At 62.2% G+C, this 54,744-nt stretch carries 61 protein-coding genes, 2 tRNA genes and 1 pseudogene (2 of these 64 cut by a window edge); 35 read left to right on the top strand and 29 right to left on the bottom strand.

Going from position 1 to position 54,744, the window contains the following annotated elements; genetic code table 11:
• Both pstB and phoU read left to right on the top strand, forming a co-directional pair.
• On the top strand, positions 1-281 hold the end of the coding sequence (pstB, locus tag P0648_RS13495) for a phosphate ABC transporter ATP-binding protein PstB (RefSeq protein WP_369685081.1). It extends 595 nt beyond the left edge of the window; 281 of the gene's 876 nt are visible here — the last part of the coding sequence; its start codon lies beyond the left edge, outside the window; the stop codon is at positions 279-281.
• Between the two features lie 5 nt (positions 282-286).
• On the top strand, positions 287-967 hold the full coding sequence (gene phoU / locus P0648_RS13490) for a phosphate signaling complex protein PhoU (protein WP_276246748.1): 681 nt from the start codon (positions 287-289) through the stop codon (positions 965-967).
• 153 nt (positions 968-1,120) lie between these two features.
• Here phoU and P0648_RS13485 read toward each other — a convergent pair whose 3' ends face one another.
• Together P0648_RS13485 and P0648_RS13480 are read right to left on the bottom strand one after the other, a co-directional pair.
• Complete coding sequence (locus P0648_RS13485) at positions 1,121-1,513, bottom strand: putative quinol monooxygenase (protein ID WP_276246749.1); 393 nt, start codon at positions 1,511-1,513, stop codon at positions 1,121-1,123.
• Between the two features lie 277 nt (positions 1,514-1,790).
• Positions 1,791-4,013 (bottom strand): CDC48 family AAA ATPase, encoded by a 2,223-nt coding sequence (locus tag P0648_RS13480; RefSeq protein WP_276246750.1) that lies wholly within the window; start codon positions 4,011-4,013, stop codon positions 1,791-1,793.
• 183 nt (positions 4,014-4,196) lie between these two features.
• On the opposite strand from P0648_RS13480, the gene larC reads away from it, so the two are divergent.
• Positions 4,197-5,612 carry a nickel pincer cofactor biosynthesis protein LarC gene (gene larC / locus P0648_RS13475; RefSeq protein WP_277504311.1) on the top strand — a complete coding sequence of 472 codons (1,416 nt, stop codon included), beginning with the start codon at positions 4,197-4,199 and terminating at the stop codon, positions 5,610-5,612.
• On the opposite strand, the gene P0648_RS13470 is transcribed toward larC, so the two are convergent.
• Positions 5,609-6,352 carry a hypothetical protein gene (locus tag P0648_RS13470; protein ID WP_277504310.1) on the bottom strand — a complete coding sequence of 248 codons (744 nt, stop codon included), beginning with the start codon at positions 6,350-6,352 and terminating at the stop codon, positions 5,609-5,611. The genes larC and P0648_RS13470 overlap by 4 nt on opposite strands.
• Before the next feature lie 68 nt (positions 6,353-6,420).
• Between P0648_RS13470 and radB the strand changes: the two are divergent.
• A pseudogene (gene radB / locus P0648_RS13465) lies at positions 6,421-7,122 on the top strand (DNA repair and recombination protein RadB); the annotation flags it as partial.
• Between the two features lie 23 nt (positions 7,123-7,145).
• On the opposite strand, the gene P0648_RS13460 reads toward radB, so the two are convergent.
• Positions 7,146-8,288: a CBS domain-containing protein gene (locus tag P0648_RS13460; protein WP_276246754.1), complete on the bottom strand. Its 1,143-nt coding sequence runs from the start codon at positions 8,286-8,288 to the stop codon at positions 7,146-7,148.
• Between the two features lie 97 nt (positions 8,289-8,385).
• On the opposite strand from P0648_RS13460, the gene P0648_RS13455 reads away from it, so the two are divergent.
• The gene (locus P0648_RS13455; protein ID WP_276246755.1) at positions 8,386-8,700 is read left to right on the top strand and encodes a lycopene cyclase domain-containing protein; all 315 of its coding nucleotides are present in this window, start codon (positions 8,386-8,388) and stop codon (positions 8,698-8,700) included.
• Here P0648_RS13455 and crcB read toward each other — a convergent pair.
• Both crcB and P0648_RS13445 read right to left on the bottom strand, forming a co-directional pair.
• Positions 8,692-9,042, bottom strand: a complete 351-nt coding sequence (gene crcB / locus P0648_RS13450) for a fluoride efflux transporter CrcB (protein WP_277504309.1) — start codon at positions 9,040-9,042, stop codon at positions 8,692-8,694. The two genes, P0648_RS13455 and crcB, sit on opposite strands and share 9 nt — an antisense overlap.
• Complete coding sequence (locus tag P0648_RS13445; protein WP_277504308.1) at positions 9,039-9,443, bottom strand: CrcB family protein; 405 nt, start codon at positions 9,441-9,443, stop codon at positions 9,039-9,041. Before P0648_RS13445 ends, crcB begins: the two co-directional genes overlap by 4 nt.
• A gap of 107 nt (positions 9,444-9,550) precedes the next feature.
• Here P0648_RS13445 and P0648_RS13440 point away from each other — a divergent pair, with 107 nt between their 5' ends.
• From P0648_RS13440 to P0648_RS13430, 3 genes are all read left to right on the top strand, one after another.
• Positions 9,551-10,312, top strand: a complete 762-nt coding sequence (locus P0648_RS13440) for an ABC transporter ATP-binding protein (protein WP_277504307.1) — start codon at positions 9,551-9,553, stop codon at positions 10,310-10,312.
• A complete protein-coding gene (locus P0648_RS13435) occupies positions 10,305-12,059 on the top strand; it encodes a hypothetical protein (RefSeq protein WP_277504306.1) in 1,755 nt (584 codons plus the stop codon). Before P0648_RS13440 ends, P0648_RS13435 begins: the two co-directional genes overlap by 8 nt.
• Before the next feature lie 84 nt (positions 12,060-12,143).
• A complete protein-coding gene (locus tag P0648_RS13430; RefSeq protein ID WP_276246759.1) occupies positions 12,144-12,353 on the top strand; it encodes a dodecin family protein in 210 nt (69 codons plus the stop codon).
• 55 nt (positions 12,354-12,408) lie between these two features.
• On the opposite strand, the gene P0648_RS13425 is transcribed toward P0648_RS13430, so the two are convergent.
• Entirely contained in the window at positions 12,409-12,843 is a 435-nt protein-coding gene (locus P0648_RS13425) for a VOC family protein (protein WP_276246760.1), read from the bottom strand.
• Positions 12,844-12,986: 143 nt separating this feature from the next.
• Between P0648_RS13425 and P0648_RS13420 the strand changes: the two genes are divergently transcribed.
• Positions 12,987-13,220 (top strand): hypothetical protein, encoded by a 234-nt coding sequence (locus tag P0648_RS13420; RefSeq protein ID WP_277504305.1) that lies wholly within the window; start codon positions 12,987-12,989, stop codon positions 13,218-13,220.
• Positions 13,221-13,445: 225 nt separating this feature from the next.
• Here P0648_RS13420 and P0648_RS13415 read toward each other — a convergent pair.
• A tRNA-Val gene (locus tag P0648_RS13415) sits at positions 13,446-13,520 on the bottom strand.
• Between the two features lie 266 nt (positions 13,521-13,786).
• On the opposite strand from P0648_RS13415, the gene trpD reads away from it, so the two are divergent.
• From trpD to trpG, 4 genes are read left to right on the top strand one after another with little or no spacing between them, the layout of a single operon-like run.
• Positions 13,787-14,797: an anthranilate phosphoribosyltransferase gene (trpD, locus tag P0648_RS13410; protein WP_276246762.1), complete on the top strand. Its 1,011-nt coding sequence runs from the start codon at positions 13,787-13,789 to the stop codon at positions 14,795-14,797.
• Positions 14,794-15,435, top strand: a complete 642-nt coding sequence (locus tag P0648_RS13405; protein WP_277504304.1) for a phosphoribosylanthranilate isomerase — start codon at positions 14,794-14,796, stop codon at positions 15,433-15,435. Before trpD ends, P0648_RS13405 begins: the two co-directional genes overlap by 4 nt.
• Positions 15,432-16,985, top strand: a complete 1,554-nt coding sequence (trpE, locus tag P0648_RS13400) for an anthranilate synthase component I (RefSeq protein ID WP_277504303.1) — start codon at positions 15,432-15,434, stop codon at positions 16,983-16,985. Before P0648_RS13405 ends, trpE begins: the two co-directional genes overlap by 4 nt.
• Positions 16,982-17,551, top strand: coding sequence for an anthranilate synthase component II (gene trpG / locus P0648_RS13395; RefSeq protein ID WP_276246765.1), 570 nt, complete (start codon positions 16,982-16,984; stop codon positions 17,549-17,551). Before trpE ends, trpG begins: the two co-directional genes overlap by 4 nt.
• Here the strand turns inward: trpG and P0648_RS13390 are convergent.
• A complete protein-coding gene (locus P0648_RS13390; protein ID WP_277504302.1) occupies positions 17,548-17,721 on the bottom strand; it encodes a hypothetical protein in 174 nt (57 codons plus the stop codon). The two genes, trpG and P0648_RS13390, sit on opposite strands and share 4 nt — an antisense overlap.
• 367 nt (positions 17,722-18,088) lie before the next feature.
• Here P0648_RS13390 and P0648_RS13385 point away from each other — a divergent pair, with 367 nt between their 5' ends.
• Positions 18,089-21,190: an adenosylcobalamin-dependent ribonucleoside-diphosphate reductase gene (locus P0648_RS13385; protein WP_277504301.1), complete on the top strand. Its 3,102-nt coding sequence runs from the start codon at positions 18,089-18,091 to the stop codon at positions 21,188-21,190.
• A 361-nt stretch (positions 21,191-21,551) separates the two neighbouring features.
• Positions 21,552-22,922, top strand: a complete 1,371-nt coding sequence (locus tag P0648_RS13380; RefSeq protein WP_277504300.1) for a polysaccharide deacetylase family protein — start codon at positions 21,552-21,554, stop codon at positions 22,920-22,922.
• A 6-nt stretch (positions 22,923-22,928) separates the two neighbouring features.
• On the opposite strand, the gene P0648_RS13375 is transcribed toward P0648_RS13380, so the two are convergent.
• Genes P0648_RS13375 through P0648_RS13360 form a run of 4 tightly spaced genes read right to left on the bottom strand, consistent with a single transcriptional unit; the run spans position 22,929 to position 25,429 of the window.
• A complete protein-coding gene (locus tag P0648_RS13375; RefSeq protein WP_369685111.1) occupies positions 22,929-23,219 on the bottom strand; it encodes a hypothetical protein in 291 nt (96 codons plus the stop codon).
• A gap of 12 nt (positions 23,220-23,231) precedes the next feature.
• The gene (locus P0648_RS13370; protein ID WP_276246770.1) at positions 23,232-23,507 is read right to left on the bottom strand and encodes a winged helix-turn-helix domain-containing protein; all 276 of its coding nucleotides are present in this window, start codon (positions 23,505-23,507) and stop codon (positions 23,232-23,234) included.
• A 47-nt stretch (positions 23,508-23,554) separates the two neighbouring features.
• Positions 23,555-25,036, bottom strand: coding sequence for a molybdopterin-dependent oxidoreductase (locus P0648_RS13365; protein WP_277504299.1), 1,482 nt, complete (start codon positions 25,034-25,036; stop codon positions 23,555-23,557).
• A 6-nt stretch (positions 25,037-25,042) separates the two neighbouring features.
• Positions 25,043-25,429 (bottom strand): hypothetical protein, encoded by a 387-nt coding sequence (locus P0648_RS13360; RefSeq protein ID WP_277504298.1) that lies wholly within the window; start codon positions 25,427-25,429, stop codon positions 25,043-25,045.
• Between the two features lie 122 nt (positions 25,430-25,551).
• Between P0648_RS13360 and P0648_RS13355 the strand changes: the two genes are divergently transcribed.
• Complete coding sequence (locus P0648_RS13355) at positions 25,552-25,674, top strand: HVO_2523 family zinc finger protein (RefSeq protein WP_276246773.1); 123 nt, start codon at positions 25,552-25,554, stop codon at positions 25,672-25,674.
• Here P0648_RS13355 and P0648_RS13350 read toward each other — a convergent pair whose 3' ends face one another.
• Complete coding sequence (locus P0648_RS13350; RefSeq protein WP_277504294.1) at positions 25,675-26,322, bottom strand: TVP38/TMEM64 family protein; 648 nt, start codon at positions 26,320-26,322, stop codon at positions 25,675-25,677.
• A 78-nt stretch (positions 26,323-26,400) separates the two neighbouring features.
• On the opposite strand from P0648_RS13350, the gene P0648_RS13345 reads away from it, so the two are divergent.
• Positions 26,401-26,760, top strand: a complete 360-nt coding sequence (locus tag P0648_RS13345; protein WP_277504292.1) for a DUF5830 family protein — start codon at positions 26,401-26,403, stop codon at positions 26,758-26,760.
• Here P0648_RS13345 and P0648_RS13340 read toward each other — a convergent pair.
• On the bottom strand, positions 26,744-27,706 hold the full coding sequence (locus P0648_RS13340) for a hypothetical protein (protein ID WP_277504290.1): 963 nt from the start codon (positions 27,704-27,706) through the stop codon (positions 26,744-26,746). The genes P0648_RS13345 and P0648_RS13340 overlap by 17 nt on opposite strands.
• Positions 27,707-27,799: 93 nt before the next feature.
• On the opposite strand from P0648_RS13340, the gene P0648_RS13335 reads away from it, so the two are divergent.
• A tRNA-Met gene (locus P0648_RS13335) sits at positions 27,800-27,951 on the top strand.
• 145 nt (positions 27,952-28,096) lie between these two features.
• Here the strand turns inward: P0648_RS13335 and P0648_RS13330 are convergent.
• Positions 28,097-28,396 carry a GYD domain-containing protein gene (locus tag P0648_RS13330; RefSeq protein ID WP_277504288.1) on the bottom strand — a complete coding sequence of 100 codons (300 nt, stop codon included), beginning with the start codon at positions 28,394-28,396 and terminating at the stop codon, positions 28,097-28,099.
• 76 nt (positions 28,397-28,472) lie between these two features.
• Positions 28,473-28,757, bottom strand: coding sequence for a hypothetical protein (locus P0648_RS13325; RefSeq protein WP_277504287.1), 285 nt, complete (start codon positions 28,755-28,757; stop codon positions 28,473-28,475).
• A 157-nt stretch (positions 28,758-28,914) separates the two neighbouring features.
• On the opposite strand from P0648_RS13325, the gene P0648_RS13320 reads away from it, so the two are divergent.
• Both P0648_RS13320 and P0648_RS13315 read left to right on the top strand, forming a co-directional pair.
• Entirely contained in the window at positions 28,915-29,970 is a 1,056-nt protein-coding gene (locus P0648_RS13320; RefSeq protein WP_277504286.1) for an N-acetylmuramoyl-L-alanine amidase, read from the top strand.
• 38 nt (positions 29,971-30,008) lie between these two features.
• Positions 30,009-30,587, top strand: a complete 579-nt coding sequence (locus tag P0648_RS13315; RefSeq protein ID WP_277504285.1) for an arsinothricin resistance N-acetyltransferase ArsN1 family B — start codon at positions 30,009-30,011, stop codon at positions 30,585-30,587.
• Between the two features lie 268 nt (positions 30,588-30,855).
• Here the strand turns inward: P0648_RS13315 and P0648_RS13310 are convergent, their stop codons facing one another.
• Positions 30,856-31,083 carry a hypothetical protein gene (locus P0648_RS13310; RefSeq protein ID WP_276246781.1) on the bottom strand — a complete coding sequence of 76 codons (228 nt, stop codon included), beginning with the start codon at positions 31,081-31,083 and terminating at the stop codon, positions 30,856-30,858.
• 77 nt (positions 31,084-31,160) lie between these two features.
• On the opposite strand from P0648_RS13310, the gene P0648_RS13305 reads away from it, so the two are divergent.
• The 4 genes from P0648_RS13305 to P0648_RS13290 all read left to right on the top strand — a co-directional run bounded on the left by P0648_RS13305 (position 31,161) and on the right by P0648_RS13290 (position 33,493).
• Positions 31,161-31,622: a hypothetical protein gene (locus tag P0648_RS13305; RefSeq protein ID WP_277504284.1), complete on the top strand. Its 462-nt coding sequence runs from the start codon at positions 31,161-31,163 to the stop codon at positions 31,620-31,622.
• A gap of 179 nt (positions 31,623-31,801) precedes the next feature.
• Positions 31,802-32,083 carry a hypothetical protein gene (locus P0648_RS13300; RefSeq protein ID WP_276246783.1) on the top strand — a complete coding sequence of 94 codons (282 nt, stop codon included), beginning with the start codon at positions 31,802-31,804 and terminating at the stop codon, positions 32,081-32,083.
• A gap of 33 nt (positions 32,084-32,116) precedes the next feature.
• Complete coding sequence (locus P0648_RS13295) at positions 32,117-33,085, top strand: aldo/keto reductase (protein WP_277504282.1); 969 nt, start codon at positions 32,117-32,119, stop codon at positions 33,083-33,085.
• A gap of 33 nt (positions 33,086-33,118) precedes the next feature.
• Positions 33,119-33,493, top strand: coding sequence for a spore germination protein GerW family protein (locus tag P0648_RS13290; RefSeq protein WP_277504281.1), 375 nt, complete (start codon positions 33,119-33,121; stop codon positions 33,491-33,493).
• 143 nt (positions 33,494-33,636) lie between these two features.
• Here the strand turns inward: P0648_RS13290 and P0648_RS13285 are convergent, their stop codons facing one another.
• The 4 genes from P0648_RS13285 to P0648_RS13270 all read right to left on the bottom strand — a co-directional run bounded on the left by P0648_RS13285 (position 33,637) and on the right by P0648_RS13270 (position 36,893).
• Positions 33,637-34,941 (bottom strand): alkaline phosphatase family protein, encoded by a 1,305-nt coding sequence (locus P0648_RS13285; RefSeq protein ID WP_277504280.1) that lies wholly within the window; start codon positions 34,939-34,941, stop codon positions 33,637-33,639.
• Complete coding sequence (locus P0648_RS13280; protein ID WP_277504279.1) at positions 34,938-35,261, bottom strand: alkaline phosphatase family protein; 324 nt, start codon at positions 35,259-35,261, stop codon at positions 34,938-34,940. Before P0648_RS13280 ends, P0648_RS13285 begins: the two co-directional genes overlap by 4 nt.
• A 171-nt stretch (positions 35,262-35,432) precedes the next feature.
• Positions 35,433-36,359 carry a DMT family transporter gene (locus P0648_RS13275; protein WP_276246787.1) on the bottom strand — a complete coding sequence of 309 codons (927 nt, stop codon included), beginning with the start codon at positions 36,357-36,359 and terminating at the stop codon, positions 35,433-35,435.
• A 36-nt stretch (positions 36,360-36,395) separates the two neighbouring features.
• Complete coding sequence (locus P0648_RS13270; protein WP_276246788.1) at positions 36,396-36,893, bottom strand: CBS domain-containing protein; 498 nt, start codon at positions 36,891-36,893, stop codon at positions 36,396-36,398.
• Between the two features lie 105 nt (positions 36,894-36,998).
• Here P0648_RS13270 and P0648_RS13265 point away from each other — a divergent pair, with 105 nt between their 5' ends.
• Positions 36,999-37,634: a reverse transcriptase-like protein gene (locus tag P0648_RS13265; RefSeq protein WP_277504277.1), complete on the top strand. Its 636-nt coding sequence runs from the start codon at positions 36,999-37,001 to the stop codon at positions 37,632-37,634.
• Between the two features lie 3 nt (positions 37,635-37,637).
• Positions 37,638-38,171: a DUF1684 domain-containing protein gene (locus P0648_RS13260; RefSeq protein ID WP_276246790.1), complete on the top strand. Its 534-nt coding sequence runs from the start codon at positions 37,638-37,640 to the stop codon at positions 38,169-38,171.
• A 4-nt stretch (positions 38,172-38,175) separates the two neighbouring features.
• Here the strand turns inward: P0648_RS13260 and P0648_RS13255 are convergent, their stop codons facing one another.
• Positions 38,176-40,431 carry an NADP-dependent malic enzyme gene (locus tag P0648_RS13255; RefSeq protein ID WP_277504275.1) on the bottom strand — a complete coding sequence of 752 codons (2,256 nt, stop codon included), beginning with the start codon at positions 40,429-40,431 and terminating at the stop codon, positions 38,176-38,178.
• Positions 40,432-40,516: 85 nt separating this feature from the next.
• Positions 40,517-41,572: a hypothetical protein gene (locus P0648_RS13250; protein ID WP_277504273.1), complete on the bottom strand. Its 1,056-nt coding sequence runs from the start codon at positions 41,570-41,572 to the stop codon at positions 40,517-40,519.
• A gap of 91 nt (positions 41,573-41,663) precedes the next feature.
• Between P0648_RS13250 and P0648_RS13245 the strand changes: the two genes are divergently transcribed.
• From P0648_RS13245 to P0648_RS13225, 5 genes are read left to right on the top strand one after another with little or no spacing between them, the layout of a single operon-like run.
• A complete protein-coding gene (locus P0648_RS13245) occupies positions 41,664-42,158 on the top strand; it encodes a heme A synthase (protein ID WP_276246793.1) in 495 nt (164 codons plus the stop codon).
• A gap of 42 nt (positions 42,159-42,200) precedes the next feature.
• On the top strand, positions 42,201-43,049 hold the full coding sequence (locus P0648_RS13240; protein WP_277504270.1) for a basic amino acid ABC transporter substrate-binding protein: 849 nt from the start codon (positions 42,201-42,203) through the stop codon (positions 43,047-43,049).
• 8 nt (positions 43,050-43,057) lie between these two features.
• Entirely contained in the window at positions 43,058-43,750 is a 693-nt protein-coding gene (locus tag P0648_RS13235; RefSeq protein WP_276246795.1) for an amino acid ABC transporter permease, read from the top strand.
• Positions 43,747-44,499, top strand: a complete 753-nt coding sequence (locus P0648_RS13230) for an amino acid ABC transporter ATP-binding protein (protein ID WP_276246796.1) — start codon at positions 43,747-43,749, stop codon at positions 44,497-44,499. The genes P0648_RS13235 and P0648_RS13230 overlap by 4 nt, the downstream gene beginning before the upstream one ends.
• Positions 44,496-45,476, top strand: a complete 981-nt coding sequence (locus P0648_RS13225) for an amino acid ABC transporter permease (protein WP_276246797.1) — start codon at positions 44,496-44,498, stop codon at positions 45,474-45,476. The genes P0648_RS13230 and P0648_RS13225 overlap by 4 nt, the downstream gene beginning before the upstream one ends.
• A gap of 11 nt (positions 45,477-45,487) precedes the next feature.
• Here P0648_RS13225 and P0648_RS13220 read toward each other — a convergent pair whose 3' ends face one another.
• The 5 genes from P0648_RS13220 to P0648_RS13200 form a co-directional block, all read right to left on the bottom strand.
• The gene (locus P0648_RS13220; RefSeq protein ID WP_276246798.1) at positions 45,488-46,924 is read right to left on the bottom strand and encodes a replication factor C large subunit; all 1,437 of its coding nucleotides are present in this window, start codon (positions 46,922-46,924) and stop codon (positions 45,488-45,490) included.
• 79 nt (positions 46,925-47,003) lie between these two features.
• Positions 47,004-47,639, bottom strand: coding sequence for a hypothetical protein (locus tag P0648_RS13215; protein WP_277504267.1), 636 nt, complete (start codon positions 47,637-47,639; stop codon positions 47,004-47,006).
• 186 nt (positions 47,640-47,825) lie between these two features.
• On the bottom strand, positions 47,826-48,872 hold the full coding sequence (locus P0648_RS13210; RefSeq protein ID WP_276246800.1) for an HTH-type sugar sensing transcriptional regulator TrmB: 1,047 nt from the start codon (positions 48,870-48,872) through the stop codon (positions 47,826-47,828).
• 62 nt (positions 48,873-48,934) lie between these two features.
• Positions 48,935-49,558: a transcriptional regulator GfcR gene (gene gfcR, locus P0648_RS13205; protein WP_276246801.1), complete on the bottom strand. Its 624-nt coding sequence runs from the start codon at positions 49,556-49,558 to the stop codon at positions 48,935-48,937.
• Positions 49,555-50,625 (bottom strand): glucose 1-dehydrogenase, encoded by a 1,071-nt coding sequence (locus P0648_RS13200; protein ID WP_277504266.1) that lies wholly within the window; start codon positions 50,623-50,625, stop codon positions 49,555-49,557. The genes gfcR and P0648_RS13200 overlap by 4 nt, the downstream gene beginning before the upstream one ends.
• 153 nt (positions 50,626-50,778) lie before the next feature.
• On the opposite strand from P0648_RS13200, the gene P0648_RS13195 reads away from it, so the two are divergent.
• The 4 genes in view from P0648_RS13195 to kdgK1 are tightly spaced (at most 12 nt apart) and all read left to right on the top strand, a layout consistent with a single transcriptional unit that may run on beyond the window.
• Positions 50,779-51,999: an HAD hydrolase family protein gene (locus P0648_RS13195; RefSeq protein ID WP_276246802.1), complete on the top strand. Its 1,221-nt coding sequence runs from the start codon at positions 50,779-50,781 to the stop codon at positions 51,997-51,999.
• Between the two features lie 12 nt (positions 52,000-52,011).
• On the top strand, positions 52,012-52,926 hold the full coding sequence (locus P0648_RS13190; RefSeq protein WP_276246803.1) for a dihydrodipicolinate synthase family protein: 915 nt from the start codon (positions 52,012-52,014) through the stop codon (positions 52,924-52,926).
• 9 nt (positions 52,927-52,935) lie between these two features.
• Complete coding sequence (locus P0648_RS13185) at positions 52,936-54,171, top strand: mandelate racemase/muconate lactonizing enzyme family protein (protein WP_276246804.1); 1,236 nt, start codon at positions 52,936-52,938, stop codon at positions 54,169-54,171.
• Positions 54,168-54,744, top strand: the 5' portion of a protein-coding gene (kdgK1, locus tag P0648_RS13180; RefSeq protein ID WP_277504264.1) for a bifunctional 2-dehydro-3-deoxygluconokinase/2-dehydro-3-deoxygalactonokinase. 383 nt of this gene lie beyond the right edge of the window; only the first 577 of its 960 coding nucleotides appear in the window; its start codon is at positions 54,168-54,170; the stop codon falls past the right edge of the window. The genes P0648_RS13185 and kdgK1 overlap by 4 nt, the downstream gene beginning before the upstream one ends.

Here is a 54,744-nt window from a genome sequence, read left to right as displayed (position 1 = left end):
GCGCTATCGCCGTGGACCCGGAAGTCATCCTGATGGACGAACCGGCGAGTGCGCTCGACCCCGTCGCAACCTCGCAAATCGAGGACCTCATCGAGGAACTCTCCGAGCAGTACACCGTCATCATCGTCACCCACAACATGCAGCAGGCAGCGCGCATCTCTGACAAGACGGCGGTGTTCCTGACCGGCGGGGAACTCGTCGAGTTCGACGACACGAACAAAATCTTCGAGAACCCCGAGAGCCAGCGGGTCGAAGATTACATTACTGGCAAGTTCGGATAAAAACCATGGCACGACAAACGTTCCAAGAGCAGATGGGGACGCTCCGAGAGGACGTTCTCTACATGAGCGAGGTCGTCCTCGAACGGCTCCGCATGGGCTTAGACGCCTTAGAACAGAAAGACCGCGAACTCGCCCAGGAAGTCATCGACGGCGACGACGAGGTCAACCAGCTCTATCTTGACTTAGAACAGGACTGCATCGACCTCATCGCCCTCCAGCAGCCAGTCGCCTCCGACCTGCGCTTTATCGCCTCTTCGTTCAAAATCATCACCGACTTAGAGCGCATCGCGGACCTCGCGACCAACCTCGGCCAGTACACCCTCTCTGCTTCCCGGGACATGTTCCCCGAAGTCGACATCCAGGAAATCGGCTCCTTCACCATGGAAATGGTCGAAGACGCCATGGACGCCTACGCCGACAACGACGCCGACGCAACCTTCGAAATCTCCGAACGCGACGACGAACTCGACGCACTCTGTGAGCGCGCCTCCAGCCTCGTCGTCCGCGACCTCATCGAGACCGAAGTCGACGACGCAACCAGCGAGAAAGAAGTCGAGAAACTCATGCAGGACGTTTCCCGACTCCTCCTCACCATCCGCGACTTAGAACGCGTCGGCGACCACGCAGTCAACATCTCGGCCCGGACGCTCTACATGGTCGAGAACGACGACACCCTGATCTACTGACCGCATCTTTTTCCGCTTAGGGTTCGCTGCGCGAACCGCTCAGCGCAAAAACACGCCTGAAAAAGGCCGGTCACTCGCTTCGCTCGTGACCGGTAGACTAACTGGACCGCGACCGCAGAACCGCATTTTCGAATAAAACTGAGACGTGGTCAGTCACGCTGCCGGTTGCGTCGCTCCGGGTCGGAGGTATCCACCCGCGAAGTCCGGAATGTGGGTAAGCGTAGTCCCAGGCGTCCCTTCTAATACGGCGAGTGCCTCCTCGTTTGGTTCACCGAATACTTCGTACAGCTTGAATTCGAGGAGTTCTGCGGCCTTCTTTACGCGGTCATCGACGCCGCCCATGTGGGCGTCCATCGCGGCCGCGTCCGGGAACACGTGAATCGTGGTCACCTCCGTCTCGTCTTCGTTGAAGTACGAGAGGTGCACGACGGTCCCGGGCTTGTCCTGTTCTAACTGCTTCGTCACCGACTGAATGAGTTCCTTGTACTCGGCGGCTTTGCCGTCCTTGATGCGATGCGTGCTTCTAAATACGATTGGGTTTGCCATCTCTATCCCCTCGCGTTCTCCTGAACGCCACGTAGGACTACGCCTTCGAGACGCTTAACCGCGCATTCAACTTGTGTTCGTGGCGGATTGTCGTCTCATCTCTCAACATAGAGTCCGAACAAAATCACTGGCAAGCAGTTCTACCGCGAGCGAAGCGAGCGGCCTTTTTCATGGCGGGCGAGACGCGCACCGTCTCGCTGCTTCCGCGAATCTCCGATTCGCAGAACAAGTTTTTCGAGGAGCGGGTCGCGAAGCGACCCCGACGAAGAAAAAGTTGCTATTGGAAGCCGATTCTGGAGTGCCGACCCGCAGTCGGCTCCGTCGCACCGCCCTTGAACTCGTCTTTCATGCGCTCGAAGTACTCCATCATGTCGTCGTTGATGGTCGGGCGGACGTTCTCCATGGCCTTGCGGAAGTGGCGCATCTCCACGACGTCCGCGTCGTCGTCCTCGCGCAGCGCCTGGATGGCGGCTTCACGCGCGATGGATTCGAGGTCGGAGCCGACGTAGCCCTCGGTAATCTCGGCGATTTCTTTGAGGCTCACGTCCGCGGCGAGCGGCATGTTCTTCGTGTGGATTTCTAAGATTTCCTCGCGGCCTTCTTCGCTTGGCTCGCCGATGAGGACGAGGCGGTCGAAGCGACCCGAGCGGATGAGCGCGGGGTCGATCATGTCCGGGCGATTGGTCGCGGCGATGACCATGACGTTGCCACGGTCTTCGAGGCCGTCCAGTTCCGTCAGGAGCTGGTTGACGACGCGCTCTGAGACGTTCGAGCCCACGTCGCGGCCACGGCTTGGCGCGAGGCTGTCGAGTTCGTCGAAGAAGATGACCGTCGGGGCGACCTGCCGCGCCTTGCGGAAGGTCTGACGGATGGCCTTCTCAGATTCGCCGACCCACTTAGAGAGCAGCTGCGGGCCGCGCACCGAGATGAAGTTCGCGTTCGTCTCGTTTGCGACGGCTTTCGCGATGAGCGTCTTGCCCGTGCCGGGTGGGCCGTAGAGCAGCACACCGGCTGGTGGGTCGATGCCCATGCGGGTGAACTTCTCGGGTGAGTTCATCGGCCACTCGACGGACTCCTTGACGTTCTGTTTGGCCTCTGCGAGGCCGCCGACGTCGTCCCAGGTAATCTTCGGGAGTTCGACGAGCACCTCGCGCATCGCCGAGGGGTCCACTTCCGTGAGCGCGCCCCGGAAGTCGGACCACTTGATAATCATGCGGTCGATGAGCGACGGCGGAATGTCCTCTTCGTCTAAGTCGATTTCAGGCAGGTACCGCCGGAGGGCCTTCATCGCGGCTTCCTTCGTGAGCGACTCGATGTCGGCACCGACGAAGCCGTGGGTCTCCTCTGCGAGTCCGTCGAGACTCACGTCGTCTGCGAGGGGCATCCCGCGAGTGTGGACCTGTAGGATTTCCTTGCGGCCTTCCTCGTCGGGAACGCCGATTTCGATTTCGCGGTCGAAGCGGCCTGGTCTGCGGAGGGCGGGGTCCACGGAATCGACGCGGTTGGTCGCCGCGATGACGATGACGTTGCCCCGGGCTTCTAAGCCGTCCATCATCGTGAGCAACTGGGCGACGACGCGGCGTTCGACTTCCCCGGTCACGTCCTCGCGCTTTGGCGCGATGGAGTCGAGTTCGTCGATGAAGATGATAGATGGCGACTCCTCTGCGGCGTCTTCGAAGATTTCGCGCAGTTGCTGTTCGGATTCGCCGTAGTACTTGGAGATAATCTCAGGACCAGCGATGGAGAAGAAACTCGCGCTGGTTTCGTTGGCGACGGCTTTGGCGAGCAGCGTCTTGCCCGTCCCCGGCGGGCCGTGCAGGAGCACACCTTGCGGTGGCTCGATGCCCAGTTTCTTGAATATCTGGGGATGCTTCATCGGCAGTTCGACCATCTCGCGGACGCGCTGAATCTCCTGTTGGAGGCCACCGATGTCCTCGTAGGTGATGCCACCGCCGGTCTTCTCGAAGCCGCTGATTGGCTCCTCGCGGAGTTCGACCTCCGTGTCCTCGGTGATGAGGACGACGCCTTCTGGGTCCGTCTCGACGGCGATGAGCGGGATGGCCTGGCCGGGAGAGCGCATGAACGGGTGGTTCGTGCTCGACATTACGGGGACGATGTCGCGCTCGACCACCGGGCGCTTCAGAATCTGGCGCTTGACCATGCCGGCCGCGTCGGAGCCGAACTGGACGCTCGCATCCTCTGGTGGGGCGAGGACCAGTTTCTCTGCCTTCTTCGCCTCGGCTTTGCGGATGGTGACCCGCTCGCCGATGCCGACGTCTGCGTTCTGTCGGGTGAACCCGTCGATACGGACCGTATCAGTGTTCCAGTCCTGCCGGTCCGCCCGCCACACCTTCGCCGCCGTCACATCGCCGCCCTCGATTTGGATGATATCGCCCGGGCTGAGCTTCAAATGTAACAGCGTATCCGGGTCGAGGCGGGCGATGCCCCGGCCCGAGTCATTTGGGTACGCTTTCGCGACCTCTAGTTGAACTTCATTCATGCTAGTTTCACGTTCGGGGAGATGAGTATACTCTGTTTTCGACGGCGATATGCTTTTTGCTCCCAGCACTCACGGGGTATCACGTTTTCGCCTGCCTGCGCAGGGTCCCTGCCAGCGGCTGACACGCGTCTGACGCCACGTCGATACCGGGTGCTTTTCTCACCGGGCCGCGTCCCCTCGCGTATGCGAACAGTTGCGTTCGACGGCCGAATGGGAGCGAGCGGGGACATGCTCCTCGGCGCGCTGCTGGCGGCGGGTGCGTCTCCCGACGCCCTCGCGCCGGTCGAAGCCGCGCTCGACATCCGCTACGACGTTCGAACCGTGGACAAAAACGGCATCTCGGCGACGAAGGTGGACGTCCTCCTCACCGACCAGCCGGAGGCTGCCCGCCGCACCCACGAGGATGCGGAGGGCTACGACTACGACGAGGACGACGAGACGGAGCACGAGCATAGCCACGAGGACGGACACGACCATTCCCACGAGCATGGCCACGCACACGACCACGAACATGACCATGACCATGACCACGGCCACGAACACGGTCATACCCATTCACATGACCACGCTCACGACCACAGCCACGGGCACACACACGCCGAAGGTGCCGGCCCCCACCGCACCTACGCCGAAGTAATCGAAATCGTCGAGCGGATGGAACTCCCGACGGCCGTCGAGCAGGACGCGAAAGCGGTCTTCAAAATCCTCGGTGAGGCCGAGGCGACGGTCCACGACACCGACTTGGACGATACGCATTTCCATGAGGTCGGTGCCGACGACGCCATCGCTGACGTGGTGGGCGCGTGTCTCCTCTTCGCCGACATCGCCCCCGAGCAAGTCGTGACGACGCCGCTTTCGGTCGGCGGCGGCGAGGCGGACATGGCCCACGGGCGGTATCCGATTCCGACCCCTGCGGTCGTCGAAATTGCGGCGCAGGCCGACTGGGAACTGCAGGGCGGTCCTGTCGAGGCCGAACTGCTCACGCCTACGGGCGCGGCGATTCTCGCCCACTTCGCGACGGGTGTCGACTCCCTGCCCGCGCTGAAACTCGAACAGTCCGGCTACGGCGCTGGCAGTTGGTCGTTCCCAGACCGTCCGAACGTCCTGCGGGCGATGGTCGGCGCGGCCCGCGGCGGCCTCGTCCAGGAGTCCATCACCGTTCTCGAAACGAACGTGGACGACGTTTCTCCCGAGATTCTCGGCGGCCTCCAGGACGCACTCTCCGAACGCGGCGCGCTCGACGTGAGCATCATCCCGATGACGATGAAGAAAGCACGCCCCGGCCACCTCGTGAAGGTCGTCGTCCGCGCGGAGGACGCAGACCGCGTCGCGAGGAAACTCGCAGAAGAGACGGGCACGCTCGGCGTTCGCGAGATGGTCGTTCGCCATCGCTGGACGGCCAAGCGACACTTCGAGACGGTCACCCTCGACATCGATGGCGAAACGTACGACGTATCGGTCAAGCTGGCGACCGACACCGACGACGTCCGCTATGACGTGAGCGCGGAGTACGAGGACGCTGCGGCGGTGGCGGAGGCGACGGGCCTGCCAATCCGCGAAATCATGCGCCGGGCGGAGAACGCCGTCGACGACGCCTAATTCTCGCGTCGGTCGATTTCTGCTTTGTGTTCGACGAGTGCCTCTTCGAGCGTGAGTTCGCCCGTCGCGACTCGGCGGGCGAGTGCTTCCCCGATGGTTCGGTTCTCATCGGATTGCTCGCGCGAGCGGTTTTTGATGACCTGTAACTCCCCGGCGGTCGGTTCGATGGTGCGCTCGGTCACGCGTTCGCCCGAGAGGTGGGCGATGTTGATGGCGGCGATGACGTCGCCCATCCCTCGCGCACCCGTCCCGAGGTAGGGAGTCGTACCAGTCTCGTCTACGAGTTCGATGGGAATGCCGTCCAGGTCGTCGATGAGTTTTGCCCCCTGTAATCGCGCGCCATCGCCGATTCTGACGAGCGGGTCGACCGCACCCTCGATTTCTTTCAGGATGATTGCTGCGGCCTGCGCCAGTGGGACGTGGAACGTGGCGATGACCATCTCACCGTTCAACACCGCGATGCCGGGGCGTTCGCCGGGGTCGATGCCGACGATGGTGCGGCCGCCGCCGCTTCGCATGAGTGCAAGCGCCTCCTCGACGGCCTGTCGGCACTCGTCTCCCGTCGTTCTGACGACGCTCACGTCGGTCGCCACCTCGTCGTTTTCGCCTGTGATGACGACCTTCGTCCCTGCTGGCAGGTCGTCGTCGGGTTCGATGGTGGTGAACTGCACCCCGCGCTCGCGCAGTTCCGCAACCGCCTCGTGATACACTTCGAAATCCGCAGTAGCGACGACTATCACTCCCCTACTATCTGCGCCCCAAGTGACTAAATCCTTCGGCAGACCGGACCCTTTTTGCTGAAGACGGCAAAAGGAAACCTGTGTCTAACGAGCCCGTTCCGACTGGTTGTGCTCCACTCGATTCGTTGCTCGGCGGCGGCTTCGAGCGCGGCACCGTGACCCAGATTTACGGCCCGCCAGCGTCCGGAAAGACCAATCTGGCGCTCGCCGCGGCCGTCGAAACCGCTGCCGCCGGTCGGACCGTCCTCTACATCGATACGGAAGGGCTCTCCATCGACCGATTTCAGCAACTCTCGGAGGGCCGGGGTGAAGATGTCTCCGAACTCGCCGCCAACATCGTCATCTCCGAGGCCCACGACTTCGCAGAACAGGAGGCTGCGGTCCGGGATGCGACTGAGCTCGCCGCCCGCGCGGACCTCATCGTCCTCGACAGCGCGACCGGTTTCTACCGCCTCGAACGGACGACCGAGGAGGAAGGCGAGGCCCTCAGGAAGGTCGCCAGACAGATGACGCACTTGCTGTCACTGGCCCGGAAACACGACCTCGCCGTGGTCATCACCAATCAGGTATTCACCGACCCTGAGGGAGATTCAGCGCGACCCCTCGGCGGACACACCCTCGCCCACTGGACGGGGACGGTCCTCCGCCTCGACCGGTTCCGCGGCGGCAATCGCCGGGCGACCATCGAGAAACACCGGGCGAAAGCGACCGGTGAGTCGGCGCGATTCCAGATTACACAGCAGGGGCTCGTCGGCGTGGACGACATCTAAAAAACGAGACTGCGGGGTGTTCTCTATAATTCGCCGAGTTTACGAAGCAACTGCCCCTTGTAAATCTCGTCTGAACGCATGTCTTTCATCTCGATGACGTTGCGTTCGAGTTTATCGAGTGCGACGTAGAAGGCGTTCTCTGCGCCGTAGCCTTCGCCGGAGCCGGCTACCTGGCCGCGGTCAGACCGAATGCGAATCTGACACTGGATGAGCGGGGTGCCGCGGAGTTTCTCCTTGTGTTCGTGGAACCGAACGTGGGCGTGCTGGACCGTCATCCGCTGGTACTTGTCCACGACGGCTTCGATGCTCTCGCGAATCTCGTCGCGGCTGAGCGTTTCGAGCAGGTTGACGTTGGTAATCTGGACGTCGAGGTGTTCTTCCTCCGTGTAACTCAGTGCACGCAGGACGTCGGTCTTGGTCAGCACGCCGGCGATGAGATTGTCGTTCTCCTCGGGCGTGACGACGAGGCCTGCGTAGTCGTTTTCGAGCATCCCGGAGACGGCGTCACGCACAGACGCGCCGAGCGTAATCGTGCGCACGGGACTGCTCATGATGTCGTAAACGGGCAGGTCGAGCATTCGCTCGATGTCGCCGGAGCGCTCGCCCGTCGTCGCTTTGTTCATGTCGCGAACGACGAAATCGACGATGTCGTGGGTCGTGACCATCCCGGTCAAGTGGCCGTCGTCGTTGACCACGGGGAGGCGGGAGACGCCGTGTTCGCGCAGGAGGTTGATGGCCTGCCCGACCCGGTCTGTCTCGTGGACGGAGACGACGTTATCGGTATAGATCTGGTCGACGGTGAGGACGTCTAAGTTCTCCAGGACGGCTTCCAGAATGGCGTCTGCGGTGACGATTCCCCAGAGCGCATCGGCTTCGAAGACGGGGGCGACTTTCGTCCCGCCTTCGACCAGCATCCGGGCGACTTCGCGGATGTTGGTGGTTCGTTCGACCTTCGGGGCGGACTTCATCAACGCGGCCACTTTCGTCGAGTCTTCGACGTGTGACTGGAGCAGTTCGCGCTGGGTCACGAGGCCGGCGTACTCGCCGTCGTTCGTGACGATGATACCCTTCGGGTTCTCCCGTTCGAAAATTGACCGCACTTTACCCAGTCGCTGGTCGACATCGACTTCGACAAAATCGTTAGTGGCAATATCAGCAATGTCCATCAATTCATCCCCAGATTGTCAAAGGTGCGCAGGCCTAATGAAATCTAGGGCCAACCCGGCGACAAGACCTATATCGTGCGAGTCCCTATCACACCGAGTGATACCGGACATTGGGGTGTTCGGCCCGTACACGTATCTCGTCACAGAACTCCTCTGGGGGTCGGTGGCGCTTGTTCTTCTCTGGTACTCGAACGCCTGGCGAGCGGCGGCCAGAACCGTCGCGGTTCTCTACCCCTTCGCGTACGTCTGGGACTGGTACACGCTCACCGTCGGCGTCTTCGCGATTCCGCTCCGAACGGGGGTCGATTTGCTAGGAATTCCCATCGAGGAACACATCTTCATGCTCGTCGTGCCAGCGATGGTCATCGGCACGCACGAGTCACTGAAAAAGCGGCTCGACGACTCAGAGTAGGGCGGCGACGAGCCAGCCCGTACCGACCGCCAGCAAGCAGGCCGCGAGATTCCCCGCCGCGTTCAGGGCCGCGAGTCCGTGTTCGCCACGCTCCCAGAGCAGACTCGTCTCGACCGAGAACGACGAGAACGTCGTGAACGCGCCACAGGCCCCTGTCCCGACGAGGAGCATGACGTCGTCGCCCACACCGACGAAGGTGAGCGTCCCGAGGACGAAACTCCCGACGACGTTGACGGTGAGGGTGCCATAGGGCAGTCGTCCCTCGGGGACTCGCCCCGCGACGAGGTAGCGGGCCATCGCGCCGAGTGCTCCGCCGAGACCGACGAGGTACGCGGGATTCACGACTCCACCTCTCGATTCCCCGGGGTGGCACCGGGGAAGGATTGTGCGAGGAACCGTCCGACGAACACGGCGGCGAAGCCGAGTGCGTAGTTCGCGACGACGTTCACCAGCGCGAGTTCCGGCGAGAGCGCCGTCTCGACGGCGAACGTGGAGTAGGTCGTGAGCGAGGAGAGAAATCCGGTCGTCATGGCGAGGCGAAGTGGTCGGGAGACGACGCCGAGAAATCGCTGTTCGTAGACGAAAAAGCCGAGCAGCAGACTGCCGACGACGTTCACGACCAGCGTGCCCGGAATCCCCGGGAGCACCGTACTCGTGGCGTAGCGAAGGTTCGCACCCGCAAAGCCCCCCACCGCGATGAGCGTGAGTGCTTCTGCGGTCGCGAGGGGGTGGTCTCTACTCATGCGACTATTCGAGGGTGGGTGAGGCCAGTATAAGATTGTGGTGAAGTCACGGGCGAGACCAATACTGTCAAATAGCTAACCACGAGTTGGTAGTTTGCACTGAAACGATGTCCTCCACCATCGATGCAGCTGCCCTCACGAAGCGATACGGGCAGACAACGGCCGTCGACGCCCTCTCCCTCTCGATTCCCGCCGGCACCGTGTACGGCTTTCTCGGCCCGAACGGCGCAGGAAAAACGACCACAATGCGGATGCTCACGGGCCTCACGCGCCCGACGAGCGGCACGGTCCGCATCAACGGCATCGAGGCGAACAACCGCGCTGCGATTCGGTCGCAGTTCGGCTACCTCCCCGAAGAACCGCCCCTTTACGACGAGTTGACCGGATTCGAGCAACTCGACTACATCGCCGGTCTCAGGGATTTAGACCCGGAAACGGCGCGAGCACGCGCCGACGACCTCCTTTCACGACTCGACCTCGCTGCCGACGCCGGAGAACCCATCGGCGAGTACTCGAAAGGGATGCGCCAGAAACTCGCCTTCGTTCAGGCCGTCCTCCACGACCCGCCCGTCCTCCTGCTCGACGAACCGACGAGTGGCCTCGACCCCCGCGCGGCGCGGACGCTGCGCGAGCTAATCACCGCGTACGCAGACGAAGGGACGACCATCTTCCTCTCTACGCACATTCTCCCCGTCGTCGAGGAACTCGCGGATACCATCGGCGTCCTCGCCGACGGGAAACTCGTCGCTGAGGGGGCACCCGAGACGCTCACGCGCCGGGCCGAAACCGGCGAGGAGCGCACCCTCGAGGAGGCGTTCCTCGAAGTGACGGACGAACTGCGGCCCGAAGACGGAGCGACCGATGCCTGAGGCGGACTGGCTCAGGCAGGGCGGCTCCATCGGACGCACCGAATTTCGCCGGACCGTCCGGGCGCTTCGCGCAGACCGGGCGCGCTTCGCGCTCATCGGCTTCGGACTGGTCGCGATGACCCTGTTCATGTCCGCAGGTGTGTTCTTCTTCGCGGTCGTCCTTCGGGACGTTTCGACGCCCATCGAACTCCCCGCGACAGTCTACGGGACGCTGTCGCTGTTCTGGTTCTTCGCCGTGTTCTTGTTCACCCAGCGAATCAGCTCTCAGCGCCCGCGCATCGACGCAGACGAACTCATGCGTGCGACCGTCTCGACTCGCGCGATCGCCACCGGCCTCGTCATCGCCGAGTTCTTCCGGGCGGCCACCTACCTCACGCTCCCGTCGCTGCTCCTCTCCGGGGCGGTCGTCTACGGGCTTCGTGCCCCCCTGCTCCTCGTCTCACTCCCCGTCGCGGTGCTGGTCTGGGTGCTCACCGCCGTCATCGTCGGGGCCGTCCTCGGATTCGGCGGCGCGTTGCTCGTCGCCAAATCCCGCTTCGTCGCCCGCCACAAGACCGTCCTCGGGTCGGTCGCGGCCCTCCTCGCCATGGGTGGCTATTTCGTCTTTCAGATTCCACAGGGTCCGTCGGTAGCACTCCTCGCGTGGACGCCCTTCGGCTGGTTCATCGACGTCGTGACGCTCGGCTCGCCCATCGCGAGTTCACCCCTCCGAGTAGTCGGTGGCCTGCTCACCGTCGGTTGTCTCGTCGTCGGCGGTGGCTGGCTAGTCGAACGCATCACCGCAGAACTGTGGTTCACCGACCCGGTAGACCCGGACGAAACGCCTGCTGAACCCGCTCGCGCGACGGCTCCGACCGCCGATTCGCTCGCCGAAGCGACCCACCCGCTCTCGATACCGGCTGGTATCCTGAGCCAGCCGACCCGCCGCGTGGCCCAGCTCGCGCTCGTTCGAACCCGCAGAGACCCTCATCGGCTCTTGTTCCTGTTTTTCCCACTGATTTTCCTCACGAGTTTCCTCGGCCCGGTGGTCAGGAACCCGGAACTGCTCCGCTTGGTCGCGCCGCCGGCACTCGCGCTCCTCCTTCCATGGCTCGCAGGCGGCCTGTTCGCGCTGAACCCACTCGGCGATGAAGGCGCCCTGCTGCCGGGAACGCTGACCGCCATCCCCTCTGGCAGTCACTACGTCCGCGGCCTCGCCTCCCCTGGACTCCTGCTCTGTTTGCCACTCGCGCTCGCCCTGCCTGCGGTGTCGGGGCTGGTCAGCCCCTACTCACTGAGACAAATCGGCGCACTCACCGCGTTGAGTGCGCTCCTCACGCTCTGTGCGGTCGCGCTCGCACCCGCTATCGGCATGCGGTTTCCTCGGTTCAGCGCGATAACGACCCGCCGCAGCCGCGACATCGTTCCCCCGAGCCTGTCGGCTGTGGCGCTCTACTCGCTGTCTACGGCCGGTCTCGGCGCGGTGGCCGCGGCGTCGCTACTCGCTCCCGCGACGGCGCGAATGCTCGCCCGAGTCGTCTTCTCGCTTATCCCCGGGGCGATTCTCTCCATTCTGGCGAACCAGGGACTTTCCGTGCTCTCGGGTCCGGCATACTGGTTCGCGGGCGTCGGCCCCCACATCACCGACCTCTCGCTCTCCGCGGTTCGGTGGGGCGGGTACGCCGTCCCAATGGCGCTCGCCTGCTTGCTCGCACTCGTCGGGTACCGCAACGCGGTTACCCGTTTCAACCGATACACCATCGCGTAGCCACTGTGGCGGCCTACATGACGTACAACTTATCAAAACCCAGTAACACATTTTATTGCTCGGTCGGTCGAACTAGCAGGGGCAATGACCGCTGTAAAAATCATCAAAGTGCTCGGCACGTCGTCTGAATCCTGGGAAGCCGCCGCGAAGGAGGCCGTCAAAGTAGCCGCCAAGTCGGTCGAAGACATCCACGGCGTCGAAGTCGAAGATTGGACGGCAGACGTAGAAAACGGGGAAATCGTGATGTACAAGGCGACGGTGGAAATCGCCTTCCCAGTCCACGAGGAAATGTAACCGCGAAAAAATACGTCCGAAGGGGAGTTGGCAATGGGGGTACGGGCTCCAGTTTTTACATCCCGTAGTCGGGATTCGACTCGACGAGGAACAGGGTGTTCCCCTCCACGTCTCTTGCGATGGCCTCGGTGCCGTAGTCTTGCGTTTTTGGCTCGCTAACGAACTCGACGCCCCGAGCGCGCAGGTCCTCGTAGGCGGCTTGACAGTCCTCCACCGCGTAGACGAGCATCGGGTTGTTTCCCACGAGGGGACGCAGTTGTTCCTCGTCTCGTCCGCCGTACCACGAGATGTCGTGTAGTGCGATTTCGACGCCCTCCTGTCCCGGTACGGCGATGGTCACCCACCGGTCGCCCTCCTCCTCCATTGGGATGTCAGCCTTCAGTTCGAAGCCGAGTTTCTCCGTGTAGAACGCGAGAACGGCATCCTGGTCTTCGACGATTAACGACGCGTGGGTCAGGCCCGAAATCGGGCTCATCTGGGTCTTGCTCATGGTGACTTCCTCCGCAAATTGAGTACGACGGAAGTGGGGTTATTCGTGCGCCAAGTGCGGAGTGAAAGTGATTTTCAGAGGTGGTGATTTTGCCCGTCTGAGCCACCCGAAAGCACTTGTTCTCTCCTGTCAACCCCTCAAGTATGCTGTACGATGTCCCCTCCCCTACCCACGGCTACATGCCCGTCGTCCTCGTATTCTGGCTGTACGTCGGGGTGACGCTCGCCATCACGCTTGCCATCACCTTCGCGCTGGGGGCCGTTGGCGTTCCCTTCAACATTGGAGTCCTGGTGTTCGTCGGGGTCGGCATCCTTCTGCTCCCGGTGTTCCTCCCCAAGTTCCGACAACGATTGCCGGGACGAGTCGAGGCGGAGTGAAGACGGCTGGAACTTCGATTGTTTCTTGGTAGATTTGAACCTCGGTCGCTAGTGCTCCCAAATTCAATCTGAGTTGAGTGCCATCAGAAAGTAGTAGGTTCGAGCAGATGTTGAACCACGGTCGCTCGCTCTGCTCGCTCCCTGGTTCAAACTGCCCTCACGTCAAAACGTCACTCAGCGCAGCCGACTCGCTGCGCTCGTCGGATTTGCGCTGAGATAAGTGAGTGGGTTCGGGCAGATTTGAACTGCCGATCTCCTCCATGTCAAGGAGGTGTCATAACCAGCCTAGACCACGAACCCTTGCTGGTGTGCTTCCAACTGCATTCCTTCGTAACCCGCCGGGGTAATTGAAGGTTTCGAATCGGGAGCGAATACACCGCCGCCGGAGTGCGTTTTTCTCCTACCATTCCTCGAACCACGACGAATCACGATTCTCCCGCCTCGAAGACACAATTCTCGCCAGCGATGCGCACACGCCTCACCAGTGCCATCGACGACACGGCGACACGCTTAAGTTGATGTACGAATTTGTACATTGTAAGACAAAGAAGTACATTGGTGATACAATGAGGGAATTTATCGAGCGTGTGACGGAGGGCGAGGACTTGACCATCGAACAGGCCAGAGAAGCGGCGACGCGCATCTTCGACGGCGCGACGGAGGCGCAGATGGGGGCGCTGCTCACCGCGCTCCGGGCCAAGGGCGAGACGGAGGACGAGATCGCGGGCTTCGCACAGGGCATGCGAGAGGCCGCACTCACCATCGAACCGGCACGAAACGGCAAGCCGCTCGTGGACACCTGTGGGACCGGCGGCGACGACTACGACACCATCAACGTCTCCACGACGAGTGCCGTCGTGGCCTCGGGCGCGGGCGTCGCCATCGCGAAACACGGCAACTACTCCGTCTCCTCGTCGTCGGGGAGTGCGGACGTGCTCGAAACGCTCGGCGTGAACGTGAAGGCAGACCCCGCGGACGTGGAGGCGGCCATCGAACGCGACGGCATCGGCTTCATGCTCGCGCAGGTGTTCCACCCGGCGATGAAGGCCGTCATCGGCCCACGCCGCGAACTCGGCATCCGGACCATCTTCAACGTCCTCGGACCGCTCACCAACCCTGCCGGGGCCGACGCACAGGTCATCGGCGTCTACGACCCCGACCTCGTACCCGTCATCGCCCGCGCTCTCTCGCACATGGACGTCGAACGCGCACTCGTCGTCCACGGCGCTGGTCTCGACGAAATCGCCATCCACGACGAGACAGTCGTCGCGGAGGTCACGGGCGAGGACATCGAGGAGTACACCATCACGCCCGCCGACCTCGGCCTCGAGGCACACCCAATCGAAGCCGTCGCCGGGAGCACGCCCGAAGCCAACGCCCGCGACCTCGAGGGCATCGTCGCAGGCGAGGTTACGGGCGCGAAACGTGACATCATCCTCGCGAACGCTGGCGCGGCAATCTACATCTCCGGGGAGGCCACGTCGCTCGAAGCCGGCGTCGACCGCGCACGCGAGGCCATCGACTCCGGTGCCGCGCTGGAAAAACTGAACAAACTCCGCCAGACTGTGGTGGCATGACGCGGGTGAAAATCTGCGGACTCACGACAGAAGACGACCTGCAGGCCGCAGTTACGGCGGGTGCGGACGCCGTCGGCTTCATCTGTGACGTCCCAGTCGAGACACCTCGCGAAGTCGACCCGCACGAAGCAGCAACGCTCGCCCAGGCGACGCCGCCGTTCGTCACCAGCGTGCTCGTCACCATGCCGGAATCCGTCGACCGGGTTTGTTCCCTCGTCGCCCGGGTCGAACCGGACGCGGTCCAACTCCACACGACACTCACTCCCGACGAAGTGGGCGAAATCAGTCGCCGGACGAACGTCACCGTCGTCCAGCGCGTAGAGGCGGACGACGCCCGCGTACCGAAGTACGCTGCCGTCGCGGACGCGCTCCTCGTCGATTCCGTCGACGAGCAGGGCGCGGGCGGTACGGGAACCACCGCAGACTGGTCACAGACCGCTGGCCTCGTCGCGTCTATCGACGCACCGGTCGTCCTCGCAGGTGGCCTCACGCCCGTGAACGTCGCGACGGCCATCGACCAGGTCAGCCCGTTCGCCGTCGATGTCGCGAGCGGCGTCGAGACGAGACCGGGCCACAAGGACCACGAGAAATTACACGCCTTTGTCCGCGCCACCCACCGGCAGGTGATGGTTCGGTGACGACCCGTTCGCTCACGCGCGATGCATTCGTCGCGCTCGCAGCAGAGGAGCGCCCTGCGGTTGTGCGACTCGCCGTCGAACTGGACGCGAACATCGACCCGCTCGCTGCGCACGCGGAACTCGCAGAGGGCGACTACTCGTTCCTCCTCGAAAGCGCAGAGAAGGTCGCCTCGAGCGACCCAGCCGGCGCGTTTTCCCCAGACACCGACGACCGCCACGCCCGCTACTCCTTCGTGGGCTACGACCCAGACGGTGTCGTGACGATTTCGCCAAACGAAGCTACGACAGAAGGGTTCGACGGCGCACTTGCCTCGCTCTCGCCGCCGGGTGAGGGAGACGTCCTCGACACACTACGTGAAACGCTCCCTGACCTCCCGCTTCGCGGCTTCGAGGCCGCTGGCCGCCAGCACCTTCAGGGCGGGTTGGTCGGGTTCATCTCGTACGATGCGGTGTACGACCTCTGGCTGGACGAAGTGGGCGTCGAACGACCCGCGTGCCCACTGCCGGACGCACAGTTCGTTCTCTCTACGAAGACGGTCGTCTTCGACCACGCAGAGGAGTCGATTTCGCTGGTGTTCACGCCGGTCGTCACTCCGGACACCGACGCTGGAGACCTCTACGACGACCTCGTCGCGGAGGCGGCCCGCGTCGAATCCCGCCTGCAAGCGGCGGACGCCGTCTCCCTTGGTCGGTTCACCCGCGAAGACGAACACGCAGACCCACGCGACGAGTACGAGGCGGCCGTCGACCGGGCGAAAGAACACGTCCTCGACGGCGACATCTATCAGGGCGTCATCTCCCGAAAGCGCGAACTCACGGGCGACGTGGACCCGAAGGCGCTCTACGCCGCGCTTCGAGAGGTCAACCCTTCGCCCTACATGTACCTCCTGCGTGCGGGCGACCTGAGCGTCGTCGGCGCGAGTCCGGAGACGCTCGTCTCTGTCAGCGGCGATACCGTCGTGAGCAACCCCATCGCGGGGACGTGCGGGCGCGGTGGGAGTCCCGGCGAGGACCGCCGACTAGCCGGCGAGATGCTCGCGGACGACAAGGAACGGGCGGAGCACACGATGCTCGTGGACCTCGCGCGAAACGACGTCCGCCGGGTGGCAGAACCCGGGTCCGTCCGGGTCGAGGAGTTCATGAACGTCCTCAAATATTCCCACGTCCAGCACATCGAGAGCACCGTCACGGGACGGTTGGCTCCCGAGTACGACGCCTTCGACGCGACGCGGGCGTCCTTCCCGGCGGGAACGCTCTCCGGTGCGCCCAAAGTCCGGGCGATGGAACTCATCCACGACCTCGAAGCCGGGCCGCGCGGCCTCTACGGCGGCGGCGTCGGCTACTACTCGTGGACGGGAGACGCGGACTTCGCCATCGTCATTCGGACGGCGACCATCGACCACGGGGAGACAGACCGGGTGACGATTCAGGCTGGCGCTGGCATCGTCGCCGACTCGGACCCGGCGAGCGAGTACGAGGAGACAGAAAAGAAGATGGGCGGCGTCCTCGCCGCCATCGAGCGGCTCGAACTGCCTGAGGTGACGCCATGACCGAGGTGCTGTTCGTCGATAACTTCGACTCGTTCACCTACAACCTCGTCGAGTACGTGAGCACGCACGCGGAGACGACGGTCGTGAAGAATACAGTCTCTCTCGACGAAATTCGGGCCGCAGACCCGGACGCCCTGATTCTCAGTCCGGGGCCGGGGCACCCGAAAAACGAGCGTGACGTGGGGGTCACGCGAGCGGTGCTTCGGGAACTGAGCCCCGAGATTCCGACGCTCGGCGTCTGTCTGGGGCTCGAAGCCGCCGTCTACGAGTACGGCGGGGAGATCGGTCGTGCGCCATTTCCCGTCCACGGGAAAGCCTCGGCCATCTCGCACGACGGGGCGGGGGTCTTTTCGGGGCTACCGCAGGGCTTTCGCGCCGGGCGCTATCACTCGCTCGTCGCGACTGCGGTGCCAGACTGTTTTACCGTGGCTGCGCGGTCGGACGACGACCTCGTGATGGGCGTCAGGCACACCGAGTATCCACTCGAGTGTGTGCAGTTTCATCCGGAAAGCGTGCTCACCGAACGGGGTCACGACGTCATCGAGAACTTTCTCGCGGGCGTTTAGAGGAAGACGCCGAGCACCCAGAGTATCGCCACCGCGCCGATGGCGAGCAGGAGAAGTTTCCAGGCGATGTGAAGGAGCACCCGACCCACGAGTACCATCGCTGCCAGTAACACGAGCGTCATGAGCAGCGCCGGCGGCGACGTGAAGCCTTCGAGCGCGAGTGGAATCATGATACGACCGGTATGAGATGGCGACGGATAATCGTATGGGCTGAAAACCCCCCATCGTTTCTGCTGAACCATCCCCTCACTCTGCCGATTATTCGCGAAATGATTCACTTTCACCCCGGTCTGGTGAGGGTTATTAGTGTCACACGCGTACCTACAGGTGGAGCCAAAATCAGCAACATCTCCCGCAATGGAGGTGTGAAATAAACAGCTGAGTTACAACTTCCCAATTGCCCTGAAAATCGCGAATGCCAAAGGGTTATTTGGGTGGACTCAGTACAAAATCGCCGTTACAAATGTCGCGTATGATGCCACACTTTGAAAGTCGTATCGCCCGACAGAGTGCCTCTGTCGGTTGTCGAGGGGAGTTATGAGCCGCGCAAACCTCTCCGCCGACGAGATTACCCTGCCACGAAAACGAACCGATGGTGAGACGCTCGCAGACCGGATGACCGCGAATGCGTACAACAACATCTTGCCTGCTCGATACCTTCGCAAGGACGCAAACGGGGACCTCATTGAGACCCAGGAGGACCTGTTCGTCCGCGTCGCGAAGAACATCGCACTCGCAGAAGCCGTCTACGAGGCCGAAAACCGCGGAATCGAACTCACCGCCCGCCCCGAGCAGCTGAAGCCCCGCCACCCCCGCCGCGACGAGCTCGCCGCGGAAGTGTTCGGTGACGGGACAAAAGCCACGGACGACGTAACGGTCGTCCTCACCGAGCGCAACGTCAACAAGTTCGACTACGATACCATCGTCCCGGAACTCCCTGCAGAAATCAAGGAGACGGTCGAATCCGTCCGCACCGAGTTCCAGGACCTGATGGAGGGGCTCAATTTCATCCCGAACTCGCCGACACTGATGAACGCGGGCGACGAACTCCAGCAACTCTCTGCCTGTTTCGTCGATTCGCCCGCAGACGACCTCACGGACATCCACAAGACGGCCATGGAGGCCGCAGAAGTGTTCCAGTCTGGCGGCGGCATGGGGTACGCCTTCTGGCAACTCCGCCCGTACGGTGACGCAGTCGGTTCGACCGGCGGCATCGCCTCCGGTCCGATCACGTTCATGCGGACGTTCGACCAGATGTGCGAGACCATCGCGCAGGGTGGGACGCGCCGTGGCGCACAGATGGGCGTCATGCGCGTCAGTCACCCGGACGTCATCGAATTTCTCCACGCGAAGAACAAGGACGTCTCGCTCGCGGTCACGCTCCGTCTCAACGACCCAGACGACTACACGTACACGAGCTTCAACGAGGCGCTCGAAGAAGCTCGCACCCTCATCGACGAGGAAGGGCGGGTGCCAAAGCACCTGCGCAACGCCGTCGAGGGCCATCTTTCTAATTTCAACATCTCGGTGGGCATCACCGACGACTTCATGGACGCACTCTACAACGAGGAGGAGTTCGTCTTCACCAACCCACGCACCGAACAGCCACACATCGCCACGAAAGAGACCAAGGAGATGTACGACCGCTACGGTCTCGGTCACTACGTCACCCCTGGCGAGGAACTCAAGATTCCGGCCGTCGAAATCTGGGACCACATCATCGACGGGTCGTGGGAGAACGGCGAACCCGGCGTCATCTACTTAGAGCGCGTCAACAAGGAGCACTCCTTCGACGTCGAGAAACACCCAGACCACCGCATCCTCGCGACGAATCCATGCGGCGAACAGCCGCTCGAAGAATACGAGGCGTGTAACCTCGGCCACATCAATCTCTCTACCATCGCCGACCTCGACGCGCCCGACTGGCGCGTCTGGTACGACGAGCACGGCGAGAACTACGGCTCGACCGAGGAGGCCATGCAGGCGTTCCTCGCCGACGCCATCGACTGGGACGAGTTCGACCACCGCATCGAGTGGGGGACGCGCTTCCTCGAAAACGTCGTCACCATGTCCGACTTCCCGGTGCCGAAAATCGAAGAGAAGGTCCGCAACATGCGGAAAATCGGCCTCGGCGTCATGGGTCTCGCCCAACTCTACATCCAGCTTGGCATCCGCTACGGCTCTGAGGAGGGCAACGAACTCGTCCGCCAGCTCATGATGCACATCAACCACGGCTCGAAGTGGGCCTCCCACGAACTCGCGGAAGACCGCGGGTCGTTCAACGACTGGGGAGATTCGAAGTACGCGAACCCGACCGAGTACCGCGACTGGTTCGAACACCACACCGGCCTCTCGGCCGACGAGTGGGCAGACGGCTTCTCAATTCGCAACCACAACACGACGACAGTCGCCCCGACCGGGACGACTTCCATGGTCGGCAACACGACCGGAGGCATCGAGCCAATCTACAACGTCGCCTACTTCAAGAACGTCTCCGACGACGTGCAGGGCGACGAGATGCTCGTCGAGTTCGACGACTACTTCCTGCGCGTTTTGGAGGCAAACGACATCGACGCCGAGGTCGTACAGGAGGAAGCAGTCGAGCAGATGCAAAGCAACACCTTCGAGGGCGTCACGTCGCTCTCGACGGTCCCTGACGCGATTGGCGAACTGTTCGTCGTCACCGCAGACCTCACCGGCCTCGAACACGCAGGCGTCCAGTGTGCCGCACAGGCTGGCGTGGACTCGGCGATTTCGAAGACCTGCAACTTCCCGAACTCCGCGAGCAAGGAAGACATGGACGAGGTGTACCGCTACATCTACGACAACGGCGGGAAGGGCGTCACCGTCTACCGCGACGGCACCCGCAGCAAGCAGGTGCTCACGACGCGGGCGAAGAACGCAGACTTCGCCGACGACGACGAGGCCGCAGAAGCCATCGTCGAGCAGATTACGGAGGTCTTCGGGTCGATGGAGGAGTTCTTAGACCACGAGGAGGTCAAAGCCGCACTCGACGCGCAACTCGACTCCGTCGCCGCCTCGGCCGCGAAGGGCAACCTCTACGCCGAGAAGCGCCCGCGCCCGGACGTCCTCTACGGCGTCACCCAGCGCATTTCGACCGGCTACGGCAAACTGTACGTCAACATCAACGAGGACGAACAGGGCCGACCGTTCGAACTGTTCGCGAACATCGGCAACTCTGGCGGGTTCACCGCGAGCTTCACCGAGTCGCTCGCGAAGACCGTCTCCACCGCCCTGCGTTCGGGCGTCGACCCAGAAGAGATTGCTGGCGAACTGAAAGGCATCCGCTCGCCGAAAATCGCCTGGGACAAGGGCGAACAGATTCAGTCCATCCCGGACGCCATCGGCACCGCGATGCGCCGGTATCTGGACGGCGAAATCGACAAGACCTACCCACAGCAGCGCAACCTCGCCGAGATTGCAAAAGAGAGCGCGCCACAAGCCGACGACACGGAGACCGACGGTGGCGCAGCCGCGAAGCCAGCCGACGACGACGCGACGCAGTCGCTCATCGACGCCGGCGAGAGTCCGGAGTGTCCCGACTGTGGCTCGATGACGCTCTACTTCTCTGAAGGCTGCAAGACCTGCGAATCCTGTGGCTGGTCCGAGTGCAGTTAAGCGAACCATAGCGGAACGCGACTTCTCCAATTTTTCTCACGCCGTGACTGGCAAGGCGTGGCCTGCTATCGTTAAGCGGCAACCAGAATGACGGTCGGAAACGCGGATTCTCGATTGTTTACAACCGCTCTACCGACGAAATTTGAATGTTGTCAATAGGTCTAACAGAGTCCCTGTGCGTCACTCCAGAGCGGTCTGATTCGAAACGGTGGGCGAGATTAGTTGTTCTGCCGGAATTTAGTGTTGCTGTGACCGACTAACTGACTGGCCGGTCCGGTCAAACCCGCCGAGTGATAGTGTTTCCGACACTATTAGTTAGTAATCCAACAAGTTTTTACAGTTGGCTCTTTGACATCGGTTCATGCCCTCCCCCCGCAGTTCGTCTCCCTCCAATAGCACCCGCCGCAGGCTCCTTTCGCTCACGGGGTCTGCGATTCTCGGGTCGCTCGCTGGCTGTGTTGACCGCGTTCCCTTGTTTTCGGACAGGGACACGGAATCGAAGCCGACGACTGGCAACCCCCAGACAGACCTCGAACCACGACCGGAGACGGAAACGGGGACGCCCGAGCCCGAACTCGCGCTCCACACCGAATACAATTCCCGAGAGCGGTTTGGGTCGCCCGGCGACTCGTTCGACGACTTCGAAGACCTCTCGTCGTGGCAGGCGGTCGAAGGCAAACTCTCGGTGGACACAGAAACGTACGTCACCGGGTCCCAGAGCATGCGAGTGACTGGTCCGGCGGACGAGAAAGCGGTTTTCGACCGCCACCTCGAAACGCCGCTGAACCTGGCCGAAAACGACCTGTCGTTCGAGTTTCGCTCGGAGAACCCGGGGAAAGTGGCCGTGCTCGTCTACGCCTACGACGCCGACGACAACTGGGCGGTGCTCGAACTCCGGAGCGTCACCTACCGGCCACCGGACGTCGGCTGGTTCCGGACGTGTCCAGGCGTGTTCAAGACGAGCGAGACGGACCCCGACCTCTCGCAGGTCGAACGCCTCCACGTCGAGGTCATCAACACCGCAGACACGGACACGAACTCGTGGCTGGACGACATGCGCGTCGTCCCGAAGGCGGACACCGGCTACGTCGTACTGAGTTGGGACGACGGCTTCACCAACTTCTACGAGCAGGGTGCGCCGCTGCACGACGAATACGACGTGCCTGCGGTTCACGCCTATCCACCCTACGCAGAGGAGTCGCCCGGCGTCTCGTTCATGACCGAAGCACAGATTCGCGAACGACAGGAGGCAGGCGACGAAATCGTCTCCCACGCGACCATCCAGAAGCGATTCTCCGAGATTTCGCCCGACCGCCTCGCGGAGAAACTCGAACGCAACAAGCAGTGGCTCGTCGACCGCGAGTTCGAGGGAGCGGACTTCATCGTCTACCCGGCAAACGACTTCGACCGGGCCGCCCTCGACACCATCTCCGAGTACCACTACATGGGTGGAATGAATCAGTCGGGAAGTACCAACACGACGGGCGTCTACGGCTTCGACCCGCTCGTCCTCCCGCGAACCATCGGCCACGACCTCGACATCTCGAAGCGGGCAGTCGATATGGCCGCCGCGCACAACCAGTGTGCAATCCTCAACTTCCATCACTTCAAGAAACGGCACACGATGCCGGTTGCGGACTACGAAAAACTCCTCCAGCACATCACGGAGAAGCAGGGCATCGAGGTGATTACCTTCTCCGACCTGTGGGAGTTGCGAAAAACTGGCCCCTGACTGTGCTCACTTGACCGTGACCCACGTCAGGAAGACGAGCGCGACGAACTGCAGCGCACGCAGGACGGCGACCGCCCCTTGAACCGTCGGGTCGGAGCCGTAGAACATCTGCATGGTGAAGAAGAAATACAGCGCCATGGCGTTCTCTACGAGCATCACCGCGCCGAAGGCGATGAGGCCGAGGATGGTGTTCGTCCGGAACGTCCGGTAGTTGCGCGCCCACACGAAGGTGAGCGCCGCGAGCAGGAGAATGTTGAGTCCTGCGAGCGTGCTTGCGATCAGTAGTTCAGTTCCCATTGCCATCGTGAGTCACTCCATTTGGTCGGTGATTCGTTCGAATGTGTCCCGGTGGTGCTCGAACTGGTCCGTGAGGAAGTAGAGCGCACCGTAGCCGTCTCCGCCCGGTTCGACGACGCCGTGTTCGACCAGCATGTCGAGGTGGTGGCGTATCGTGTTGTAGTCCACGTCGAGTTCCGTCGAGAGTTGGTTCGCGTTGTGGGGGCGTTCTGAGAGGGTTCTGATGATGCGGACGCGGTTTGCGCCCCCTCGCATGCCCACGAGCAGGTACCACAGCACCTTTTCCATCGGTCGTCTACAGGGTGTTCAGTTGGTGGCAACGACAAAAGTCTCTCTCATCTGACTGTCTGGGAGACCCAGCCGCTTGGCCCACTCGGGAAGGCGGGAAGTTCTTCGCGCGACTGGACCGTCCCGTCCCCGGCCACAACTCGCGCAGTGACCCGGTGTTGGGAACCGGGGTGGTCGTAGGTGTAGGTCCACTGTCGCCAGACGTCCTCGCCGGGGAGCGGTTCGGAAAGCGTCGCCTGCTCCCAATTTCCGCCACCCGTGGTGACCTCGACAGCTGAAATGTCCCTGAGGCCGGCGTAGGCGTGGCCGCCGACGGTCACGGTCCCGTCGCCGTTATCGTTCACGAGCCAGAGTTTCGCCACGAGATTTACGGGACCGGTGCCGTGCCAGCCGCGTTCTTCCCAGTAGCCGTCTACCTGTTTGTCGAGGAATTCGATTTCTGTGAGCCACTTGACGTTGACTTCGCCCCAGTGGCCCGGAATGAGCACTCTGACGGGCGCACCGTGACTCCGCGGCAGTGGATTGCCGTTCATCCCGTATGCGAGGAACCCAGTGCGCAGGGCGGCAATCGGGAACTCGACGTAGTAGCCGTCTCCGGCGTGGAGCATCGCGCACTCACACCCCGACGCGGGCGTCACGCGGTCGAGGATGGGCGCGAGCGGTGTCCCGGTCCAGAGGGCGGTGTCCATCTTCTGTCCGTTGAGCGAGTCGCCGACACACCGGAGGGTGACGAACCGCTGTTCGACGGGGAGCGCCCGCAAGTCGTCGTACGTGATGGTCAGGTCCTCGTCGACCGCGCCGGTGAGTGTGAGCGACCACTCCTCTTGGGCCAGTCGAGGATTCACCGCGGCGATATCCACCTCGTAGAACGACGTGCTTACGAGGGGTTCGAGTCCGGCCACGGCGAGCGATTTCACTTCAGCCTCGGCGAGGAGCGTTTGAATCTCCTGGGTCTGGTCCGGGGTGAGACCAAGTGGTTGGTCCGCCGTCTCGTCTGCGTCACGCGACCCGAGGACGTACGAGAGGAGGGAGAAGCCAGCCACGCCGGCGATGGCAGTTAGCACACGTCTGCGAGCCCGTGAGTCTGCCCCACTGGTCGAGACGCCCGATTCGGTGAGTGCGAGGACGGCGGCTGCCGGAATCGCCGCGGCGAGGGCGAGAACCGGTTCGGCGGTGAGCAGCGTGACGGCCGCCCACGTCAGGCCGAGGGCCGTGGTCACGGAAACGAACCTGCTTCGCTGACGCCACCCGGTCGCCAGCGCGGCGGCCGAGAGACACGCAATGAGGAGGACTGCGAGGGTTATGGCGGCAAAGAGGTTCAGTTTCTGGCCGAGGTCCCCGAGGACGACGATGGCGAACGTGACGAGCGATGCCGGCGCGACCCGCGAAAGTGTCGCTTCGAGTGGTGCTCCCACGAACCCGGGGGTAAAGCCAGCGGCTGCGTACGACCCCGCCACGGCCGCGACGCCCGCGAGCAGGACGCGGGCGATACCAATGCGAACCAGTCGACTTCGTGGGAGCAGATTCATCGGCGATTAGCTCCGGATGCGTGCGACGACCAGCGCGACGCCAATGAGGGCTACGAGGGCGACGCCGATGGCTGCGGTCGGACTGAGCAGTCCGCCGGCCGACTCGTCCATGTCGTCACCGGACATGTCGTCGCCAGCCATCTCGTCTTCGGTCATGTCCTCAGCCATGTCTCCGTCGGTCATAGCGTCGTCGGACATGGTCTCATCTGACATACTGTCGTCCGTCATCGAGTCGTCAGACATGTTGTCCTCGCTCATCTCGTCGTCAGTCATATTGTCGTCGGTCATGTTGTCTTCCTGGGCGAAGGTTGCCTCCGTCGCCGCGCCGACACCGCCAACGGTGAGGGCGATTGCGACGAGGAGAATTCCTACCGCTGTCACGAGTTTCTGCATGGTCAGGTGAACAGAGCATTTGGGGGTGTATACGGATTTTTCAAACTCTGGACAAACTTATTCTAGAATTTCTTCCGATTCCACGACACAACGCTCAAGCGCCTCGCGCGGGGAGTGAATGTATGGCGCAGGAAGTCGGCGGCCGCCCGTGTCCGCTCTGTGAAGAGCCGATGTACCACCGCCACTGCAAATACGTCTGTCCGAATCACGGCGTCATCTACGACTGTGCGGACACCTTCTGGTAGCTACTCGGCTGCATGCAGGCGTCTCAAGAGCGGCCCGGCGACGAGCAGGAAGGCGAGGGCCGCCGCGCCAAGCACAACCGGAAGCCCGACTCCCGAGACGCCTTCTGTCGTGAGTGTCTCCATCGAATTCCCAGCGAGGACGCCCGCAATCGCCCACGGAGCCTCACCGACGAGCGTTCCGACGACGAACGGCCACGTTCTGACTCCGGCGAGGCCCGCACTGTAGGAGATGATGTCCGTCGGGATGGGGATGAGTCGCGAGGCGATGACCCCGCGTGTCTCGCCCGTCGCGGAGAAGAACTGCGACCCCACGTCGCGGGCCTTCCCGATGATGCCATTCTCTGGGAAGTACCGTGCGAGGAAGAACGGCGGGACGGCGGTCACCACGATTCCGACCAGCGCGATGGGGATGCCCACCGTGACACCGTAGACGTAGCCGACGACGATGGAGAGCGGTGTGACCGGCCAGGCGACGAGCGGTCGAAGGAGATAGGCGAGCGCGAGAACGACGGCGAAGCGCACCGGGTCGTCTGTGAGTCGGGCGAACGCAGTGAACAACTCGCGCGGAGAGAAGACGAGCGAGGCGACGAGGATGGCGCTCCCCACGAGCGCGATGCCCACGAGTTGCCGGCGCGTCGCCCGGTCCATGTCGGTTCTCTGCCGGAACGGGGTAAACCAGTTTTGGCTCACCGGTTTGCTTTTTACCGTTTCGCGTGAACGACGAGTGTGCCCACACGCGATACGGTCGAACTCGGGGTGGAACTCCTCTCGAAGCTCGAACTGGAGGAACTCACGCTCGCCGAGGCGATAGACCGCATCGAAACCATCACGACGAACCCGGCGACGACGCGCGAGATTCTGGACATCGCGGAGATGCGCGGCGTCATCGAGCGCGACGGGACGCTTCTCAGACCGCAGAGTGGCAACTACGTCAAATTCGAGAGTGAGGTCGTCACGAAGGAGGGGGAATTCACCTGCCGACGGTGCAACGCGGCTATCACGACGGGTTACTTTATCAAGATGCAGGCGGGAGAACTCGGGCCGTTTGGTTCCTCGTGTATCCGGAAGGTCACCGGCCGCGACTGAGTTCGTCGATGAGCTGTTCTATGAGTGCCTGCTGCTGTTCTAAGAGTGCGCTCTGCTGTTCTACGGCCGCTGTCAGTGCTTCGAGTTGTGCCTGAACGTCGTCTGCGTCAGCTGCGGGCGCTGCAACCTCGGTCGGTGGGGATTCGTCGGATTCCGCCTCGCGGTCACCGAACATCGCCGTGACCTGTCGTTGGTCGTCCGGTGATTCGCTCTCGGTTTCAGCCGCCTCGGCGCGGCCACTGCCGAGGGGTTTCAGCCCACTCTCTTCGAAGTCGTCTTCGATGGACTCGTGGGTCGGTTCCTGTTCATCAGGCGCGACCTGCGCGTTGAACGCTTCGAGCGTGGGCACGTCGTAGTAGTCGAACAGCTCCGATTCGAGCGTCTGACGAACGAGCCGTGCCTTCTCGTTCGGGCACTTGATGCGCTCGGGTCTGCCCGCACGCGAGAGGACGATTGTCGTGGCGACGCTCCCGTCTTCGAACGAGAGGCCGGTCAACTCGTCGAAGAGATAGTCATCGAACTCTGCGTCCCAGACCGCCTGCCCGACGTGCTTGACCAGGCGCTTGCTCGTGATGACGAGCGTAAGTTCGCTAAACCGATAGGCGGCGGCGAGCGTCTCGTCTGCGTCCATCACGCCGGCGGCAGCGAGGATGCCCGCGAGCAGCGGCTGGAGGATGTCGTCGGTTCGCTTCCCGGGCACCGTGAACGACTCCGTCCGGTCTACGTACTCCAGTTCGAAGGTGTCCTTTCGCCGCCCGCTCGCGACGGCGAGGCGGTCTACGTCGTGGCCGAACTCCGTGACGGATTCGTCGCTGAGGAGGCCCTCCGCGCGGTAGACGAGCGTGCGCGTCGGGGTGACGTAGACCCGGTCGTCACCCCCGAGGTGGACGTTGGCCGTGACCTGCTCGTCCCCGAGGTGTTGGTGGACGAGGTCTGGCAGATTCATGGTAATTCATGTGATGGAATAGGTATAAAACCGCATGATGACTCGGGTGAAGATGAGAAGCTTAAAGAAGTCCCTCCTGCTACGGAAAAATGAGCCCGGGTGGCTTAGCTGGACATAGCGCCGCACTCATAGGGTTACGAGATTCGGTGCGGAGCCTTGGAAGCTCCCGACATGTTCCCGGAGGCTTTGCCGAGCCTCTAACCTGGGACATGCGGAGATCGAGGGTTCGGAGCCCTCCCCGGGCACTTTTCACCTTCGCGACTCACTCCCGTGAGTCGCAACTCCGTGAAAAGGTGGTCGGCAGACGTGGAGAACCCGTAGGCTACTCACGAGCATCGCGAGTGAGTAGTAAGGAGCAGTTTGCTGCGACCGAAGTTCGGAGCCCCCTTCTCACCCGAACGAGGGGCCGTCGTTGACCAACGGCCCGAATTCGTCGATTGGAACGCCTTCCATCGTCTGGAGGCTGAGGCCGTGACGCCGGGCAATCATCGCCAGGTCGAACGCCGAGGCGCGGTCGGGGGCCTCGTAGATGCAGAGGAAGTCGTAGTCGCCGAGCAGGGCGAGGGTCGTCTCGATTTCGATGGGCGAGGTTTCGGTCTCGCGGTAAATCTCACCCCACGACGACGCGAGTTCTTGCATGTTCTGGTAGTCCTTGTCGATGACGTCGACGAGCGAAACCCAGGTGGGCATGTGTTAGTCTCACACTAACAGACGTAAAAATAATTTGGGCGGCTTGGAGAACAATCCTCAGTGACGACCGGTCGGCTCACCCGACCAGTCTAAGTTGCTGTGGTGTGGTTCCGGTTACGCGTTCGATGACGCCCTCGTTTTCGAGGTCTAGTTTCACCCTCGTCACGAACCAGAGGACAGAGCCGTCGAACGCCTCGCCGATGTGGGCGTCCACGTCGTCGACGAGTTCGGTGAAGGTCAAGGCTCCGTGTTCGCCGAGGCAGGCTTTGATCGCGTCGCGCACTGCCCCGTATTTCTCGTCGTCGATACTTGCGTCGTCACGGTCGAAGTTGGGATACTGCGTGGAGATTGGTTGGTGCATGCTAGCACAGATGCTATCCGAGATAATAGACGTGACTGCTGTAGAGGCACCGTCGTTGTCACAATAGCACTCGATGGATATATATTCGAAAATAAATAATCGAAAATAAATTCATTATTTTAACGAAATTTAAGACGGGCCGCTGTGAGCGCTCCGTATGGACGTTTCCAGGCGGTCGTGGTTGAAACGCATCGGTGCGGTCGGAACTGGCGCGGTGCTCAGTAGTTCGCTCGCTTCGGCGGCGACGAAGCCGTCCGTCGATTGGCGACCTGCGGATTCCTCGAACTACACGAACACGTCTCGGACGGCGGCGGACATCGACTGGGTGGTCGTCCACACCATCGAGGGGAGCGACGAGACTGGCATCTCTGTTTTCCAGGACCCGGATTCGAACGTGAGCGCCCACTACGTCGTCGGCGACGATGGCTATCAGGCTCAGTGTGTCTACGACGAGGACGAGGCGTGGCACGCGGGCAACAGCGATTACAACGCCCAGTCCATCGGCATCGAGCACGGCGGTTATGCCAGCCAGTCGAGTTTCCCGGACGTGCAGTATCAGGCGTCGGCTGAAATCTGCGCGTACGTCTGTGATGCCTACGACATCCCGAAAGAACACGTCGCCGGCATCCCCGACTGCAACGCCGCGGGCGGCGGCATCATTGGCCACGACCAGGTCCCGGACCCGTACAACTGCTCGCAGGGTGGCGGCGCGAGCAACCACACGGACCCCGGTGACAATTGGGACTGGGATTACTACATGGAACTCGTCGGCGGGACGAACAACGGCGGTGGCGGGTCGTACAGTTGGCCAACGTACTCCTACGGTGACCAGGCGGAGGCCGTCTACTCGATTCAGTATCTCCTCGAAGACCACGGCTACGCGCTTCAGTATCACGATGGCATCTACGGCTCCGAAGTCGAGAGCACCGTCGAACAGTTCCAGGCCGACACCGGCCTCGCGGTCGATGGAATCTGCGGACCGAACACGTGGGAACAGCTCTACGTGGTCGTCTCCGGGCCGAACGACGACCCGTACTGGGCGACCTACGGCGCACAGCACCACCTCAAGCACGGCGAGGGCTATTCCATCGCCGTCGACGGCTACTACGGCGCAGAGACAGAGGGCGCAATCGAGGACTTCCAGTCGAGCGCTGGACTGACCGTAGACGGCGTCGTCGGCCACGACACCTGGCAGGCGCTCGTCGACATCTAAGCAGGCGATTTTTCTCCCACTGGCGCGTGGCACCGACCATGCACATCCGCCTCGCCACGCCGGCCGACGCACCGGAAGTGGCCGCCATCTACGCGCCGATGGTCCGCGAGACCACGGTCTCCTTCGAAACCGACCCACCCACGGAAACCGAGATGCGCGTTCGCATCGAGAAAACGCTCCCGGGCCACCCGTGGCTCGTGTGCGAAGGTGACGGCGGGACGATTCTCGGCTACGCCTACGCGGGCACTCACAACTCGCGTGAAGCCTATCAGTGGACAGTCAACGTCTCCGTGTACGTCCACGAGGACGCCCGTGGGCAGGGACTGGACCGGCGCCTCTACGAGACGCTGTTCGAAATTCTCCGTCTCCAGGGGTTCTACACGGCGTTCGCCATCATCACTGTCCCGAACGATGCGAGCGTCGCGCTCCACGAGTCGCTGGGCTTCGAATCGGTCGGTGTCATCGAATCGGCCGGCTACAAACACGGCGGCTGGCACGACGTCTCCTATTGGCGGCGCACGCTCACCGTCCCACTCGACGACCCGACGCCACCGCGCTCGCTCGACCAGCTTGATTCCGCCGTACTCGACGGGATCCTCGACACGCCAACGTCCTGAGTCCGGCAGGGTATGTTGTGCTGATCGCTGTGCGGCACTGTCGCACACTTTCTCTATATTTCTGTCGTTTCGAGGTCCGAACGTGCGTATCTGGCGAAGACCGCCTTTTTGTGGCCTTCAGACGACACATTGGCGCGTCTGAGCTTATGAACTTATTTAAACAATTCCGGCTACGTTTAATACCTCGTGAAGAGATTAGACAGTTGGCGCGGGAGTCCGATTGTTATACTTCCCCCCTAGCATCCTTCCCCCCGACTCCCCGCGTCCACTATTGTACGTCGAAGCGTGCCTTCCAGTCGGCGACGAGGTCGTTTGCGGCCGTTTCTGTCGCGACCATCTCGTGTCTGTAGTGTTCGCCCTCCGGTGCCTGAATCAGGCGGTCGAACGAGACGGCCCAGTCGCCCGCTCTCGTTTGTCTGAGACTGATGGTGGCGTAGCCGTCGTCACGCCGCCACTCGCGTTTGCTCCCGATAGGGTCGCGTTCGGTCCAGCTCATACCTATTCCTATGCAGTCACTAAGGTAAGCCCCGCGAACCGAATACGCTCTTTAGGCTCCGCCGCCTACCTCGACCGATGCCCTCCCACCCGTCGGACTACCGAGTCATTCGGTCTCTCGCGGTCACGGCCAACGATGTCGTGATGGCCTACGAGACCAACCGGTCCCGTCGTGACCAGCAGGCGGTCATCAGAGTCACGCCGCCGTTTAATGGTCGGATGCGGGCGCGACTTCACCTCGTCCGGCACGGAGACACCTACGATTCAGCCAGTGTCGAACCGCTCCACATCGACCCCGCCGCGCTCGTCACCAACCCGCACGCTTACCCGCATGCGACGGACACAGAAGCCGAACTCAGAGCCGACCCATCGACGCCGTACTCGGTCGACGCCCACTACGAGTACCACCGAAACGCCATTTCAGCGTGGCGCAGTGCCGTTTCCAGTCGGATTGGGGAAACAGTCACGCTTTCTGGTAGGCACGGCCCACACACCGTTCTCGTGAAGGTTCTTGGAAAGGAATCCGGCAATGTAGAATAATTGGTTCTCCACGGGCTTTGAAGGTTTTAGTCCATTTTTAGGGAGTCATGAAACGTTTTCAGACTGTTTTCTCAGCGTGAAATGGGCGAAAACTGTCCAAACGCTCCACCCATTATATGCTACCTCCTATCGTAGACATGTGTGAGGTAATTGGGGTGTCCTCCATGAACGAATCCGCCATGAATGATAACAGGTCCTCACTCGCCGCCCGCCCCGACGCGGGCGACTCCGGAGACCCGACTGCATCGCTCGCAACCGTATCCGCGAAGTACAGAGACGAACTCGTCCGCTCGTTCGAGGCTGTGGCCTTCTGGTCAGCAATCGCACTTCCCTTCCTCCACGTGCCATTGCTCGTTGACGGACTCGACACGCCTCCAAAGCAGGTCGCGTTCGCCGCCCTCCTCGTCCTCAACGTCGTGATGCTCGTCGTGGGCCATTCCCACCACGACCGCGAACGCTGAGGATTTATTCCCGTTCGGGAGCAATTTCCGAGCATGGACCTCGACGTCGTCCCGCTCGGCCGTACCGGTTTACACGTTTCAGAAGTCGCCTTCGGGACGTGGCGCTTCGGTCGTGAGAACGACCGCGGCGACATCGAAGTGGGCGAAGACCGCGCCCACGAACTGTTAGACGCCTACGCAGAGCACGGCGGCCGCTTTATCGATACTGCAGACATCTACGGTGATGGCCGGGCAGAGGAGTATATCGGCGACTGGCTCGCGGGTCGCGACCGCGAGGAGTTCACTATCGCCTCGAAGATTTACTGGCCGACCCGCCAGGACCCGAACGGCCGCGGGCTGAACCGAAAGCACATCCGAAAGGAGATCAACCGGATTTTAGAGCGTCTCGGAACGAGTTTCGTGGACATCCTCTACATCCACCGCTGGGACGACGACACTCCGCCCGAGCAGTTCATGCGAACCCTGAACGGCCTCGTCGAAGACGGGAAGGTAAACCACCTCGGCACCTCCACGTTCGAACCGAACGCCTGGAAGGTCACCCGCGCGAACGAAATCGCAGACCGGCGGGGCTACGAACCGTTCACCGTCGCTCAACCGCGATACAACCTCGTCAACCGGGAAATCGAGGGGAACTATCTGGAGATGGCCTCTCACTACGGGCTCGCTATCGTCCCGTGGAGTCCGCTCGCCGGCGGGTTCCTCTCTGGAAAATACAAACGAACCGAGGAACCGCCCGAGGGAACTCGTGGCGCGACCGACTCCCAGTTCGCGGACACCTACCTCACGAGCGCGAACTTCGACGTGATGGAGGAAGTCTCTGAGGTCGCCCGCGAAGTCGGCACGTCACCGGTCGCGGTCAGTCTCGCCTGGTTGCTTCACCACGACGCGGTGACGGCTCCGATTATCGGCGCACGCACCGTAGAGCAGTTAGAAGAGAACCTCGCGGCCACCGACATCACCCTCTCGCGGACGCAGTTCGAACGCCTCGCAAACGCGAAATAACGGTTATCCTGTTCCCGAACCAACGTATTGGGGATGAACACGTCTTCGATGGATTCGATCGTCGAAAAGCTCCTCTCGGCTGCAACCGTGTCGTCGGTGTACGGTGAACCGGTCGAACACGGTGAAAAGACCGTGATTCCGGTCGCCCGCATCGCCTTCGGCTTCGGCGGTGGCTACGGGTCGAGTGAGGAACACGAAGCGGACGACGAGGAGGCGACCGAACACGAGACTGAGGAGGGTGGCGGTGCTGGCGGCGGTGTCGTCGCGATGCCCCTCGGCGTCGTGGAAATCACGGAGGCGGACACACGATTCATTCGATTCAGCGACCGAAAACGCGCCGCGAGAAACCTTATCCTCGGGATATTCATTGGGCTCCTGCTCAGCCGCAGCTTGCGAAGGCGAAGTTAGTAGCCGTGGCATCACACTTCGACACCGTTGACCGAATCAGTGTGAGCTCCTGTCTGGATACTATTTTGAGGTGGTGCGCAGCATGACTAGCTGATTCCGATCGATTTTCTAGGTCGATTGTGCGTGGCTGTGTACACGTTGTACTACAGATATCCAAGATCGGACAGTCGATCCTCTATCTGATCGTCAAGCACATTGTCCACTTCACCCGTCCGATACGTAAGCGACTCGTACTCGTCATATTCGATGTCTTTGCGAACTAACTTTGACGGGACACGTCCTGTCATTCTCGTTGGTACGGGCACGTCTGCAGTTGCAAGCGTGATTGGAGCGACATCGATTAACTCTAAACTCCCGTTCCAGTCCAGATTGAACGCCGGGCCGCTCCCAATGAACACGCCCACCGTCTTGTGGTCGAACACATTGGTTTTGATGAATCTCTTCCCGAATAGTTTCGTTTTCACCGGATTGTTCATCTTGTTTGGATAGAACAAGATATCACACGCGCTATTGGTGTACGGTCCCGAGTAAACGTCTTCTCTCCGCACGACGCGTTCGAACGCCGATTCTCCATCGGGTGTTTCAATTGTAGATAATAACTCGATTATCTCGTCTCGAATCGTTTCGTATTCGTTCAGGTCTACGATACCACTCGCCTCTCTACCTTTGACATTTAGTCGAATACCTAGTTCGGAGCTGCTTCGGCAATAGGCAACCGATGATTCCACTTCGACGACGACCTCTATTGCCTTTTTTACGTTGTAGGGGAGCATCGAAAGCGTGATCTCCCCAAGTCCAACCCGCTGAAGCACTGCATACATCTGTCCCGGAGAGATGCCCATCCCCCGTAAGAGGCGTACCGTGTGTTGAATCGCAGTAGTGGTACTCTCAGTTCGGTCCGAGCGGTTCACCTGTGTCAACGTCTGCTTTGCCGAACGAAGCGAATGATCGTGACGGGTCGTTGTGGTTTCAACATATCCTGCGTCTCGAAGAATTTCGTTGATGTAGATTGTATAGCCGTTGGCCGGTCCGATGCCATGGTCTGAACAAACGATTATCGTATCATCAGTATCTACGATGCTCACTAACTCACCAACAAACTCGTCGGCTTTTTTGTAAACTTGGAGGAACTCCTCGTCCGTATCGAAATTATGAAATACCGCGTCCGTCTTTTGCACCTGGATGATTCCGACATCCCACTCGTAGTTCGTCAGCAGGTATTTTGCCGCCTTCGTTCGCATTTCTATCAGATTCACATAATCATTGAGTTTTTTCTCGGCATCGTTGCTCAATTCGTACTCGGCATAGATTCGATATGTTTCGCCGATTGCCTGACTAATCTCCGACCGAATATTCGCTGGATAACCCGGTGCTTTCTCGGGTGCAAGATAGCCTGGAACGATTACCCCATTAATTTCCTCAACTGGATGCGTAACTGGAAGATTCAATACAATGGACTGGCGGTTTTTTTTTCAGTTAAATAATTCCACAGTGCTGGTGCCCGGACATCATTTCGCGTTATCAGTGTTGACTCTGTTGGAGCCCTTGCATCATGAGAGAAAAAATCGTAGACACTGTGGTAGCTTGGATCTACGCCCGTGTACATCGAAGGCCAGGCGCTTCCCGTCCATGGCGGCATCGTCGACGCAAGCGGTGTCGCTACGCCTTTCGAACGGAGCGAAGCGAAATTGGGGAGTTCATCAGAAAACCTGTTTAAATACTCAAAGTCAAGTGCGTCGAATCCAAGAACGAGGATTTTTCCAGACATGTCAATTATTAATGTTCGACTGCTATCCGTATTAAGCTTTGGTAGATCCCCCCAAATCCGGTACTCCACGTTCAGGAAATAATGATATAATTATGTCTATTTGGGGATTTTTCAGCTATTCTATCATTAAACGTTGGTGATAAGCAATACAGAGATCTCTGCGGTGTGTTGCTACTCGGCTGTTTCGTTGCTCTGGGTAGTCCCCAACAGTTCGGTATGGATGTCCCGCCCCTTGAGCAGCAGGAAGCCGGTGAAGATGACGAGGAATCCGGCGGCAGTGTAGACGTCGATGACCTCGTCCAAGAACAGGAACCCACTGAGCGCCGCGAAGATGGGTGCGACGTAGGAGACGAGGTTGATTTCGACGGGGCCGAGGCGGTCTAACAGGTCGAAGTAGATGAGAAAGCCAATCGCACTCGCCACGAGGGAGAGGTACGCAAGTGCGAGCAGCCCCTCGTTCGTCCAGACGACGTCTCCGAGCGACTCGTTTGGGAGGGCGAGACTCACAGCGTGCATGAGCACGGCCCCACCGAGCATCGACCACGCCTCCATCGTCTCGATGGGGAGGTCTGCCTCGATGCGGCGGGTAAGCACGCTCCCGAAGGAAAATGAGAGCGCGGCGAGGAAGACGAGGAACTTCGCGACCACGTCCTCGGTGAGGAGGTTAGCAGGGTCTGGGCGTGCGAGGATGGTGACGCCGACGAGGGCGATGACCATGCCGACTACACCGGCGACGGTGAGGCGCTGACTCGGCAACAACGCACGAGCGAACGAGGTGGTCAGGATGGGTGAGAGGCTGATGATGACGGCGGCGGCGGCGCTCGTCGTTTGCGTCTCGCCGATGAACAGGAAGATGTGGTAGCCAGCGATGAGCAGGACTGCGCCGACGATTACGAGATACCACTCCTCGCGCGTCCGTGGAAGCCAGTGGTCGGTCACATACACGGCGTAGGCGAGCATGAACACCGCCGCGATGTCGTAGCGGAGGGCGGCGAACAGCACGGGTGGGAAGAAGTCGAGGCCCGCCTTGATAGCCATGAACGCAGACCCCCAGATTGCGGCGAGGACGACGAACAGCAGGAGATTCCGATAGCGCACACCGGTGATGGAGTGTCAGCGTGCCTCAACCTTTCGTTAGGGAACGCGCTCGCCGCGAAGTGCGATGAGGATGTCCTCGCGCGTGATGATGCCGACGAGGACGTTGTTTTCGACCACCGGGAGGCGATTGATGTCGCGCTCTACGTCGGTCACGAGGTCGATGATGTGGTCTAAGTCGTCGTCAGGGGAGACGGTCACCACGTCGGTGGTCATCACGTCCCTGATTGGCTTGCCTGCGTTCTTCACGAGGTCGATGTTCACGTCGAGTTCGTTCCACGAGAGGTCGAAGCCGTAGGTCTGGCTTTCGAGAAACGGTGGGAAGCCAATGGGAATCCAGAGGGTGCGGTGGGAGGGCTGGAAGATTTCGACGAGGTCGCCCTGCGTGACGATGCCGACGACGTGGTCCGCCTCGTCCACGACCGGGAAACCGTTGAAATCAGCCTGCGCGAGTCGCGTGAGTACGGAACTCACCTCGTCGTCTGGGTGGACCGTCTCTACGTCGGTCGTCATGATGTCGCGTGCGAGGAGTGCCATGTGCAAACACACATCTTCCGAGGCCGTAGTGGTTGCGGTACCCTGAAATATCAGTGAGCTATCCTAAAACACACATTTAAATCATCTGGGAACATACCAGCAGGCATGGCCGTGTACGGCCGATGCACCCTTCGTAACCTGTTCGACGATTCGCCCACGCCGCACATCGCACACCCTCCTCGCACTCACCATCGCCATTTTTACGTCGCGACTGATGGGTCCTACCGGGAGTCGGGTGGCGGGCTTGGGGTCGTCATCGAAACGCACGACGGCGAGCGCGTGGCTCGGCTTTCGGTGCCCGATTCGCCGCCGGACAACAACGTCGCCGAGTACCGGGCGCTCCACCTCGGACTCGACGTGCTCGCCGCGCGTGCGCCGCCGACGGCGCGGGTCGGCGTGCTCGTGGACCACGCGAATCTCGCGGCGAACGTGAACACGGCGACCATCCTCGCCCAAGACGCAAACTGGCTGCCACACCACCAGTTCACGATTCCGACCCGCGCAGAACACCACTGGCGGGGGATTCGAGCGCGCATCTGTGGGTTCGCGGAACTGCGCGCCGCCCAGATTTCCTCTGGCGACAACCCGGCGCACTCGCTTGCGAACGCGCCGGACCAGTACGGTCACGTCAATAACGAGCCACCGCGTTGCGTGCTGCCACAGCCCTTTGACGTGCCCCACTCCCCGAGCGAGACGGGCGTGCCGCCGCCGTCTCGCGCCGACCGTCACGCCGGAGATTAACCTATGACCTACGCCGAGGAACTCGACGTCCAGCGCGCCAGCAAAGACGAATTTTTCAAGCGACACCCACACTCGCCCATCCCGCACGACCAGCGCGAGGGGTTCCGTGGCCTGTCCTACTACGACCCGAACCCGGACCTCCGGTTCGTCGTCCCGCTCCACGAACACGAGGAAAAAGAAGAACTCTTGCTCGACACGAGCACCGAGGGCGTCCGCCAGTACCTCCGCTGGGGCGAGTTCCGCGTCGAAATCGACGGCGAGGAGGTTGCGATTCAGGCCTACCGAACCGACGAACACGAACAGCGCCTGTTCATCCCCTTCCGCGACCGGACGAGCGGCAACGAGACCTACGGCGCGGGTCGCTACCTCGATTTAGAGGGCGACGACCGCGACGGCGAGCAGTGGGTTCTCGATTTCAACCTCGCGTACAATCCGTACTGTGCGTACTCGGAGGCCTACGAGTGTCCGCTGCCACCGGGTGAAAACTGGCTGCAAGTGCCGGTGAAAGCCGGCGAGAAGAACTACGAACCGGCGTGAGCGATTAGTTGTTCTCCTGGGCGTCCACGACGGCCACGGATGCCAGATTCACGATGTCCTTGACCTCGTCGCCGCGCTGGAGGACGTGGACGGGTTTGTTCATGCCGACGAGCATCGGCCCGATGGCTTCTGCACCGCCGAGGCGCTGCAGCAGTTTGTACGCGATGTTCCCCGCCTCTAAGTTTGGGAACACGAGTACGTTGGCCGACTTCTTCAGATCCGAGAACGAGTACGTCCCGTCGAGAATGCTCTTGACGACGGCGGTGTCGGCCTGCATCTCCCCATCGACCGGGAAATCGACCGCCGGGTCGGCGCGGAGCGTGCGGGCCGCGCGGCGGACCTTCGCCGTGCCCTCGTTGTCCACCGAACCGAAGTTCGAGTACGAGAGCAGGGCCGCACGCGGTTCGACGTTGAAGCGGCGTGCGAGCGTCGCCGTGTGCTTGGTAATCTCTGCGAGCACTTCTTCGGTTGGGTCCAGATTGACCGTGGTGTCCACGCAGAAGATGACGCGGTTCTTGAATGTGAGCATGTACACCCCGGCGGCGTAGTTGGCGTCTTCTGCCGTGCCGATGACCTGCAGCGGCGGGCGCAGCGCGGAGGGGTAGTGGTGGGTGAGGCCGGTGAGCATCGCGTCGGCGTCGCCCATCTCGACCATCACGCTGCCGAGGTAGTTGCCGTCGGCGATGAGTTCGTCCGCCTCACGCCGGGTGACGCCCTTGCGCCGACGCAGTTCGTAGAGACGCTCTGCGTACGGTTTCAGGTTGCTCTCGTCTGGGTCCACGATTTCGGGTTCGAATTCGAGACCGAGACGCTGGGCGGTCTGCCAGATTTCCTCCTGACTGCCGATGAGGATTGGCTCCGCGATGCCCTGCTCGACGAGCTGGTAGGCCGCGCGCACCATCTTCTCGTCGTCGCCTTCTGCGAGGACGACGCGCTTTGGGTCGAGTTTCGCCTTGTTGAGGACGACGCGCATCATCTCGCGGGACTTCCCGAGGCGCGCTTCGAGTTTCTCGACGTAGCGGTCGATGTCGAGGTCGATGCGAGCGGCGTCGCTCTTGATGGCCGCTTTCGCGACGGCCGGAGCCACCTCGAACAATACGCGCGGGTCGACCGGTTTCGGAATGATGTAATCCGGGCCAAACTGAATCGGCTGGTCGCCGTAGGCTTTGACCACGGCGTCGGGGACGTCCTGTCGGGCGAGGCGAGCGAGGGCTTCTGCGGCGGCGACCTTCATCTCCTCGTTGATCTCGCTGGCGCGCACATCGAGTGCGCCCCGGAAGATGAAGGGGAACCCGAGGACGTTGTTCACCTGATTCGGGTAATCAGAGCGCCCCGTCGCCATAATCACCGTGTCCTGACGGGCTTCCTTCGCGTCCTCGTAGGTGATTTCTGGGTCGGGGTTCGCCATCGCGAAGATGACGGGGTCGTTCGCCATCGACTGCACCATCTCCTGGCTCACGATGCCGGCGACTGAGAGGCCGACGAACACGTCTGCGCCTTCCATCGCGTCGGCGAGGTCGCCCTCAGGGATGTCGCGGGCGAATTGGCGTTTGTACTGGTTCACCTCGCCTGCCTCGGCACGTTGTTCGGTGATGATGCCCGAGGAATCGCACATGGTGATGTTCTCTTTTTTTGCGCCGAGTGAGACGTAGAACCGGGCGGTTGCGATGGCGCTCGCCCCAGCCCCGGAAAACACGATGTCGAGTTTGTCGATGTCCTTGCCCACCACGTCCGTCGCGTTGAGCAGGGCGGCCCCAGAGATGATGGCCGTCCCGTGCTGGTCGTCGTGGAACACGGGGATGTTCATCTCCTTTCGCAGGCGCTCCTCGATGGTGAAACACTCGGGGGCCTTGATGTCCTCTAAGTTGATGCCCCCGAACGTCGGTTCCATCGCCTTCGTCGCGGCGATGATGGCCTCCGGGTCATCGAGGTCGAGTTCGATGTCGAAGACGTCGATGTCGGCGAACCGCTTGAACAGCACGCCCTTGCCCTCCATCACCGGTTTCGAGGCCTGTGCGCCGATGTCCCCAAGGCCAAGCACCGCAGACCCGTTCGACACCACGCCCACCATGTTCCCCTTCGCGGTATAGGTGTAGGCGTCGTCGGGATTTTTCTCGATTTCGAGACACGGTGCGGCCACCCCGGGCGAGTACGCGAGGCTCAGGTCGCGTTGGGTGTTCGTTGGCTTTGTCGTCGAAATCTCCAGTTTGCCTGGCGGGTCGCGCTTGTGGTATGCGAGAGAATCCTCATCAAGTCCCATGGGTGTACTCCCGCAGGGTTCCCTAAAAAGCTATGCGAAGTCAGAGTTCGACGACTGTCGAAAACAGGGTGGGCCGCGGCAAACCTTACGCGAATCGGTCGTCGGTCGTGTCGCTATCGTCACCGTTCACGTCGCCCAGCGATTCTTCGTCATCCATCGGTCCGACTTCGTCCGTCGATTCATCTTCGGCCCGCACGGCCCGCCGCTGGGCCGGGATGAGGTCGAACTCGCCGTAAGAGTCGCCGAGCACGAACAGCGCGTAGTACCGGAAGAACACGGCAAATGGCACCTGCACGAACAGGATGTAGAGCAACACCAGCAGTCCGAGCGGAATGGCCAGGATGACGAGGAAGGCGAGCACTGCGGTGCTCAGGCCACCTGCCGCCGTGAATATCCCGAAGCCGAGTAGTGCCGCGATGCCGAGTACGGGCAACAATACGACGGCGAGTGCGATGGCGGCGAGGATGCCCGCAGCAAAACCGAGCAACCACCGGAGAATAACGAAGAGACCGTACTGCTTCCACTGAGCACGAAGAATTGGCCAGAAACGCCGCCACCCGGCGATTACGCCGAGGTCTTCGCGCATCATCACGGGGACGACGAAGTCCGTGGTGAGCGTGAGCCCGATACCGAGCAAGAGCGCGATGATGAGCAAGAACGGAATCAGGAGGATGAGAAACAGCGGCGAGAAGGCGAAGATGAACACTGCGCCGATTGCGAGAAACGGCGCGAGGATGAGCAAGACGAGGACGAGGGTGAACACGAACAGGCGCACGCCCTTTCCGAACCAGCGGTTGAACGGTCCGCGGATGCGGACTTCCTCGCTTCGCACGGCGTCCACGAAGACGAACTGGAAGACGGAACTAAACACTCCGAACAGAAGCGCGAGTAACCCGACGACGACGCCGATGACGAGCACGATGGCGAGAATGTCAACCTGCCCGTCGATGGGTGGAATCTCGCCGCCCGGTGTGTCTCCGGCTGGAACCGAGAAGTTCGTGCCACCCCCACCGCCGCTGACGCCGCCGATGAAGAAGACGATGAGCGCGAGTTTGAGCCACTTGCGGAAGTCGAACGGAAAGAGGAACTCTCGAGTCGCCTGAATGGAGTCCTCGATTCCGTCGATAGCGTACCACGACATGTCAGGTGAATCAAAAGTCACGCAGGGGTAAGAAGCTACCCCTGACCCGACTCGGACACATCTAAGTACTACCGGGACTGAGTTCCGACCAATGAACCTCCGTTACCGGCATCTGGCCGCCGTTACGGCGGGGCTGACCTACCTCCTCATCCTACTTGGGGTGTACACGAGTCTGATGGGCGCAGGAGCATCGTGCAGTTTGCAGTGGCCACTCTGTGACGGCGGCTTCCTGCCCCAGACCGCCGCCGGCTGGATCGAGTGGACCCACCGACTGGTCGCGATGATAACCGGCTTCTTCATCCTCGGGACGGCCTACGGCGCGTGGAAGCACAAATCCGACCCGCGCCTGAAGAAGGCCACCGCCGTCGCGACGGTGTTTCTCCCGACGCAGATTCTGCTCGGCGCAGTCACGGTGAAGGGCTACATCTGGTTCGGCAACATCCAGCACCTCGTCGTGCTCGCCCACCACGGAACGGCGATGATTATCTTCGCCGCAACCGTGGCCACGACGGCCTGGGCCTATTCGGCTGACAGGAGCGAGAAAACCACGGTTCCGTCACGCAATTCTGCCCCTGCAGACGACTAACATCACGAAACGTTATTATCTGTCAGGTGGCCTTTTTACTGCATGGACCGCAAGGTAGCTGCTGACATGGATCGCCGCGCATATCTGAAACTCGTCGGAGCCGGCGGAGCCGCCGGAATGATGGGTCTCGCTGGCTGTACCGGTGGCGGTGGGGACGGCACCACGACCACGACCGAAGACGGTGGCAACGGAACCACGACCACTGGTGACGGAAACGGCGACGTGACGACTATTACGCCCGGCACCGCGCCCGGATTCGCCCCCTTCGAGTTCAAGCAAGGCGACGAACTGGTCGGCTTCGACATCGACCTGACCGCGGCCGTCGTGGAGAACATGGACGGCTACGAACTCGGTGAGTGGCAGGAGTTCGAGTTCGCGTCGCTCATCCCCGCGCTCACGAGCGAGAACATCGACCTCATCGCCGCCGCGATGACGATAAACGACGAACGTAAACAGACGATTGCGTTCTCCGACCCCTACTACGAGGCAGACCAGTCGGTGCTCGTCGCCGCTGGCGGTGACTTCTCGCCGTCCTCGCTCGACGACCTGAACGGCCACCCGGTCGGGGCACAGAAGGGGACCACTGGCGAATCCATCGTTCAGGAACAGGTTCCGGACGCAACCTACCGCGGCTACGACAACTACGTCCTCGCGGTGCGTGACCTCGAGAACGGCAACGTAGACGCCGTCGTGCTCGACAAGCCGGTCGCCGAAAACTTCGCCTCGAACTCCAACGTCGAAGTCGCGTTCGTTGAGGAAACCGGCGAACAGTACGGCCTTGGTGTGCGCCAGGATTCAGACTTCCTCGACGCGCTCAATCAGGCGCTCGCCACCGTGCAGGACGACGGCACCTACGACGAACTCGTGAACAAGTGGTTCGGACAGGAATAAGCCAGTAGATGACAGCCACAGCCCCTATCTTGCAGGCGAGTGACTGGGCGTTCATCGCCGAGAACGCCGAGTTTATCATCGATGGGCTGGTGGTCACGATTCTGCTTACACTTTCGAGTATCACACTCGGGTTCCTCATCGGTTTTCCAGCTGGAGCCATCGAAGTGTACGGAAGCGGCCCGCTCAAGTGGGCCGTCGAGACGGCGGGTGTCGTCATTCGCGGCATCCCAATCGTCGTCATCCTCGTGTACATTTTCTTCGTGCTCTCGCTGAGTAACGACCCCTTCTGGGCGGCGACAATCGGGCTCGGCCTCCGTGGTGGGGCATATCAGTCGCAGATTTTCCGCGGTGCGTTCCAGAGCGTGTCGACCGGACAGATGGAAGCCGCGCGGTCGATTGGCCTCTCGCGTCTGCAGGCGATTCGCCACGTCATCGTCCCGCAGGCGCTCCGTCGGAGCGTCCCCGGATTCCAGAACGAGTTCACCATCGTGCTGAAAGACACGAGTGTCGCACTCGTGGTGGGGCTCTCCGAGATGCTCACGCGCGGCCGGGACCTCTACCTCCAGCCAGAGGGTGGGTCTGCCGTGCTCGAAGTGTTCTTGACCATCAGCGCCATCTACTTCGTCCTCACGTTCGTGACCAACCGCAGCCTCGACAAACTCAACGATTACTATGCAATTCCCGGAGGGAACTCACGATGACTGACCCACTGCTTCGCGTCGAAAACATCTCTAAGTCCTACGGCGACGAGGAGGTGCTTCGCGACATTAGCTTCGAGATGGACGCCGGTGACGTCGAAGTGCTCATCGGGCCGTCAGGCAGCGGGAAGTCTACGATGCTTCGGTGTGTGAACCGCCTCACCGAAATCGACTCAGGTGCTATCTATCTGGACGGCGAGGAAGTCACCGCACCCGGCTACGACGTGAACAAACTCCGCCGCGAAGTGGGTATGGTGTTCCAGGACTTCAACCTCTTTGCCCACCTCAAAGCCCGCGAGAACATCACGCTTGGCCTGCGGAAAGTCCGCGGCATGAGCAAGGAAGAGGCGAACGAACGGGCGATGCGACACTTAGAGCAAGTCGGTCTCGCCAATCAGGCGGACTCCTACCCGGCGCAACTCTCCGGCGGGCAGAAACAGCGCGTCGGCATCGCCCGGGCGCTCGCGATGGACCCAAAACTCATGTTGTTCGACGAACCGACGAGTGCACTCGACCCCGAACTCATCGGCGAGGTGCTCGCCGTCATGCGAAAACTCGCAGAAGAGGGCATGACCATGCTCGTTGTCACCCACGAGATGAGCTTCGCGCGTGAAGTGGCCTCCGGCATCTCGTTTCTCGCCGGTGGCTCGCTCGTCGAGCGCGGCCCACCCGAACAGCTGTTCAGGAACCCGGAACACGAACGCACCCGTCAGTTCCTGAGCCGCCTCTCGACGACGGAGTCACACGGATGAGCGACGCGGCGACCCGCCGAAACCGCCGCCAACTTCTCGGGCGAACAGGCCGACTGCTCGCCCTCGCCGTTGGCGTCCTCTTCTGGGGGTGGCTCATTGCCCGCTGGCTGAACGCGTGGCTGTTCTCCGGCGTGACGGGCATCGGCCCCGACGAGCCGTTCGTCTCACCCGGCATCTTCGCTGGCCTCGCGGAGACGTTCACCTCGACGGCCGCCATGCTCGGCCCGTTCGGCGGGCCGGTGAACCTCGTCGGCGAGTTGTTCCTCTACGCCGCCCAGACGCCGCAGGGACTTCCGCAACTCGCCGGTGCGGTGTGGCTCACCATCGTCCTCACCGTCCTCGGCCTCGCGTTCGGTCTCGTCATCGCGATTCCCCTCTCGGTCGCCCGCGTCTACGGCGGCCCATTCGCTCGGGGTATCGCACTTGGCTACATCGAGTTGATTCGCGGGACGCCGCTGCTCGCACAGTTGTTCGTCCTCCACTTCGGGACGGGGCTTTCGGGTTTCATCCGCGAGTTCCCCGGCGTCGGCCAGAGCATCATCCCCGACCAGTTCGTCTGGGTGGCCATCATCGGCTTTACCATCAACAGCGCGGCGTATCAGGCCGAGTATATCCGGTCTGCGCTGCTCTCGGTCGAAGCCGGCCAGCTGACGGCGGCCAGAGCGGTCGGCCTCTCGCAACTCGAAGCGATTCGCTACGTCGTGCTTCCACAGGGGCTTCGCTTTGCGATTCCTGGCTGGTCGAACGAGTTCGTCTACCTCATCAAGTACTCCTCGCTCGCGGCGTTCATCACCGTCCCCGAACTGTTCTTCACCTCCCAGGAACTCGCAACGGTCGGCTATCAGATTACCGTCGTCTACACGCTGGCGGCGCTCATCTATCTCGCGCTCGTCCTCTCTGCGTCGAAGCTGATGGGACGGGTCGAAGCAGTCGTCTCGATTCCGGGGCTTGGGCACGTCGAAGGACGAACCCACTGACCTCTTTCGTTTTAGAAGAAATCAGAGAGGCCAGACTGGGAGTCTGAACTCTCTTTCTCGCTGTCGTCGTCCGCGCTCGCTTCGTCTTCTTCGTCAGCCGTCTCCTCGTCTGCTTCCGGTTCCATCTCGGTGCGGTGTGCGCCCTCGAACGCCCCTCCCGAGTGCTCGACTGCCTGTGCTTCCTTCAGTTCTTCTGCGTCTTCGATGATGCCCTGGACCTTGTTCGTGTCCTTGCCACTGCCCGTGAGGAAGGAGAGGTGGTCTGCGTCGAGGTTGTACCGCGCTGCAACTGCCACCGTCAGGTCTCGGTTCTTGCAGTGGTAGGTCATCCCCGCGAGATACGGCAGGATGTCCCGGCGGGCGGTGCCCATCGAGACGCCGCTCGTCTCGGCGATTTTCTGGGCGATGTAGTCACGCTTGTTCCGGGTGCCCTTCGAGCGACCGAGTTTCGACCAGTAACTCGGCGGTCCGTAGCGCGTCCACCCGCCTTTCGTGCCGTTGCGCGAGGCGGCGACGCCCGCCGTCATGTTGTCGCCCGCGTAGCGCCAGTAGGAGTAGTTCTGGGTCTTGCGAACCCGCCCGAGCCAGATGTCCGCCTTTCCGAGGTGGTCGTAGGCGTCTGCGAGTTCCTCGCCCGCGTAGTCTTTGGGCATGTTGTCCTCGATCCAGTTGATGAGGTCGTCGGGCGTCTCGTCTACGTCGTAGGACTGTTTGAGCGCCTCCTCCGCGCCGAGCTTCTTGATAACGTTGTCGAGGTAGTCGAAGATGCCCGTAGACCGGTCGCGCTCGCCCGTGACGACCTTGTCCGCGGTCAGGCGGTCGGTCGATTCGGCGAGTGCCTGCAGGTCGTTTACCGCCCCACGGAGGTCGCCCTTGTTCGCCTCCGCTATCTTTTCGAGCGCCTCGTCCTCGAACTCGACGTCCTCCTTGCGACAGATGTCCCGGAGGACGGGCACGATAGAGCGCATCCGCACGTCGCGAAACTGGATGTTCTCACAGGCGTTGCGAAGCGAGTTCGACATGTCGTAGTACTCGTTGGCGATGAGCACCATGGGCTGGCTCGCTTCCTTTACGAGCCGCGTGAGCGCCCGCGCCCCGCCGCGATCTGCGTTGCCGTGGATGTTGTCGGCTTCGTCTAAGATGATGAGTCGTCGCTCCGCCGCGCCCGTCTGGGTGAGCGTTCCGCTCTTTGCGGCCTCGCCCGCGACCCGCTCGATGACGCTCGCCGTCCGCTGGTCAGAGGCGTTGAGTTCGATGGTGTCCCACCCGAAGTCCGCGGCGAGCGCGTGGACCGCGGACGTCTTGCCGACGCCGGGACTGCCGTGGACGATGGCGGCTTTCCGGTGTGAGTCCCAGCCCTGTGCCCACTCCTTGAGTTCGGTTCTGGCACTGTCGTTGCCGCGAACTTCAGAAAGCGTCTTCGGGCGGTACTTCTCCGTCCAATCCATTGACGCAGGGTACGCGCGAGCGGCGTTTAGTGGTTGCGGAGTCCCGGTTACCCACCCGAAAAAACAGTGTCCGCGCTGTTCAGACCGCTGGCGTCGCGTCCGCGCGGAGTTGTGCGCCGAGGGCGACCCACGCCGCACCGAAGGGCGCGCCGAATGCGAGCCACGCGAGGTCGATTCCGATGACGGTTCCGAGCGCGCTCAGAGCGACGAGCCCACCGATGAACAGGGGCAGGTTGACGACGAGCAGACCCGCACCGAGGCGCGAGACGCCAGCACGCCAGAGGACGATGCCGTAACCCGTCGCGAGGATGAGCGTGGCGAACATCGCGAGTCCCCAGATAGTCCCGCCGAGCGTCGCGCCCTCCTGGGTGGGGTCGACGAGCGTCGGGGCCAGGACGTTCATCGCGCTGCCGACGATCATGGTCGCGAGCGTGAGCGTTATGAGGTAGACGAGCGCCGTCCCGACCCGACCGTACTGCTGGCTAAAGCGGGAGTGGACCGCCCAGAGGCCGACTGCGATGAGGCCGTAGGCCGTGATGGCGACGAGGCCGAGCAGCCAGTAGAGCGACCCACCCGGCGAAATCGCCGGAATCGTGTTTTCGAGATAGGTGAGCGCGTAGAGAACGCCGCCCACGATGGCCGCGAGGCCAGCGATGCGCACCCGGTCTGTCGTCCACGCGGACGACGGAAGGGTGACTGATTCGGTTTGAACCATAGTGAAACCTCTGTGCCCGACTCGGGAGTCGCGTTTCAGTACCCGACCACCGTTCGAGTCACCGTGAATATCTACCGCTCAGATAATAAACACTATTCTCGATTTTTGACCCGATACGGGAGAATTCGGCGTTTTCGGGGGCTGGCGCCTGTCCTGAGCGCGTCGCGTCCACTCCACCCGAGCGAGTTACGCGTTCTCCCGGTCGACGTGAATTTCGTGGGCCTCCACGTCTTCTAACGCGGCGACCTGTCCGCCCACTTCGACGGGGCCGTCTGCGGTTTCGACCACGAGGTGTGCCGTCTTTCGGCTGTCTCCGAACGACGCTTCGACGACGGTTCCCTCGACGAGGCGGCTCTTCCCGGATTCGACGTCCCGGCCGCGAATCGTTGCGTAGAACGTCTCGTCGCGACCAAGCAGGTCGCTCACGCAGCGACGAATCGTGGCGTACCGGCGGGGGAAGGGCCGGTCTTCTGCCTGTTCAGCGACGGGTTCTGCCGTCGTCCACAGGAGCGTGTTGAAAAAGCCAGAGACGAGGAAGCCGAGTGCAGAGCGGTTGAAGATGACGCCGTAGCGGTCTGCGTCCTGCCCATCGGTGAGCGCTTCGCGCGGGGCGTACACTGAATAGTTGCCGTCGGCGACGGCGATGATTGGCGTCGTGATGCCGCTTCGGGCCTGCACCGTCGTCGCCACCGAATTGTAGTCGTAGGACTCCGCGCTCGGTAACTCGCGACTCGGTGAGAGTAGGAGGTCGATGGTGACGCCGTCATCGATTTTCGCGGCGAGCGCGTCCTCGAACGTCGCGAGGAGGTCGGGCGAGAGCGAGAGGATGAGTTCGTATTCGGCCGTCTGAATGACGTCTTCGAGGTAGCGGTTTATCGTCGCGCTGGATTTCACCAGTGACGCGGCCTCGGTCTGGCGTTTCGGCGCGGTATAGAGGTCTTCGAGGCCCGTCACGACGGATTCGAGCGAGGTGCGGTAGTCGGCAAACGCCTCTTCGGGGTCGATGGCGAGGACGCGAAGCGGTCTGGTCTCCTGGAGTTCGACCAGTCCGTGGTCGCTCAGCGTGCGGACGGTGTCGTAGACGCGTGGCTGGGGGATGTCCGTGTACTCAGAAATCTCCGACGCCGTCACCTCGCCGTGTTCGAGGATGGTGAGATACGCTCTCGTCTCGTACTCTCCGAAGGAGAATCGCGAGGAAAGCGCCTCTAGCGAGCGATAGAGGTCCGTGGTCATGCTATTGCGATGTTTTCGCGGCTAAATCAGTGTGTTCATTCGTGCCACGAGAGGGGTGCCGGCTATCGGTCTGCGACCGGAATGACCTCTACCAGCGAGTGGATTGGCACGTCAGCGATTTCCCCGACGCCTTCCTTGTCCACGAGGACGACGCCAGCGACGGGGGTGCCACCCGCCTCACGGACGGCCTCGATGGTCTCGCGCATCGTCGTCCCGCTCGTGATTGTGTCGTCGACGACGAAACAGCGTTCGCCTTCGACGGCGGTGAAGTTCCGTGAGAACGACCCGCTCGTCTCCGCCTCGTCGTCGTCCCACTGGTGTTTCGCCGGGGCGTAGGCGGCGAGCGACGTCTCCAGTTGTTGGGCGACGGCCGTTCCGAGGGGAACGCCGGCCTTTTCGATGCCCACCGTGACTGTGGCGTCCGCGGCCTCCGTGGCGAGGACGTTTGCCATCGCGGCGCTCACCTGCGATAGGCGGGTGTTGTGCTGGCCGATCGTGCTCCAGTCGACGTGCACGTCGTCCGCGCCGGTCGATTCTGGGGTTGGCTGCTCGTCGGTCGCACTTCGGGAGACGAGCCAACTGGCCGTCCGCCGCGAGACGTTCAGTTCGTCTGCGATTTCGCCCTTCGAGAGGCCGTTTTCGGTCAACTGCGCTGCGTTTTCGATGAGGTCGTCGATGTTCTTCATAGCTGGTCGAATTCGATTGCGGTCTTGATGGTTCGTTCGTCGGTTCGGAAGGCCTTCTGGTACGAGTCGAGGTCGTACACGCCGGTGACGAGGTCTGAGCAGAACCACTCGGGGAGCGAATCGAGCGTCTCGGTTGCGGCTTCGAAGTGCTGACGGCCCGAGTTCACGCTTCCGACGAGCGCCTTGTTCTGGAGGACGAACTCGCGGTGAAGGTCGCTCCCGGCGACTTCGAAGTCCCAGCCGCCGGCGGGGACGCCGAGGAGCGCGCCGACGCCGTTGGGCGCGAGCGCCTCGATGGTCTCGAAGGCGTGTTTGGCGTAGCCGGTCGCCTCGTAGACGAGGTCCATCGCCTCGTACGCGCGCGGAATCTCGGAAACTGGTGTCTCTCGCGAGTCGATGTAGGTCGCCCCCAGTTTCTCGATGATGTCGATAGTCGGGTCCGGCCGGTCGCGCTTGCCGAGGCAGTAGGTCGAATCGTAGTCAGAGAGCATCGCGAGCGTGAGCAGGCCGAGCGACCCGTTCCCGAGGACGAGAGCGCTCTCCGGAGTCCATTCGAACGACGCGCGAGACGCGGCGGCGAGTTCCAGCGCCTTCTCGGTGATGCTAATCGGTTCGACGAGGAAGCCAAATTCGGCGAGATGGTCGGGGATGGGAACGAGGTATTCGACGTGACTCGTGAAGTATTCGGCCATGAAGCCGTCGCCGCCGTCGATGCCGCGTTCTACGTACTCCCCGGGTGGGGCCATGTCGGCCTCGCCGCGGTCGAAGTAGGCGTTCGACTCGCCGACTGCGGGCGGGCGGCGCACGGTCGGGACCACCACGTCACCGGCCGAGAGGGCGGCGTCTTCGGGGGCCGTTTCGACCACGCCGACGGCCTCGTGGCCGAGGACGAGCGAATCGGCTCCGGCCGGGAAGCCGCCGTGGCCACCGCTCAGCACCTCATGGTCGGTGCCGTCTACGCCCACGCGGAGGGTCCGGACGAGTGCCTCGCCGGGCCCAGCCTCCGGTTTTGGCCGCTCCACCAGCCTCGGTCGTTGTTCCCCTTTGCGAACGGCGATGGCGTGCATGGGAACGTGTAGGACCCCCAGGGATAAAATATTTATTCTATTCCGAGTAAGTATTTTCCACGCCGAAAGCTGGATGATGGCGACAACCGTGCGCCTATATAGCACGACACAGAACTCATGACAGACCATCGACCGCACGCCGGAGATTTACAAATGGAACGCTACGACAGACTGTACGACCTCTACGACCGCGTCGATACCGCGACCCTGCGGGCCTATCAGGAGTTCGTCGACCTGTTCCCGATGGTCGATTCGATGGTCGCCCTCGAATACTGGGAGGAGGCCCAGGAGGAACTCACTGACCGGAAATCGAAGATTAGCGAGACGTATCCCGAGGGTGAAACCTTCGCGGAAATCGCCGCCTACGCAGAGCGCGAACAGGCGTTTACCGCCCTCGACCTCTTCAACAAGTACGAACGCGGCGTGAACGTACTCGTCCTCGACGTAGACGAGACGCTCCGCAGCGCGGGCGAGACGGACAACGAGATTCCCCGCGAAACGCTCCACGTGCTCACCGAGTTCTACGAACGCGGCGTCCCCATCGTCATCTGCACGGGCCAGACCTTAGAGAACGTGAAAGGATTCATGATCCAGGGTCTGGGCAACGAACTCGTCCACTCGGGCGATTTCAGCATCGTCTACGAGGGCGGCACGGGCGTCTTCACGCCGGGCCACGGGGCGGACACGAAGCAGTTGCTGTACGAGGATTTAGACGCAGCCATCACCAGCGTGTTCGACGAGGTTCTCACCCGAGTGCTGCCCGAGGCCCCAGAGCGGCTCCGGCGTGGTTGTCACCTGCAGGGCAACGAGTTCAACGTCACCCTCAAACCGAACTACGACATTGGGAGCGACCAGGCCGTCGAAATCATCGACGAGGCACTCGTCTACCTGCTCGACCTGCTCGGAGAGGCGACGGCTGGCGAGGCGGGCAGCGAGTGGGCACGTGCCTACTACGCCGACGCCGACCCGGAGATTCACGAGGTGCTCGCCGCCCACGACGCACTCGTCGAGAGAGACCCGGCGGATGCCCCCGCCGAGGTGCGCGAAACGCTCGACCGAATCGACGTCGGTTACTACGAGGGCGACGCCGTCGAAATCGTGAGCCGCGAGCTGAACAAGGTAACCGGTGTCCGCGCCGCCTTCGACGTGCTCTCGGTGGACGACCCGTTCGCCCTCGTGATGGGCGACAGCAAGAGCGACCTCCGGGTGATGGAGTGGGTGGCAGACAACGACTGTGGCATCGCCGCCGCACCCGAACACGCCTCAGAGCGCGTTCTCGACCACGTTAGGCAAACGGACGAACTCGTCTTCCCCGAAGGCGTCGCCGGCGACATCCTCTGGACCGTCCACGCACTGAACCGACTCGCAGCGTAACCGACCGATACCATGCACGAACACGAACGACGAACCGAATCAGGAGACCCACTGGGCCTCCACGGGGTCGTACCACCGACGGTCACGGCCTTCCACGACGACGAATCGCTCGACGAACAGACAACTGCCGCCCACGCCCGCTACGTCGTCGACCGCGGCGCACACGGCGTGTTCCCTCTCGGGACGAACGGCGAGTTCCCGCTGCTCACTCCCGACGAACGGGAACGGGCGCTCGACGCCGTCGTCACGGAAGTCGGCGGCGACGTGCCGGTCATCGCAGGCGTCGGCGCACCGAGCACCCGCGAAACCGTCCAGAACGCCCGGGCGGCCGCGGATGTGGGCACAGACGCCCTCGTCGTCGTCACGCCCTTCTACTTCCCGCTCGACCACGACGCGGCGGTGACCCACTACCGACGAGTCGCAGAAGCCACCGACCTCCCGGTGTACATCTACCACATCCCCGGGCGGACCGGAAACGCGCTGTCGCTCGACACCCTCGCCGACCTCGCGTCCATCGAGAACGTCGCCGGCCTCAAGGATTCGAGCAAGGACGTGCCGTGGCTCACGCAGGCCATCGACGCGAACCCGAACCTCACGTTCTTCGTCGGGTCTGACTCCCTGCTGTTCTCGGGGCTCTCACTGGGCTGCCACGGGATGGTGAGCGCCGTGGCGAACGTCTTCCCGGAACTCGTCTGCGACCTCTACGACGCCCACGAAGCGGGCGACCTGTCCCGGTCGCGCGACCTCCAGCGCACCGTCTTCGGCGTCCGGCGGGCGCTCAAGTCCGGCCCGTACATGGCGGGCGTAAAGACGGCCCTCCGCCTTCGCGGCTTCGACGCCGGGCCGCTTCGCTCGCCGCTTCGCACCATGGACGACGCCCAGCAGGCGTCGCTCGAATCGAAACTTTCCGAACTCGAACTGCTGTAACCGAGACAAATGACACGAGACTACGCAACACTGCACGACCCGAACTCAGAATACACGATGCGCGAACTCTCATCGGCGACGATGGGGCTCGCGAACGACCGCGGCCCGCGCGACGTCGAAATCACGGACGTTCAGACCACGATGGTCGACGGCAACTTCCCGTGGACGCTCGTCCGCATCTACACCGACGCGGGCGTCGTCGGCACGGGCGAAGCTTACTGGGGCGCGGGCGTCCCCGAACTCGTCGAACGCATGACGCCGTTCGTCGTTGGCGAGAACCCACTCGACATCGACCGCCTCTTCGAGCATCTCGTCCAGAAGATGTCTGGCGAAGGGTCGCTCAGCGGCGTGACCGTCACTGCCATCTCCGGCATCGAAATCGCCCTGCACGACCTCGCGGGCAAACTGCTCGACGTGCCAGCCTACCAGTTGCTCGGCGGCAAGTACCGCGACGAAGTGCGCGTCTACTGTGATTGCCACGCGGGCGACGAGAGCGAACCCGAGAGCAACGCCGCGGAGGCAGAACGCGTCGTCGACGAACTCGGATACGACGCGCTGAAGTTCGACCTCGACGTGCCCTCCGGCCACGAGAAAGACCGCGCGAACCGCCACCTTCGAGGGCCGGAAGTCGAGCACAAGGCCGAAATCGTCCGTGCCGTGACCGAGCGAATCGGCGACCGCGCCGATGTGGCCTTCGACTGCCACTGGACGTTCTCGGGCGGGAGCGCAAAGCGCCTCGCTCGCGCCGTCGAGGACTGCGACATCTGGTGGCTCGAAGACCCCGTCCCACCGGAGAACCACGACGTCCAGCGCGAAGTCACCCAGTCCACGACGACGCCAATCGCCGCCGGCGAGAACGTCTACCGCAAGCACGGCCACCGCCGACTCTTAGAGGAGCAGGCGGTGGACATCATCGCCCCCGACCTGCCGAAGGTTGGCGGGATGCGCGAAACGCGGAAGATTGCGGACATGGCCGACACCTACTACGTGCCCGTCGCCATGCACAACGTCTCCTCGCCCGTCGCGACGATGGCGAGCGCGCAGGTCGGGGCGGCCATCCCGAACTCGCTGGCCGTCGAGTTCCACTCCTACCAGCTCGGCTGGTGGTCGGACCTCGTCGAGGAGACGGTCATCAGCGACGGCCGCATCGAGATTCCAGAACGACCCGGCCTCGGCCTCACCCTCGACCTCGATACCGTCGAGGAACACATGGTCGAGGGTGAGACCCTCTTCGACGAAGCATGAGCGACCTCGTGACGTTCGGCGAGACGATGCTCCGTCTCTCACCGACGCCCGGCGACCGCCTCGAAACCGCAGACTCGCTCGACATGCGAATCGGCGGCGCAGAGAGCAACGTCGCCGTGACGGCCCAGCGCCTCGGCCTGGATTCGACGTGGCAGTCCGGACTCCCGGACTCCCCGCTCGGCCGGCGAGTCGTCAACGAGTTGCGCCAGCACGGCCTCGCCGTGGACATCTCGTGGCAGACCAGCGAGGCTGCGAGACAGGGTCTTTACTTCATCGAACCCGGCGGCGCACCTCGCGGCACGGACGTCATCTACGACCGCAAAAACGCCGCCGTGACCACGGTGACGACGGACGACATCGACGTAGACAGTATCCATGGGGCGAAGGCGTTCTACACGAGCGGTATCACGCCAGCGCTCTCGGACACCCTGCGTGAGACCACCGCCGAACTGCTCGACGCCGCACAGGCGGCGAACACGACGACGGCGTTCGACCTGAACTACCGGTCGAAACTCTGGACGCCCGCAGAAGCGAAGGAGGCGTTCGACGACCTCCTCCCGAAAGTGGACGTGC

Source organism: Haladaptatus sp. DYSN1 (assembly GCF_029489995.1).
GTDB lineage: Archaea > Halobacteriota > Halobacteria > Halobacteriales > Halococcaceae > QDMS2.
Note: the sequence above shows the minus strand (reverse complement) of the source record. Positions and strands in the feature narration are given on the sequence as shown.

Bases quoted from the DNA above. Each gene is read 5' to 3' on its own strand.
- phoU (WP_276246748.1), top strand. From the start codon at position 287: ATGGCACGACAAACGTTCCAAGAGCAGATGGGGACGCTCCGAGAGGAC.
- P0648_RS13485 (WP_276246749.1), bottom strand. From the start codon at position 1,513: ATGGCAAACCCAATCGTATTTAGAAGCACGCATCGCATCAAGGACGGC.
- P0648_RS13480 (WP_276246750.1), bottom strand. From the start codon at position 4,013: ATGAATGAAGTTCAACTAGAGGTCGCGAAAGCGTACCCAAATGACTCG.
- larC (WP_277504311.1), top strand. From the start codon at position 4,197: ATGCGAACAGTTGCGTTCGACGGCCGAATGGGAGCGAGCGGGGACATG.
- P0648_RS13460 (WP_276246754.1), bottom strand. From the start codon at position 8,288: ATGGACATTGCTGATATTGCCACTAACGATTTTGTCGAAGTCGATGTC.
- P0648_RS13445 (WP_277504308.1), bottom strand. From the start codon at position 9,443: ATGAGTAGAGACCACCCCCTCGCGACCGCAGAAGCACTCACGCTCATC.
- P0648_RS13440 (WP_277504307.1), top strand. From the start codon at position 9,551: ATGTCCTCCACCATCGATGCAGCTGCCCTCACGAAGCGATACGGGCAG.
- P0648_RS13435 (WP_277504306.1), top strand. From the start codon at position 10,305: ATGCCTGAGGCGGACTGGCTCAGGCAGGGCGGCTCCATCGGACGCACC.
- P0648_RS13430 (WP_276246759.1), top strand. From the start codon at position 12,144: ATGACCGCTGTAAAAATCATCAAAGTGCTCGGCACGTCGTCTGAATCC.
- P0648_RS13425 (WP_276246760.1), bottom strand. From the start codon at position 12,843: ATGAGCAAGACCCAGATGAGCCCGATTTCGGGCCTGACCCACGCGTCG.
- P0648_RS13420 (WP_277504305.1), top strand. From the start codon at position 12,987: ATGCTGTACGATGTCCCCTCCCCTACCCACGGCTACATGCCCGTCGTC.
- trpD (WP_276246762.1), top strand. From the start codon at position 13,787: ATGAGGGAATTTATCGAGCGTGTGACGGAGGGCGAGGACTTGACCATC.
- P0648_RS13405 (WP_277504304.1), top strand. From the start codon at position 14,794: ATGACGCGGGTGAAAATCTGCGGACTCACGACAGAAGACGACCTGCAG.
- trpG (WP_276246765.1), top strand. From the start codon at position 16,982: ATGACCGAGGTGCTGTTCGTCGATAACTTCGACTCGTTCACCTACAAC.
- P0648_RS13390 (WP_277504302.1), bottom strand. From the start codon at position 17,721: ATGATTCCACTCGCGCTCGAAGGCTTCACGTCGCCGCCGGCGCTGCTC.
- P0648_RS13385 (WP_277504301.1), top strand. From the start codon at position 18,089: ATGAGCCGCGCAAACCTCTCCGCCGACGAGATTACCCTGCCACGAAAA.
- P0648_RS13380 (WP_277504300.1), top strand. From the start codon at position 21,552: ATGCCCTCCCCCCGCAGTTCGTCTCCCTCCAATAGCACCCGCCGCAGG.
- P0648_RS13375 (WP_369685111.1), bottom strand. From the start codon at position 23,219: ATGGGAACTGAACTACTGATCGCAAGCACGCTCGCAGGACTCAACATT.
- P0648_RS13370 (WP_276246770.1), bottom strand. From the start codon at position 23,507: ATGGAAAAGGTGCTGTGGTACCTGCTCGTGGGCATGCGAGGGGGCGCA.
- P0648_RS13365 (WP_277504299.1), bottom strand. From the start codon at position 25,036: ATGAATCTGCTCCCACGAAGTCGACTGGTTCGCATTGGTATCGCCCGC.
- P0648_RS13360 (WP_277504298.1), bottom strand. From the start codon at position 25,429: ATGCAGAAACTCGTGACAGCGGTAGGAATTCTCCTCGTCGCAATCGCC.
- P0648_RS13355 (WP_276246773.1), top strand. From the start codon at position 25,552: ATGGCGCAGGAAGTCGGCGGCCGCCCGTGTCCGCTCTGTGAAGAGCCG.
- P0648_RS13350 (WP_277504294.1), bottom strand. From the start codon at position 26,322: ATGGACCGGGCGACGCGCCGGCAACTCGTGGGCATCGCGCTCGTGGGG.
- P0648_RS13340 (WP_277504290.1), bottom strand. From the start codon at position 27,706: ATGAATCTGCCAGACCTCGTCCACCAACACCTCGGGGACGAGCAGGTC.
- P0648_RS13330 (WP_277504288.1), bottom strand. From the start codon at position 28,396: ATGCCCACCTGGGTTTCGCTCGTCGACGTCATCGACAAGGACTACCAG.
- P0648_RS13325 (WP_277504287.1), bottom strand. From the start codon at position 28,757: ATGCACCAACCAATCTCCACGCAGTATCCCAACTTCGACCGTGACGAC.
- P0648_RS13320 (WP_277504286.1), top strand. From the start codon at position 28,915: ATGGACGTTTCCAGGCGGTCGTGGTTGAAACGCATCGGTGCGGTCGGA.
- P0648_RS13315 (WP_277504285.1), top strand. From the start codon at position 30,009: ATGCACATCCGCCTCGCCACGCCGGCCGACGCACCGGAAGTGGCCGCC.
- P0648_RS13310 (WP_276246781.1), bottom strand. From the start codon at position 31,083: ATGAGCTGGACCGAACGCGACCCTATCGGGAGCAAACGCGAGTGGCGG.
- P0648_RS13305 (WP_277504284.1), top strand. From the start codon at position 31,161: ATGCCCTCCCACCCGTCGGACTACCGAGTCATTCGGTCTCTCGCGGTC.
- P0648_RS13300 (WP_276246783.1), top strand. From the start codon at position 31,802: ATGAATGATAACAGGTCCTCACTCGCCGCCCGCCCCGACGCGGGCGAC.
- P0648_RS13295 (WP_277504282.1), top strand. From the start codon at position 32,117: ATGGACCTCGACGTCGTCCCGCTCGGCCGTACCGGTTTACACGTTTCA.
- P0648_RS13290 (WP_277504281.1), top strand. From the start codon at position 33,119: ATGAACACGTCTTCGATGGATTCGATCGTCGAAAAGCTCCTCTCGGCT.
- P0648_RS13280 (WP_277504279.1), bottom strand. From the start codon at position 35,261: ATGTCTGGAAAAATCCTCGTTCTTGGATTCGACGCACTTGACTTTGAG.
- P0648_RS13270 (WP_276246788.1), bottom strand. From the start codon at position 36,893: ATGGCACTCCTCGCACGCGACATCATGACGACCGACGTAGAGACGGTC.
- P0648_RS13265 (WP_277504277.1), top strand. From the start codon at position 36,999: ATGGCCGTGTACGGCCGATGCACCCTTCGTAACCTGTTCGACGATTCG.
- P0648_RS13260 (WP_276246790.1), top strand. From the start codon at position 37,638: ATGACCTACGCCGAGGAACTCGACGTCCAGCGCGCCAGCAAAGACGAA.
- P0648_RS13255 (WP_277504275.1), bottom strand. From the start codon at position 40,431: ATGGGACTTGATGAGGATTCTCTCGCATACCACAAGCGCGACCCGCCA.
- P0648_RS13250 (WP_277504273.1), bottom strand. From the start codon at position 41,572: ATGTCGTGGTACGCTATCGACGGAATCGAGGACTCCATTCAGGCGACT.
- P0648_RS13245 (WP_276246793.1), top strand. From the start codon at position 41,664: ATGAACCTCCGTTACCGGCATCTGGCCGCCGTTACGGCGGGGCTGACC.
- P0648_RS13240 (WP_277504270.1), top strand. From the start codon at position 42,201: ATGGACCGCAAGGTAGCTGCTGACATGGATCGCCGCGCATATCTGAAA.
- P0648_RS13235 (WP_276246795.1), top strand. From the start codon at position 43,058: ATGACAGCCACAGCCCCTATCTTGCAGGCGAGTGACTGGGCGTTCATC.
- P0648_RS13230 (WP_276246796.1), top strand. From the start codon at position 43,747: ATGACTGACCCACTGCTTCGCGTCGAAAACATCTCTAAGTCCTACGGC.
- P0648_RS13225 (WP_276246797.1), top strand. From the start codon at position 44,496: ATGAGCGACGCGGCGACCCGCCGAAACCGCCGCCAACTTCTCGGGCGA.
- P0648_RS13220 (WP_276246798.1), bottom strand. From the start codon at position 46,924: ATGGATTGGACGGAGAAGTACCGCCCGAAGACGCTTTCTGAAGTTCGC.
- P0648_RS13215 (WP_277504267.1), bottom strand. From the start codon at position 47,639: ATGGTTCAAACCGAATCAGTCACCCTTCCGTCGTCCGCGTGGACGACA.
- P0648_RS13210 (WP_276246800.1), bottom strand. From the start codon at position 48,872: ATGACCACGGACCTCTATCGCTCGCTAGAGGCGCTTTCCTCGCGATTC.
- gfcR (WP_276246801.1), bottom strand. From the start codon at position 49,558: ATGAAGAACATCGACGACCTCATCGAAAACGCAGCGCAGTTGACCGAA.
- P0648_RS13200 (WP_277504266.1), bottom strand. From the start codon at position 50,625: ATGCACGCCATCGCCGTTCGCAAAGGGGAACAACGACCGAGGCTGGTG.
- P0648_RS13195 (WP_276246802.1), top strand. From the start codon at position 50,779: ATGGAACGCTACGACAGACTGTACGACCTCTACGACCGCGTCGATACC.
- P0648_RS13190 (WP_276246803.1), top strand. From the start codon at position 52,012: ATGCACGAACACGAACGACGAACCGAATCAGGAGACCCACTGGGCCTC.
- P0648_RS13185 (WP_276246804.1), top strand. From the start codon at position 52,936: ATGACACGAGACTACGCAACACTGCACGACCCGAACTCAGAATACACG.